This is a genomic window from Nocardiopsis sp. NPDC006198, assembly GCF_040613895.1.
Lineage (GTDB): Bacteria > Actinomycetota > Actinomycetes > Streptosporangiales > Streptosporangiaceae > Nocardiopsis > Nocardiopsis tropica.
On record NZ_JBEXSY010000050.1, the window covers coordinates 1 to 53869 of the forward strand.

48 protein-coding genes are annotated in these 53869 nt (G+C 73.6%); 17 read left to right on the plus strand and 31 right to left on the minus strand.

Annotated elements, in window-relative coordinates:
• Window positions 1-54 precede the first annotated feature (54 nt).
• Both ABZ234_RS25710 and ABZ234_RS25715 read right to left on the minus strand, forming a co-directional pair.
• Window positions 55-510: a hypothetical protein gene (locus ABZ234_RS25710; protein ID WP_355013742.1), complete on the minus strand. Its 456-nt coding sequence runs from the start codon at window positions 508-510 to the stop codon at window positions 55-57.
• 339 nt (window positions 511-849) lie between these two features.
• Window positions 850-1374, minus strand: coding sequence for a hypothetical protein (locus tag ABZ234_RS25715; protein WP_355013743.1), 525 nt, complete (start codon window positions 1372-1374; stop codon window positions 850-852).
• A 1184-nt stretch (window positions 1375-2558) separates the two neighbouring features.
• Here ABZ234_RS25715 and ABZ234_RS25720 point away from each other — a divergent pair.
• Window positions 2559-3227 (plus strand): response regulator transcription factor, encoded by a 669-nt coding sequence (locus ABZ234_RS25720; RefSeq protein ID WP_017570862.1) that lies wholly within the window; start codon window positions 2559-2561, stop codon window positions 3225-3227.
• Window positions 3228-3295: 68 nt separating this feature from the next.
• Entirely contained in the window at window positions 3296-4582 is a 1287-nt protein-coding gene (locus tag ABZ234_RS25725) for a HAMP domain-containing sensor histidine kinase (protein ID WP_267948224.1), read from the plus strand.
• Window positions 4583-4774: 192 nt separating this feature from the next.
• Here the strand turns inward: ABZ234_RS25725 and ABZ234_RS25730 are convergent, their stop codons facing one another.
• The 3 genes from ABZ234_RS25730 to wecB form a co-directional block, all read right to left on the minus strand.
• Entirely contained in the window at window positions 4775-6988 is a 2214-nt protein-coding gene (locus ABZ234_RS25730; protein ID WP_267948223.1) for a glycosyltransferase, read from the minus strand.
• 67 nt (window positions 6989-7055) lie between these two features.
• Entirely contained in the window at window positions 7056-8849 is a 1794-nt protein-coding gene (locus ABZ234_RS25735) for a hypothetical protein (protein WP_355013744.1), read from the minus strand.
• Between the two features lie 333 nt (window positions 8850-9182).
• The gene (wecB, locus tag ABZ234_RS25740; protein ID WP_267948221.1) at window positions 9183-10295 is read right to left on the minus strand and encodes a UDP-N-acetylglucosamine 2-epimerase (non-hydrolyzing); all 1113 of its coding nucleotides are present in this window, start codon (window positions 10293-10295) and stop codon (window positions 9183-9185) included.
• A 230-nt stretch (window positions 10296-10525) separates the two neighbouring features.
• Here wecB and ABZ234_RS25745 point away from each other — a divergent pair, with 230 nt between their 5' ends.
• From ABZ234_RS25745 to ABZ234_RS25760, 4 genes are all read left to right on the plus strand, one after another.
• Window positions 10526-12277 (plus strand): glycosyltransferase family 4 protein, encoded by a 1752-nt coding sequence (locus tag ABZ234_RS25745; RefSeq protein ID WP_355013745.1) that lies wholly within the window; start codon window positions 10526-10528, stop codon window positions 12275-12277.
• Between the two features lie 103 nt (window positions 12278-12380).
• On the plus strand, window positions 12381-13748 hold the full coding sequence (locus ABZ234_RS25750; protein ID WP_355013746.1) for a nucleotide sugar dehydrogenase: 1368 nt from the start codon (window positions 12381-12383) through the stop codon (window positions 13746-13748).
• 273 nt (window positions 13749-14021) lie between these two features.
• Window positions 14022-15194, plus strand: coding sequence for a glycosyltransferase family 4 protein (locus ABZ234_RS25755; protein WP_355013747.1), 1173 nt, complete (start codon window positions 14022-14024; stop codon window positions 15192-15194).
• A gap of 91 nt (window positions 15195-15285) precedes the next feature.
• Window positions 15286-15891 carry a malonic semialdehyde reductase gene (locus ABZ234_RS25760; RefSeq protein ID WP_267948217.1) on the plus strand — a complete coding sequence of 202 codons (606 nt, stop codon included), beginning with the start codon at window positions 15286-15288 and terminating at the stop codon, window positions 15889-15891.
• A 118-nt stretch (window positions 15892-16009) separates the two neighbouring features.
• Here the strand turns inward: ABZ234_RS25760 and ABZ234_RS25765 are convergent, their stop codons facing one another.
• The 8 genes from ABZ234_RS25765 to ABZ234_RS25800 form a co-directional block, all read right to left on the minus strand.
• Entirely contained in the window at window positions 16010-16840 is an 831-nt protein-coding gene (locus ABZ234_RS25765) for a glycosyltransferase (RefSeq protein ID WP_267950254.1), read from the minus strand.
• Between the two features lie 304 nt (window positions 16841-17144).
• On the minus strand, window positions 17145-17915 hold the full coding sequence (locus ABZ234_RS25770; protein ID WP_267948216.1) for a CDP-alcohol phosphatidyltransferase family protein: 771 nt from the start codon (window positions 17913-17915) through the stop codon (window positions 17145-17147).
• Window positions 17893-18942 (minus strand): iron-containing alcohol dehydrogenase family protein, encoded by a 1050-nt coding sequence (locus ABZ234_RS25775; protein WP_267948215.1) that lies wholly within the window; start codon window positions 18940-18942, stop codon window positions 17893-17895. Before ABZ234_RS25775 ends, ABZ234_RS25770 begins: the two co-directional genes overlap by 23 nt.
• Window positions 18943-18947: 5 nt before the next feature.
• The gene (locus ABZ234_RS25780) at window positions 18948-19679 is read right to left on the minus strand and encodes a phosphocholine cytidylyltransferase family protein (protein WP_355013748.1); all 732 of its coding nucleotides are present in this window, start codon (window positions 19677-19679) and stop codon (window positions 18948-18950) included.
• Between the two features lie 33 nt (window positions 19680-19712).
• Complete coding sequence (locus tag ABZ234_RS25785; RefSeq protein WP_355013766.1) at window positions 19713-20393, minus strand: DUF5941 domain-containing protein; 681 nt, start codon at window positions 20391-20393, stop codon at window positions 19713-19715.
• Between the two features lie 65 nt (window positions 20394-20458).
• Entirely contained in the window at window positions 20459-21442 is a 984-nt protein-coding gene (locus ABZ234_RS25790; RefSeq protein WP_355013749.1) for a hypothetical protein, read from the minus strand.
• A gap of 227 nt (window positions 21443-21669) precedes the next feature.
• Window positions 21670-22566: an ABC transporter ATP-binding protein gene (locus tag ABZ234_RS25795; protein ID WP_344182187.1), complete on the minus strand. Its 897-nt coding sequence runs from the start codon at window positions 22564-22566 to the stop codon at window positions 21670-21672.
• A complete protein-coding gene (locus ABZ234_RS25800; protein ID WP_267948211.1) occupies window positions 22566-23411 on the minus strand; it encodes an ABC transporter permease in 846 nt (281 codons plus the stop codon). The genes ABZ234_RS25795 and ABZ234_RS25800 overlap by 1 nt, the downstream gene beginning before the upstream one ends.
• A gap of 552 nt (window positions 23412-23963) precedes the next feature.
• On the opposite strand from ABZ234_RS25800, the gene ABZ234_RS25805 reads away from it, so the two are divergent.
• Window positions 23964-24713, plus strand: coding sequence for an IspD/TarI family cytidylyltransferase (locus ABZ234_RS25805; protein WP_355013750.1), 750 nt, complete (start codon window positions 23964-23966; stop codon window positions 24711-24713).
• A complete protein-coding gene (locus tag ABZ234_RS25810) occupies window positions 24710-25492 on the plus strand; it encodes a glycerophosphodiester phosphodiesterase (RefSeq protein ID WP_355013751.1) in 783 nt (260 codons plus the stop codon). The genes ABZ234_RS25805 and ABZ234_RS25810 overlap by 4 nt, the downstream gene beginning before the upstream one ends.
• A 33-nt stretch (window positions 25493-25525) precedes the next feature.
• On the opposite strand, the gene ABZ234_RS25815 is transcribed toward ABZ234_RS25810, so the two are convergent.
• The 3 genes from ABZ234_RS25815 to ABZ234_RS25825 all read right to left on the minus strand — a co-directional run bounded on the left by ABZ234_RS25815 (window position 25526) and on the right by ABZ234_RS25825 (window position 28068).
• Window positions 25526-26596 (minus strand): DUF4429 domain-containing protein, encoded by a 1071-nt coding sequence (locus ABZ234_RS25815; protein ID WP_355013752.1) that lies wholly within the window; start codon window positions 26594-26596, stop codon window positions 25526-25528.
• A gap of 109 nt (window positions 26597-26705) precedes the next feature.
• Window positions 26706-27701: a glycosyltransferase family 2 protein gene (locus ABZ234_RS25820; RefSeq protein ID WP_267948207.1), complete on the minus strand. Its 996-nt coding sequence runs from the start codon at window positions 27699-27701 to the stop codon at window positions 26706-26708.
• 127 nt (window positions 27702-27828) lie between these two features.
• The gene (locus ABZ234_RS25825) at window positions 27829-28068 is read right to left on the minus strand and encodes a TM2 domain-containing protein (RefSeq protein ID WP_267948206.1); all 240 of its coding nucleotides are present in this window, start codon (window positions 28066-28068) and stop codon (window positions 27829-27831) included.
• 333 nt (window positions 28069-28401) lie between these two features.
• Between ABZ234_RS25825 and ABZ234_RS25830 the strand changes: the two genes are divergently transcribed.
• From ABZ234_RS25830 to ABZ234_RS25845, 4 genes are all read left to right on the plus strand, one after another.
• Window positions 28402-29907 carry an LCP family protein gene (locus ABZ234_RS25830; RefSeq protein ID WP_344182195.1) on the plus strand — a complete coding sequence of 502 codons (1506 nt, stop codon included), beginning with the start codon at window positions 28402-28404 and terminating at the stop codon, window positions 29905-29907.
• Window positions 29908-29929: 22 nt separating this feature from the next.
• Window positions 29930-30619: a YIP1 family protein gene (locus ABZ234_RS25835; protein ID WP_355013753.1), complete on the plus strand. Its 690-nt coding sequence runs from the start codon at window positions 29930-29932 to the stop codon at window positions 30617-30619.
• A gap of 234 nt (window positions 30620-30853) precedes the next feature.
• The gene (locus ABZ234_RS25840) at window positions 30854-32185 is read left to right on the plus strand and encodes a UDP-glucose/GDP-mannose dehydrogenase family protein (protein WP_355013754.1); all 1332 of its coding nucleotides are present in this window, start codon (window positions 30854-30856) and stop codon (window positions 32183-32185) included.
• Between the two features lie 231 nt (window positions 32186-32416).
• Window positions 32417-33139 carry a TNT domain-containing protein gene (locus ABZ234_RS25845; protein ID WP_355013755.1) on the plus strand — a complete coding sequence of 241 codons (723 nt, stop codon included), beginning with the start codon at window positions 32417-32419 and terminating at the stop codon, window positions 33137-33139.
• On the opposite strand, the gene ABZ234_RS25850 is transcribed toward ABZ234_RS25845, so the two are convergent.
• A complete protein-coding gene (locus ABZ234_RS25850) occupies window positions 33121-34722 on the minus strand; it encodes an MFS transporter (protein ID WP_355013756.1) in 1602 nt (533 codons plus the stop codon). The genes ABZ234_RS25845 and ABZ234_RS25850 overlap by 19 nt on opposite strands.
• A gap of 71 nt (window positions 34723-34793) precedes the next feature.
• On the opposite strand from ABZ234_RS25850, the gene ABZ234_RS25855 reads away from it, so the two are divergent.
• Entirely contained in the window at window positions 34794-35366 is a 573-nt protein-coding gene (locus tag ABZ234_RS25855; RefSeq protein ID WP_355013757.1) for a TetR/AcrR family transcriptional regulator, read from the plus strand.
• An 84-nt stretch (window positions 35367-35450) separates the two neighbouring features.
• Here ABZ234_RS25855 and purE read toward each other — a convergent pair whose 3' ends face one another.
• The gene (purE, locus tag ABZ234_RS25860) at window positions 35451-35984 is read right to left on the minus strand and encodes a 5-(carboxyamino)imidazole ribonucleotide mutase (protein WP_267948199.1); all 534 of its coding nucleotides are present in this window, start codon (window positions 35982-35984) and stop codon (window positions 35451-35453) included.
• Window positions 35981-37147 (minus strand): 5-(carboxyamino)imidazole ribonucleotide synthase, encoded by a 1167-nt coding sequence (locus tag ABZ234_RS25865; RefSeq protein WP_267948198.1) that lies wholly within the window; start codon window positions 37145-37147, stop codon window positions 35981-35983. Before ABZ234_RS25865 ends, purE begins: the two co-directional genes overlap by 4 nt.
• 218 nt (window positions 37148-37365) lie before the next feature.
• On the opposite strand from ABZ234_RS25865, the gene ABZ234_RS25870 reads away from it, so the two are divergent.
• Entirely contained in the window at window positions 37366-37839 is a 474-nt protein-coding gene (locus tag ABZ234_RS25870; protein WP_267948197.1) for a GtrA family protein, read from the plus strand.
• 18 nt (window positions 37840-37857) lie between these two features.
• Here the strand turns inward: ABZ234_RS25870 and ABZ234_RS25875 are convergent, their stop codons facing one another.
• Window positions 37858-38871, minus strand: a complete 1014-nt coding sequence (locus ABZ234_RS25875; protein WP_344182234.1) for a CPBP family intramembrane glutamic endopeptidase — start codon at window positions 38869-38871, stop codon at window positions 37858-37860.
• 394 nt (window positions 38872-39265) lie between these two features.
• Here ABZ234_RS25875 and ABZ234_RS25880 point away from each other — a divergent pair, with 394 nt between their 5' ends.
• Entirely contained in the window at window positions 39266-40405 is a 1140-nt protein-coding gene (locus tag ABZ234_RS25880; RefSeq protein WP_355013758.1) for an Mrp/NBP35 family ATP-binding protein, read from the plus strand.
• 118 nt (window positions 40406-40523) lie between these two features.
• On the opposite strand, the gene ABZ234_RS25885 is transcribed toward ABZ234_RS25880, so the two are convergent.
• The 4 genes from ABZ234_RS25885 to sigE all read right to left on the minus strand — a co-directional run bounded on the left by ABZ234_RS25885 (window position 40524) and on the right by sigE (window position 44788).
• Window positions 40524-42038: a trypsin-like peptidase domain-containing protein gene (locus ABZ234_RS25885; RefSeq protein ID WP_355013759.1), complete on the minus strand. Its 1515-nt coding sequence runs from the start codon at window positions 42036-42038 to the stop codon at window positions 40524-40526.
• A 367-nt stretch (window positions 42039-42405) separates the two neighbouring features.
• The gene (locus ABZ234_RS25890) at window positions 42406-43467 is read right to left on the minus strand and encodes a transcriptional regulator (protein ID WP_355013760.1); all 1062 of its coding nucleotides are present in this window, start codon (window positions 43465-43467) and stop codon (window positions 42406-42408) included.
• Window positions 43464-44174 carry a zf-HC2 domain-containing protein gene (locus tag ABZ234_RS25895; protein WP_355013761.1) on the minus strand — a complete coding sequence of 237 codons (711 nt, stop codon included), beginning with the start codon at window positions 44172-44174 and terminating at the stop codon, window positions 43464-43466. The genes ABZ234_RS25890 and ABZ234_RS25895 overlap by 4 nt, the downstream gene beginning before the upstream one ends.
• Window positions 44171-44788, minus strand: coding sequence for an RNA polymerase sigma factor SigE (gene sigE, locus ABZ234_RS25900; RefSeq protein ID WP_344182216.1), 618 nt, complete (start codon window positions 44786-44788; stop codon window positions 44171-44173). The genes ABZ234_RS25895 and sigE overlap by 4 nt, the downstream gene beginning before the upstream one ends.
• A gap of 316 nt (window positions 44789-45104) precedes the next feature.
• Between sigE and ABZ234_RS25905 the strand changes: the two genes are divergently transcribed.
• Entirely contained in the window at window positions 45105-45692 is a 588-nt protein-coding gene (locus tag ABZ234_RS25905) for a class I SAM-dependent methyltransferase (protein ID WP_355013767.1), read from the plus strand.
• Between the two features lie 69 nt (window positions 45693-45761).
• Here ABZ234_RS25905 and ABZ234_RS25910 read toward each other — a convergent pair whose 3' ends face one another.
• The 7 genes from ABZ234_RS25910 to ABZ234_RS25940 form a co-directional block, all read right to left on the minus strand.
• The gene (locus ABZ234_RS25910; RefSeq protein WP_267948191.1) at window positions 45762-47261 is read right to left on the minus strand and encodes a leucyl aminopeptidase; all 1500 of its coding nucleotides are present in this window, start codon (window positions 47259-47261) and stop codon (window positions 45762-45764) included.
• Between the two features lie 91 nt (window positions 47262-47352).
• Entirely contained in the window at window positions 47353-47520 is a 168-nt protein-coding gene (locus ABZ234_RS25915; protein WP_267948190.1) for a DUF3117 domain-containing protein, read from the minus strand.
• A 367-nt stretch (window positions 47521-47887) separates the two neighbouring features.
• Complete coding sequence (locus tag ABZ234_RS25920) at window positions 47888-48487, minus strand: hypothetical protein (protein WP_344182218.1); 600 nt, start codon at window positions 48485-48487, stop codon at window positions 47888-47890.
• 243 nt (window positions 48488-48730) lie between these two features.
• Complete coding sequence (locus ABZ234_RS25925) at window positions 48731-49312, minus strand: hypothetical protein (protein WP_355013762.1); 582 nt, start codon at window positions 49310-49312, stop codon at window positions 48731-48733.
• Between the two features lie 146 nt (window positions 49313-49458).
• The gene (locus tag ABZ234_RS25930; RefSeq protein WP_267948187.1) at window positions 49459-50244 is read right to left on the minus strand and encodes a TIGR00730 family Rossman fold protein; all 786 of its coding nucleotides are present in this window, start codon (window positions 50242-50244) and stop codon (window positions 49459-49461) included.
• A gap of 141 nt (window positions 50245-50385) precedes the next feature.
• On the minus strand, window positions 50386-51450 hold the full coding sequence (gene dapE, locus ABZ234_RS25935; protein WP_355013763.1) for a succinyl-diaminopimelate desuccinylase: 1065 nt from the start codon (window positions 51448-51450) through the stop codon (window positions 50386-50388).
• 452 nt (window positions 51451-51902) lie between these two features.
• A complete protein-coding gene (locus ABZ234_RS25940; protein ID WP_355013764.1) occupies window positions 51903-52739 on the minus strand; it encodes a 2,3,4,5-tetrahydropyridine-2,6-dicarboxylate N-succinyltransferase in 837 nt (278 codons plus the stop codon).
• 199 nt (window positions 52740-52938) lie between these two features.
• Here ABZ234_RS25940 and ABZ234_RS25945 point away from each other — a divergent pair, with 199 nt between their 5' ends.
• A complete protein-coding gene (locus ABZ234_RS25945; RefSeq protein ID WP_355013765.1) occupies window positions 52939-53820 on the plus strand; it encodes a hypothetical protein in 882 nt (293 codons plus the stop codon).
• Window positions 53821-53869 lie beyond the last annotated feature (49 nt).

The window sequence follows — 53869 nt, forward strand, 5'->3', positions numbered from 1 at the left end:
GGCAGGGGCCCGTCCGGGGCGTTCCCCGGGCGGGCCCCTGCCGCGCGGAGGGCGTCAGCAGCCGGGGAGGCCGGCGACCGGCTTCCAGGGCTCGGCGAGCCGGAGGGCCGTCGCGCTGACGAAGACGTCCCGGTTGGCGCTGTCGTCGGTGAGCACCCACCACGTGGAGTAGCGGCCGTCCCCGTCGGAGTGGGGCTGCCCCTCGGTCTGGCAGAAGAAGTAGTGGCGCCCGGCCGGCAGCACGGTCCCCGTGGGGTGCCCGGTGTCCCGCTGCCGGTAGGTGCGGGCCTCCCGCCAGGTGGAGTAGTAGTGGCGGACCGAGTAGGAGCCCGGGACCACGTGGACGTCGGACGCGCCGTGGTCCGCGGGCGCGGTGTGGTCCGCGGGCGCGGCGGCGGTCTCCTGCGGGGGCGGGTCCGCCGACGCGGCGGCGGCCGGCGCCGCCAGTGCCGTGGGGAGGGCGAGCGCCAGTACCGCCGTCGCCGTTCTCAGGATGCCTCTGTGTGCCATCGCCGTTCCTCGCGTCTTCCGGGACCGGCACCGCCGCGGCGTCACGGAACCGTCGTCCACAGGAGACGGTGGAACCTGGCACCGGGCCGGGTGGTCCTGGTGGAATGGATGCGGGGGGACCTGAATCCAGGCCAACCCCCTCCAACGCCACCATTGTCACGCAGAGTATTCACATCGTTGCTCAACGACACGAACTCCCCTCGCCCCCGGCCGGGCCGCTCCGACGCCGACCGCACTCCCACGCGTCCCGCCCGGCGCCCCGGACCGGCTCCCCTCGCCCCTGCCCCGGACCGGCACCTCCGGGCGGCCCGCAGGGTGTCGGACGGCCCGGCGCTCCCGTCAGGGGCAGCCCGCCGCCTCCCGGGTCGCCTCGGCCATGTCGTCGCGCTCACCCTGGTCCATGGCGTCGCCGTCGAACCAGATCAGCACGAAGTGGCAGGCCTCCTGGATGTCGGCGGCGGTGCTGTCCTCGCTCTCCTCCAGGGCCATGGCGGCGAACAGCGCGATCCCTGCGCCGTCGAAGGCGATCGCCCGCATCAGGTTGGTGTCCATGGCGGAGGTGCACTGGAAGAGGTTCTCCTCCTCGTTCTCCGCCGTGCAGATGTCGTCGGTGACGTCCACCCGCGCGTCGATGGGGAAGTCGCGGCGCAACTCGTCGACCAGGTCCTCCGCGGTGATGAGCTCCTCCGCCTCGACGGACGGCTCGTCCGTGGGGAGGGGCCGGCCGGTGGGCGGGGGCTCCTCCGAGGGGGAGGGCCCGGGCGTCGGCGACCCCTCCTCCGACGCCTCCCCGCCGGGCTCCTCGGAGGGCGCGGCCGCGGCGGCCCCTGCCGCGCCTCCGGTCACCCTCCAGCCGAGGGCCATGCCGCCGCCGAGGAAGGACGCGCCTGCCAGGACCGCGATGACGGAGAGGACGGCCAGGAGACCGGTGCCGTAGCGACCGGGCCGGGACGGCTGGGCGGGAGGCGGACCGAACGGCCCCTGCGGCCCCTGCGGCCCTTGGAAGGGGGGTGGGGGCTGCGGGGCTCCCTGGCCTCCCTGGAAGCCATGGCCGCTCGCAGACCCCTGGGCCCCTCGGCCCCCCGCGAAACCCTGGAAGCCCTGTTGCCCATGGGCTCCTTCAGTCCCCTGGGGCCCCTGGAAGCCCTGCGACCCCTGGACCCCATGCACCCCTTGAGGCCCCTGAGGCCCCTGGACCTCCCGGGCCCCCGGCGGAACCTGTCCGTGCGGGGGCGCATGGTGCTCCCCTAGCCCCTGCCCCGCCCCCGGGAGGGGCGGGCCGCCGGCCGGCTGCCCCTGGAGCGGCGGCGTCGGCGGCAGCGGCTGGAACCGCGGCTCCTGGCGGCCGGACCCCGGGCCGGGGTCGGGCGGGCCCCAGGCGGGGCCGGGCCCACCGGGAGGTGCGGCGCGGCGGTCCGCCCCAGGGACCCCGGGGACCCCGGAACCCTCCGGAGGGCCCTGGTCCCCCGGGGGACCGTGCGCCCCCGGGGCTTCCTGGCGGCCCTGCGGGTCCGGCGCGCCCGGCGCGCCCGGTGCGCCCGGTGCGCCCTGCGGGGCCGGTGCACCCTGCGGGCCCGGTGCGCCCGGTGCGCCCGGCGGACCCTCCGGCCCCTCGGTTCCGCGCGGCGGAGTACCGGGCCCGCCGTCCGACCCGTGTTCGTTGTGGGGGTTCACGTACAGACTCCTCGCTGTCGGGGGACGCCGGCTCGGGCGGGTTCGTCGGTGGGGCTGCCGGGGCGGGCGGGCGCCGGCGGGCTTCCCGCCCGCTTCACGACGCCTTACTACCCCTTTTGTTATGAATCCTCCCACTTTCCCATTCGGAGTGACCTTCAGGGGGGAGGCATGGGCGTGCACCCGGCCCCGAGGACCGATCCCGGGGCGCATGTACGACCAAGACTCCCATTTTCAACAAGTAAGTGCAAAGAAAAGTCTCATGAGAGCAAATCGAACCATTTGACCGGTATGGGATTAGAGTATTTTCAGCCAACCTTGGGACATCCGGCGCGCATAATAGGGAAATGCGCGACCCCGGACCTACGATCGACAACATGACCTGCGTTTTGCTGGCCGAAGACGATGTCTCGATCTCCGAGCCTCTCGCGCGCGCACTCCGTCGCGAGGGCTACACGGTGGACGTGACCGTCAACGGCATTGAGACACTCGACCGTGCCCGTGCGGGAGACATAGACCTGATGGTCCTGGATCTCGGGCTGCCCGAAATGGACGGGCTAGAGGTGGCACGTCGGCTCCGCGCCGAGGGCCACGGAACGCCGATCCTCATCCTGACCGCCCGCGCCGACGAGGTGGACACCGTCGTCGGCCTCGACGCGGGCGCCGACGACTACGTCACCAAGCCCTTCCGGCTCGCCGAACTCCTCGCCCGCGTCCGCGCGCTGCTGCGCCGGGGCGGCGCGGAGGTGCCCGTCGTGCACGGCGTGCGGATCGACAACGACTCCCGCCGCGCCTGGCTGGGCGAACGCGAACTCCAGCTGACCACCAAGGAGTTCGACCTCCTGCGCGTACTCGTGCGCGACGCGGGCAAGGTGGTGACCCGCGAGCAGATCATGCGCGAGGTGTGGGACACCAACTGGTGGGGTTCCACCAAGACACTCGACATGCACATCTCCTGGCTGCGCCGCAAACTCGGCGACGACGCCAACCAGCCCTCGTACATCACCACCGTCCGGGGCGTGGGCTTCCGGTTCGAGCGGGACTGACACGACCTTGGTTTCCGACGCGCTCAGCGCCGGTCGGCCCGGTCGGGGTCGGACGGACATGAGGTGACATGCGCAGGCGGATGGTTTTCTCCACCCTGGTGGTGACCGTCATCGCCGTCATGCTGCTGGGGCTGCCCCTCGGGGCTCTCACGTACAAACTGGTGCACGACGAGAGCAGCCGCCAGCTTCAGGGCGAGGCGGAGCTGATCGGTGCCGAGAGCGACACCATGCTCGAGGTCCACGGGCAGCTCTACCCCGACGAGTTCGACCGCGACCACCCGGCCCGGTTCATCCGGATCACGCCGGCGGGCGCCCCCTCGGGGGCGACGGCGGGGGACCCCGCCCTCGACCCGGAGAACCCCGGCGCGCCCGGTCTGCAGAAGGCCACGGCGACCACCGGCAGGGGGACGCTGGTCGAGGTGTGGACGAGCGCCGAGACGGTGCAGCAGAGCGTCGTGCGCGCCTGGCTGGGCATCGCCTCGCTGTCACTGCTGGCCATCGGCGTCGCCGTGGGGCTGTCCATGTTCCAGGCGCGGCGGCTCACGCTGCCGCTGGCGGACCTGGCCGCCACCGCCGAACGCCTCGGCTCGGGGGTCACCACGCCCTGGGGGCACCGCTACGGCATCCCCGAGGCCGACCGGGTGGCGGAGGTCCTGGACCGCAGCGCCGAGCGCATCGCGGGGCTGATCGCCACCGAGCGCCACTTCGCCACCGACGCCTCGCACCAGCTCCGCACCCCGCTCACGGCGCTGACGATGCGGCTGGAGGAGATCATCGCGGAGTCCGGCAACCCGGACGTGGTCCGCGAGGAGGGCGAGGCCGCCCTCGCCCAGACCGAACGCCTGGTGGAGACCGTGGAGAGCCTCCTCGGCAGGGCGCGCAAGAGCCAGAACCCCGAGGTGGAGGCGGTCGAGCTCGACCCCGTCCTCCACCACCTCCAGGCCGAGTGGCAGCCGGTCTTCCAGCAGGAGCGGCGCGAGCTGGTCATCACCGGAGTCTCCGGTCTGACCGCGGTGACGGTCCCCACCGACCTGACGCAGATCATCGCCACCCTGGTGGAGAACGCGTACAAGCACGGCGCCGGGACGGTGACCATCCGGCGCCTGGACACCGGGCAGTCGGTGCGCATCGAGGTCAGCGACGAGGGCGAGGGCGTGCCCGAGCACCTGTCCGGTCGGATCTTCGAGCGCGAGGTCAGCGGAGACGGCGGCACCGGCCTGGGGCTGGCCCTGGCCCGCCACATAGCCGAGTCCGAGGGGGCCCGGATCGAGCTGGTGCAGACGAGGCCGACCACCTTCGCGCTGTTCCTGCCCGCGGGTGCGGGCGGGCTGTCGAAGATGACCGGCCCGGTCTAGGGCGGTGGCCGACAGGGGCGCGGGGCCCCGCCCCTCCCCCGTGGTCCCGTGCTCATGGCGGCTCCGGGAGCCGAAACCGTCCACGAGTACAGGACCATCGGGGTCGGAGTCCCCCACGTCCCACCGGCCACGGTTCCGGTCGGCCTGCCGCCACCGGTCCCGGGCGCACCGGACCCCGTGCGCGTCCCGGGTTCAGGCGTCCGCGGGCGCGGCCGCCTGCGCCGTGTCCGGCACCTTGCCCCGCACCACCAGGTCGCTCCAGAGCGAGCGCACCCGGCCCAGCCCGTACGCCTCGGTCACCTCGGCGCGCGCCCGCTCGGCCTCGGCCGCGAACCCGCCCCCGCTGACCGTCTCGTGGATGGACTCGGCCATGGCGACGGCGTCGTCGTGGATCCAGTGCGGGTCGTAGATGGTGTCGGCGCCAGGCCACGGCAGCAGCGCGGGGATGCCGCCCGAGGCGGCGCACTCGGCGGGGGCCAGGTGGAACGACTCGTCGTCGCTGGTGGAGAGCATGAACCCCACCCGGCGCAGCCAGGTCGCCACGTCCGGGCCGAACGGGTCGAACACCACCCCGGCCGCGAGCCGCTCGTCGCGCTGGATCCGCCGGTAGACCCGCTCGAAGTAGGCGCGCTCCTCCGGCCGGTTCCAGATCCACCAGTAGTCCCACGGCTGCTTGGTCTTGACCGAGAGCGTGTACCGCGGGTCCATGCGGCGCAGCTCCGCGAGCACGTCGAGGCCCCGGTCCAGCCGCTTGCGCGACGGCGCGATCCCGACCATGCCCAGCGAGTACTCGGCGCCGGAGAGCTTGGGCCGGTCCAGCTGCTCGTCGTCCACCCAGTTGGGCACCACGACGACCTTGTCGGCGGGCCAGCCGGTCAGCTCCCGGGTGAGGTCGGCGTAGTGGGGGCTCACGCACACCACGGCGTCGACCTTGTCGATGTCGAGCTTGCGCGGCCACTCCGCGTACAGCTCGAACCGGTGCAGGCGCACCACCAGTCGCTGGTCGGGGCGCTTCCACTTGGAGTAGAACAGGGCGTTGGGCCCGCACCACTCGCAGATCACCACGTCCGCCCAGGCCGCCAGCTCGCGGGACCGGTACTGGTCGTGGCTGTTCAGCCCCTCCCACTCGTCGATGCGCACGTCCAGCCCGGGCAGGGAGTCCAGGTACTCGGCGAGACGGGTGAAGAACTTCATGTCGTGGCCGGCGACGACCACCTTGAGCGGCCGTTCGGTGTCGACCCCGGCCGGAGCCGGCGGCAGGGCCTCGGTGAGGTAGCCGCGCAGGCGTTCGGCCGCCCGTTCGAGCGTGTGGTCGGCGGCGGCGGCGCGGCAGCGCGCGGCGGCGTCGGCGTAGAGGGCCCGGTCGTGGTGGGCGCGGGCGACCACCTCGGCGACGGACTCGACGCCGGCCCCCGCGAACAGCGGGTAGTCGGCGCCGAGCATCGCCTCGTGCATGGGGGTGCGGTTGAGCACCACCGGCAGGCCGAGCGCGCCCAGCTCCAGCACCTTCGTGGACAGCTCCAGGCTGGCGTCCATGGAGGGGTCCCGCCAGGAGATCCCGAACCCGCACTCGGCGGCCTGGCGGAGCGCCTCCGCGCGCGGCATGCCGCCGCGCCAGTCCACCCCGGGGGTGCCCTCCAGCGCCTTGCGCATGCGCTTGGCCCAGTCCGCGGGCTCGGCGTGGATCTTGTCGCCGATCATCACCAGTTCGGCGTCCACGCCCCGCGCGGCCAGTTCGGCGGGGAGCGCGGTCATCTCCAGGGTGTTCCACGCGGGCGCGAACTTGCCGGTGTAGGCGAGGCGTGCGCGGGCGTGGACGGCGCCGTCGGCGCGCACGTCCTCGGGGACCACCACCACGGGCGGGAACAGCACCGAGCGGCCGCAGGCCGCCGACACCGACGACTCCAGGAAGGCCCGCAGCTCCTCCGTCTGGCAGAGCAGGAACCGGGACGCCACCGCGATCTGGGTGAGTTCGGCGGTGGCGGTCGCCGACAGCTCGCCCACGCTGTGGGGGAAGTCCGTCAGGTAGGTCCACAGCCTGCCCGCCAGCGCTTCCTCCTGCGCCGCAAGCCCGGCCAGGCGGCGGCCGCGCACCACCACCAGGTCGAACGGCTTGCGCTCGTGCTGCCGGGTGAGCAGGGTGACGGCCTGTTCCGGTGTGAGCCCGCGCGGGCCCAGGTCCGGCAGCAGCTTGTCCTCGTAGGGACGCAGCAGGCGGACCCCGGGGACCCTGGTGAGGGGCTCGGTCAGCCGGTCGGTGCGCACGGGTGCCTTCAGCAGCAGGGTGACCTCGCATCCGGCGGCGGCCAGGGCCTGCGCCATCGACTGCGCCCAGACAGCGGAGCCGTCGATGATGTTGAGGTCCACGTCCCCGTACAAGAGTGCGCGCGGAGGAGGTGTGCTCACGTTCTTCCCTTCGGATGCTTTCTGGTGGCCCGTGCGGGGCTGACGGCGCTGTCGGTGGGGTCGGGGTTCAACCGACGGCACCGGTGGAGGCGTCCGTGGAGTTGTACACGGCGTCCTCGTCGTCGGCGTCGGGGCCGGCGGGGCCGTTGTCCGGGCCCAGGGCGAGGAGCCTCGTGCCGCGCCGGTTCCACTCGTCCGGGTTCCAGCCGCGCCGCAGGAGGCGGGTGCGGGCGAGTTCCGGGACGACCTCGCTGACGAAGACGTACTGCGGCGCCCCCGTGTCCGGGCGGTCGAAGAAGCCGAGGTCCCCGGCCCCGTCGAGCGGGCTCCCGGGCCCGTGGCCGTCCCCCGCGCTGGCGCCGACGGCGTCGGCGTCGGAGCACTCCACGGCGCACACCAGGTCGGCGAGCCGGGTGGGGCTGAGAGGTCCGTTCCACAGGTGGGCCCAGGGGGCGGTGGCGCGTTCGGCGAGAGCCGCCCAGCGGTCCGGGCCGAGCCCTCCGACGCGCGGGACGGGGGCGCCGGGCGTGTTCCGGGTGAGCTCCTCGGGCGTGTCCGGGGCGCCGAAGCGGACGGTGCGCACGGTGATGCCCTCGGCCCGCAGGCGCTGGATGCCGGGGAGGCGCGACGCCGAGTGGGGCACGACGACCTCGGTGGGCCGCAGGACGGCCCCCGTCAGGTCGGAGGCGAGCAGGTCGGCCTCGGCCTCCCCCGCGGGGTCGGCGAGGACGGCGACGGAGCGGCCCCGGAGCGGGAGCTCCGAGCCGGGCGTGCCGGGCGGGAAGTCCAGGTCTCCCAGGATCTCGGCGAGGCGGACCGGGGTGGCCTCCTGGAGGAAGACCTTGCGGAGCCGGAGGCGCATCGCGGAGGGGGTGACCCGCTCCGCGCGCATGCGCGGCACGGAGACCGCGAGGGCCTCCCCGTGCGGGTTGGCCGCGTGCGGGACCGGGGAGTGGGTGATGACGCCGGCCCCGCACGCCCAGGCGCGGCGGCGGAGCCGGGTGTCGTCGGCCGGGAAGGCCGGGACGACGGCGACGTTGGCGGCGCGCAGGGCGTCGGCGAGGCCGGGCGAGTCGGCGTCCACGACCCCGGCTTCGAGCTCGGTGAGCACCTCGGGGACGGGGGCGTCGGGCGTCTCCCGGACGAACACGGCCTTCGGGCCGGGGGTCAGGTCGGCGGCGACCGGGTTGAACAGGTGCAGCGGGACCCCGGCGTCCCCGCGGTGGACCCGGTCGAAGCCGAGTTCGCGCAGGGCGGGCGGGGCCGGGGCGTCCTCGAGGAGCACCGTGGGGATGCCGCGCGCGGCGGCGGACTCCAGGACCCAGTGCAGGGCGCGGGTGCGGTCGGCGGCCGCCGGGTCCCCGACGTGCGCCCACGGCGATCCGGCGGCCGCGGCCGACGCCGAGACCAGGACCAGGTCGACGTCCACCCCGTCCATGACGATCTGGGCGTCGTGGGGGCGCAGCGGCACGGAGTGCAGGTAGGGGGACACGGCGTCCTGGATGGCGGAACCGACCACGGTGGCGACGACCAGCAGGTCCTCGCTGTTCCCGGCCATCCCGCTCAGGAGCCTGGCCTCCTGGCGGTCGGCGTCGAAGGAGCGGACCGGCTCGGCGCCGGGGCGGCGGCGCTGGACGTGCTGGGTGGTGCCGCTGCGCCGCCAGAGCCGGTAGAGGTCTCGCGGAAGTCTGACGAGGGATCGGCCGGGCCGCTTGGCGGCGGCCGTGAGCGCACGCCCCACCTGGAGTGAGGTGGAGTCCTCCACGGCGGCGAGCCGGGTGCGCGCCTCCTGGAGCTGGGCGTCGCGCTCGGCGAGGGCCTGTTTGAGCTGTTCGGTCTGGCTCTGTTCACGCCGTTTCACGGTCTGCCACCTTGCGTTCTGGTCGGATCGGCGAAACCACCGCGTCCGTCGGGTGTGTCGTGTCCGACGGAGCCGGGTGCTGCTCCCGGCGTGTCCCCGGCCGGGTGCGGATGCCCATGGAGAGGCGCGTCGAGGGCCGGGCGGGACGTCTGGACGGGACGGGGGAGGACGGGTGGGAGTGTGCCATGGGGGATCACCGGGACCGCTGCGCGGGTACCGGGACGACGCGGCGGCCGTCGCGGCGGGGACGCGGGGACGGGATCGGGGCGGAGCGCTGCCGGCCCTCCCTCGGCGGGGGGACCGGGCCGGGCCGTCGTGCGTGCGGCATCGGCGTCACCTGGACCACTGGGTGAGGACGGACGCGATGCGCTCCCCCGCCCGGCCGTCCCACAGGGGCGGGGTGTCGTCGCCGATCCGCTCGGGGGTCTGCCCGTGCAGGACCTTGGTGACGGTGGGGAGGAGGTCGGCCTCCGTGACGAGCTGGTTGGTGCCGTGGGTGATGGTGACCGGCCGTTCGGTGTTGGGCCGCAGGGTGAGGCAGGGGACCCCGAGGATCGTGGTCTCCTCCTGCACGCCGCCGGAGTCGGTGACCACTGCGGCGGCTCCGCGGGTGAGGGCGACGAAGTCGAGGTAGCCGAGGGGTTCGAGGAGGCGCACCCGCGGGTGGTCGCCGAGCCCGGCGCGGTCGAAGGCGGCCTTGCCGCGCGGGTGCACGGGCATGACCACGTCGGCGAGGTCGGCGATCTCGTGGAGGCGGGCGGTGAGGCGGGCCACGTTGTCGGGGTCGTCGACGTTCGCGGGCCGGTGCAGGGTCGCGGCGACGTAGCGCTCCGGCAGGCCGAGGCGGGCGCGCAGGGCGTCGGCGTCGAAGCGGTCGAGGTTGCCCAGGAGGGTGTCGATCATCGGGTTGCCGACCAGGTGGACCCGGTCCGGCGAGATCCCCTCGGCGGCGAGGTGCCCGATGGCCTCGGGGCTCGTGGCGAAGCACAGGTCGCTGAGCTGGTCGGTGACCCTGCGGTTGATCTCCTCGGGCATCGTGTTGTCGAAGGAGCGCAGGCCCGCCTCCACGTGCGCGACCGGGATGTGCAGCTTGGCGGCCACCAGGGCGGCGGCCACGGTGGAGTTGACGTCGCCGTACACGACCACCATGCCGGGCTCGCGCCTGCTGAACTCCTCCTCCAGGCCCACCATGAGCGCGGCGGTCTGCGCCGCGTGCGACCCGGAGCCGACGCCCAGGTCGACGTCGGGGGTGGGCAGGCCGAGGTCGCGGAAGAACACGGCCGACATGCGGTCGTCGTAGTGCTGTCCGGTGTGGACGACCGACTGGTGGGCTCCGCGCCCGCGAAGGGCGGAGACGACGGGCGCGGCCTTGACGAAGTTGGGGCGCGCGCCGACGACGTGCACGATCCCGGTGTCCTGGCTCCCAAGGGGGGCGCTCGTTGCCACGACTCTCACGTTTCCTTCTGTTGGGGTGTTCTTACCGTTGCCGAGGGGCGCGGTGCGCCGGGTCGGGCGGTGTTCCTTGCCCGAGCCGTCCCGTCCGTGTCGCCGTGGTGTCACCACGTGGTCACGTCCGCATGGTTGTGTGACTGACCGTGCATGACACCCAGACTCCCGAAACCCAGGTTCCCCGTCCGCGCACCCGCTGGCCGCGGGCGGTGACGTTCACCGTGTCGTTGGCCTGGCGACACCTGCGCTCCGATCCGGCGCGCCTGCCGCTGCTCGCGCTGCGGCTGGCGCCCGGTGCGCCGCGCCGGGCCGCACGCTCCCTGGCCGCCCGCCTGGGCGGCCGGGCCCGCGCCTACGCCCTGTGGGACCAGGGCCGGCGCGCGGAGGCCCGCGAGGCGGTGCTCGACGCCGCGGACGGGGCCTCGCCCCGCCGGGTGGGCCGCCTGGTGGCGGCCTGCCTGGCTGCGGGTGATGCCGATACCGCCCGTGAACTGGTCGAACGCCTCCCCCGGGGTGCGGCCCGCGAGGCCGCTGAGCACCGGACGGCGCTGGCGACGGGACGCGCTGTTCCCGCGTCTCCGTCCCCGTCGGCTGACCATCACGGAATCACGTTAACCCGCGGTGCCCGAACGCGGCCCGACGACACGGTGAACGCTCGGCGACCGGAGGCGCGAACAGGTGAACCGGGGGTCCCGGCCGGTGAACGCCGGCGTCCGGCGGACGGCGCGTCGGCCCCCGGCGACGGGCTCCGGGTGCTGCACCTGGTGACGAACGCCCTGCCGCACACCAACGCCGGGTACACCCAGCGCACCCACCGGATCGCGGTGGCCCAGCGCGAGGCCGGGATGGACGTGCACGTGGTCACCCGGGCGGGGTACCCGCTCACCAAGGGGGTCCGGGACCCGCGCACGCTGGTGCGGGTGGACGGTGTGACCTACCACCGGCTGATCCCGTGGACGGCCCCCGCCGACGCGGCCGGGGAGCTGGCGGTGGGGGTGCGGATGGCGTCGGAGCTGGTGGAGGCCGTGCGCCCGGACGTGCTGCACGCGGCGAGCAACCACCACAACGCCCGCCTGGCCCTGGAGCTGGGCCGCAGGTTCGACCTGCCGGTGGTGTACGAGGTGCGGGGGTTCCTGGAGGAGTCGTGGCTGTCCCGCGACCCCTCCAGGAGCGTGGACGACGCCTTCTACCGGGCCGAGCGCGCCGCCGAGACGGAGTGCATGCTGGCCGCCGACCTGGTGGTGACCCTGGGCGAGGCGATGCGGGCGGACATCGAGGCGCGCGGGGTGGCCCGGGAGCGCCTCCTGGTGGTGCCCAACGCGGTGGACGCGTCGTTCCTGGAGCCCCTGCCCCCGGGCGACGGAGTGCGGGCCGGCCTGGGGATCGGCGGGGCGGACTTCGTGGTGGGGACCACCACGAGCTGCTTCGGCTACGAGGGCCTGGACGTGCTGCTGGACGCCGTGGCGCTGATGCGCGAGCGCGGGGAGCCGGCCCACGCGCTGATCGTCGGGGACGGGCCGGAGCTCCCCGCCCTGCGCGCCCGTGCGGCGTCGCTGGGACTGGAGGGGGCCGCCCACTTCCCCGGCCGGGTGGCCGCCTCGGAGGTGCGGTCGCACCACGCCGCGCTGGACGTGTTCGCCGTGCCGCGCCGGGACGACCGGGTGTGCCGTGTGGTGACGCCCCTGAAACCCGTGGAGGCCATGGCGGGCGGGCTTCCCGTTGTGGCAAGCGATCTTCCGGCGTTGCGAGAGATTGTGGAACCGGGAGTGACTGGAGAGTTAATTCCCGCGGGCGAATCGGCACGTCTAGCTGATGTCCTGACAAATCTCGCCTACAGTCATGAAAAGCGAGCCGCCTACGGCCTCGCAGGTCGCAGCCTCGTCGGTGCCGACCGCACGTGGGCCGAGGCCGCATACCGCTACAACCAGGCGTATCGGGTTCTTATTCAGAAACTGTCCGAACCAGGCCAGAACCCGTGAGCAGAGGCAACACCTACCTACACTCGGACGCCCCGGGCACTGAGTAATGGCGGTCCTCGAAACTTGCGCCCGTTCACGAAATGAATGCGAGTGTGACCACGAAGTGGATGCCGCAGCCTCCAACCCAGCCCTTGTCCCCGAGCAGCCCGCCGCGGCGGTCAACGACCTCGTCGTCCTCGGACTCGGTTACGTCGGCCTGCCCCTGGCGGCCGAGGCCGTGTCCGCGGGGCTGAAGGTCACCGGCCTCGACGTGAGCGACCGAGTCGTCGACGGCCTCAACAGCGCGGTCTCCCACGTCGACGACCTCTCATCGGAAGACGTCGACCGCATGCTGGAGCGCGGGTTCACCGCGACCACGGACCCGGCCTGCCTGGCGGCGGCGCGCACCATCGTCATCTGCGTTCCCACGCCCCTGTCGCCCGAGGGCGGCCCCGACCTGGGCGCGGTCACCTCCGCGGCCCGGTCGATCGCGGCGCACCTCCAGCCGGGGACCCTGGTCATCCTGGAGTCCACCACCTACCCGGGCACCACCGACGAGGTGGTGCGGCCGCTGCTGGAGGAGTCCGGGCTGGTCGCCGGGGCCGACTTCCACCTGGCGTTCTCGCCCGAGCGCATCGACCCGGGCAACGCGACCTTCGGTGTGGCCAACACGCCCAAGGTCGTCGGCGGGCTCACGGAGGAGTGCGGCGAGGCCGCCGCCGTCTTCTACGGCAACTTCGTGGACACGGTGGTGCGCACCCGCGGGACCCGCGAGGCCGAGATGGCCAAGCTGCTGGAGAACACCTACCGGCACGTCAACATCGCCCTGGTGAACGAGATGGCCATCTTCTGCCAGGAGCTGGGCGTCGACCTGTGGGACTCCATCGCGGCGGCGGCCACCAAGCCGTTCGGCTTCCAGGCCTTCTACCCGGGTCCGGGCGTCGGCGGGCACTGCATCCCGATCGACCCGAACTACCTGTCGTACAAGGTCAAGACCCTCGGCTACCCGTTCCGCTTCGTCGAGCTGGCCCAGGAGATCAACAGCCGGATGCCGTCCTACGTCATCCAGCGGGCCCAGGAGCTCCTCAACGAGTCGGGGATGGCGCTGTCGCGGTCCAAGGTGCTGCTGCTCGGCGTCACCTACAAGGCCGACATCGCCGACCAGCGCGAGTCGCCGGCCCGGCCGGTGGCGCGCAAGCTGGCCGCCAAGGGCGCAACCCTCTCCTACCACGACCCGCACGTCGAGTCGTGGCAGGTGGACGGGGTGGACGTGCCCCGGTCCACCGACCTGGACCAGGCCATCGCCGAGGCCGACCTGACGATCCTGCTCACCGACCACGCCGAGTACCGGCCCAAGCGGCTGGAGGAGTACGCGCGACTGCTCCTGGACACCCGCGGCGTCCTGCGCCGTCCCGACCCCGAGGCCGGGACCGCGGCCGTGCCCGCCCAGGCGCGACGCCGTCCGAGGCGCGAGGGGATCCAGGTCCTGTGAACTGAGGCACGGGCCGGGGCGCCCCGAACCGCTCCCGGCCCGTGCGGGCCCCTGACCGGCACGCCGACGCGGACACCCACGGTGTCCATCGGCGTGCCTTGTCGTGTTCACCCGGCGCTCCTGGAAGGTTCACCCGATTCACCCCGCCTGGCCACCGCGCTTTCCTCGACCCGTTTCCGCTGGTGAATACCGTGTCGAACAGCACGTATCGCCATCACAAAGCGGATCATCTTCGTAGATGGCCCCATTCGGTGACACAGGTAGGTGAACTCGATGCACGCGCTTGTGGCCACGGTTGTGCACCACCCGGAGGACGCTCGGATCCTGCACAGGCAGATCCGCGCCCTGTTGGACGCGGGACACACGGTGACCTATGTGGCCCCGTTCCGGGAGTGCGGCGTGACCCCGTGGGCCGAGGTGCGCTCGGTGGACGTGCCGCGCGCCTCGGGCCGCGAACGGCTGACCTCGCTGCGCGCCGCCCGCGCGGTGCTCGCCGAGCACGCGCCCCACGCCGACCTCCTCCTCTTCCACGACCCCGAGCTGCTGCTGGCCCTGCCGGCGAAGCGGCCGGTGACGGTGTGGGACGTGCACGAGGACACGGCCGCCGCCCTGCTCACGAAGCCGTGGGTGCCCAAGCCGCTGCGGCGGCCCCTGGGCGGCGTGGTCCGGGCCTTCGAGCGGCGTGCGGAGCGCCGCATGCGGCTGCTGCTGGCGGAGGAGGGGTACCGCTCCCGCTTCCGGTGCGACCACCCTGTGGTGCCCAACACCACCGAGGTGCCGGAGATCCCCCTCCGCGCCCCCGGGGACGACCGGGTGGTCTACCTCGGGCACGTCTCGATGGCACGGGGCGCACGCGAGCTGGTCGAGCTCGGCCGGACGCTCCGCCCCCACGGGGTGCGGCTGGAGGTCATCGGCGGGGCCGACGTCGGCGTGCGGCCGATGCTCCGCGAGGCCCAGCAGGAGGACGCCCTGGACTGGTACGGGTTCGTGCCCAACGACCGGGCGCTGCGCATGTGCGCGGGCGCCCTGGCCGGGGTCAGCCTGCTGCACGACACCCCGAACTACCGGCACTCGATGCCGACCAAGGTCGTGGAGTACATGGCGCACGGCCTGCCCGTCGTGACGACGGCGAACCCGATGGCGGAGGGCCTGGTGACGGGGCGCCCGGAGGGCCCCGCCGGTCTGGTCGTCCCGTTCGGGGACGTGCCGGCCGCCGCGGAGGCGGTACTGCGGCTGAAGCGCGACGGGGAGCTGCGCGAGCGGCTGGCCCGGACGGGGCACGAGATCGCGCAGGCGTCCTACCACTGGCCGGTCCAGGCCAGGGTGTTCGTGAAGCGCCTGGAGGCATGGGTGGACGAGGCGGCCGGCCCGGTCCCCGTCGTCCCCCTCCCGAGGGGGGCGCAGGGCACAGGGATCCGTGAAGGAAGCCACACCTACCAGCCCTGAGAAATATCTTCCTAGTCAACTAGGTTGTTGCTCGTGCCGGAGCGCTTTTTCGGCATTCTCCCTGATCACGAGCACGACCGAGGTATGACACATGAGTGAGACGCTGGTTCTCGACAAGGCCGCGCAGGACCTCCTGTTCCGCGACGCCCGCACCGCCAACTCCTTCACCGACGAGCCGGTGACCGACGAGCAGGTGCGCGCGATCCACGACCTCGTCAAGTACGGGCCGACCGCCATGAACAACCAGCCGCTGCGGGTCACCGTCGTGCGCTCGCCGGAGGCCCGCGAGCGCCTCGTCCCGCACATGGCGGGCAACAACGCGCCGAAGACCTCGACGGCCCCGCTCACGCTGATCCTGTCCGCGGACAGCGACTTCCACGAGCACTTCCCGAAGACGTTCCCCGTGGCCCCGGACGCCCGCGACAACTTCGCCGGGATGCCCGTCGAGGCCCGCGAGACCATGGCCGCCCAGAACACCCTCCTCCAGATCGCGTACCTGATCGTCGGGGTCCGCGCCGCGGGCCTGGCCGCCGGCCCCATGACCGGCTTCGACGCCGAGGGGGTGCGCCGGGAGTTCTTCGGCGAGGACTCCCCGCTCCGGCCGCTGGTCGTCATGAACATCGGCAACCCCGGCCCGGACGCCTGGTTCGACCGCCTCCCCCGCCTGGACTTCGAGGAGGCCTTCACCGAGGTCTGACCCGCACCACGACCGAGGGGCCGGACACTCGCGAACGGTGTCCGGCCCCTCTGCCGTGTCCGGTCCGGCCCGTCGCGACCGCCCTCCGCACGGCGGGGCGGTCGGTCGCCGTCCGGGGTCAGATGACCGGCGGGCGCCCGGCCCGGGTCATCCGCCACGCGGTCGACCAGCGGATCGGGGTGCGCGGGCCGGCGTCCTCGCGCCAGCCCTCGCGGAACCCGGCGAACCACGAGCGCAGCGCGGCGCGGTCGCGCTCGCGCAGCACCGTCAGCCCCACCCAGGTGCCGAGGTAGGCGAAGGCGAGGGGCCACGGGAGGTTGCGGCGGGCCAGCCACACCCGGTTGCGGGCGTTGAGCCGGTAGAAGTTCTCGTGCCGGGTCGGCGCCACCGCGGGGTGGTACATGACCGCGTCGGCGTCGTACTCGATCGTGTAACCGGCGTCCATGATGCGCCAGGCGAGGTCGGTCTCCTCGTGGGCGTAGAAGAAGTCGCCGGGCAGCCCCCCGCCGGCCTCGAAGGCCGTGCGGCGGATGGCGCAGGCCCCGCCGAGGAACGTGGTGACCACGCTCGACTCACGGGAGTCCCCCACGCGCAGGCGCGGCACGTGGCGGCGCTGGTCGGGGCCGCCGTCGGGGTCGGCGATCCGGAAGGACAGCGCGCCCAGCGACGTGTCGGCGGCGAACCGCTCCCGCACGTGGCGGGCCAGGTCGGTCGAGCGGTACCAGCCGTCGTCGTCCAGGAAGAGGATGATGTCGCCGTCGGTGGCCTTGACCCCGTGGTTGCGCCCCTCGGGGATGCCCACGTTCTCCGGGAGGAGCACCGTGGTCACACCCTCGGGCATCTCCGGCAGCTGCGCCCCGTTGCTGACCACCACGACCTCGACGTCCGCGTCCTCCTGCTCGAACACGCTGGTGATCGCGCGGCGCAGCTCGGCGGGGCGGGTGCCCATCGTCAGCAGGACGCAGGAAAGTGTGGGCTTGCTGCTACCGGACACCTGGGCGCGGCTCCGTTCGGCTCTTGGCGCTCGGGAGACCTCAGCCGCGGACGTCGCGGTGTCAGACGCGGGTGGGATCACGGGTGTGGCCATGTTTGCGACCGTTCAGTGGACGACATGCTGCTGGCAGGTTGACACCCGCCAACATTCGCAGAAACAGACTAACGAAAGAATAAAAGGGAGGTGTACGGGGCCGTGGACGGGGTAACCGACCGCGGCCCCGTGGGAGGGGCGGCTCACCGGCGCGGCGGCCGGCGGTTCACTCCAGGCGCCGGGAGGCGAGGACGCTCACGAAGTGGGCGAAGCTCATCACCACGGCCACGAACGCGCACGCCGCCACCAGGAAGCGGGTGGCGGCCAGGTCGCCGAGGAAGGCGTCCACCACGGCGGCCGCCACGATGATCAGGGACAGCTCCACCGCCTGGATGAGCCGGTGGACCTTGAGGGCGGAGGCCAGGCGGCGCGCCAGGCCCAGCCCGGAGGAGCGCGGCCGCATCGCCTCGTCCGAGACCTTCTCGGGCAGCCCGGCCTTGGCGCGGGCCACCACGACGTTGTCGGTCTCGGCCTTGATCAGGGCGACGCCGATCGCCGCGGCCATGCCCAGGATCACCCAGCCGCCCGCCTCCCACTCGCCCTGGGCGCGGATGCCCAGGCCGATGAGGAGCGCGATCTCGGACACGTAGTGCCCGATCCGGTCCAGGTAGATCCCCGCGACGCTGGTGCGCCCGGTGTACCTGGCCACCTCGCCGTCGGAGCAGTCCAGCAGGAGGTAGACCTGGATGAACACCGCCGCGAGGACGGCCGACCACAGTCCGCCGAACGCGACGACCACCCCGGACAGGACCCCGAACGCCATCATCAGGTAGGTGATGGGGTTGGGCGGGACGCGCAGCCGGACGAAGAACGTCGTCAGGTACGGGGAGATGTCCCGCATGTAGAGGCGGCCGGCCCAGTGCTCCTCGTTGGTCCGCTCCTTGATGCCGGCGGGCTGGCCCCCTGCTCGGACCTCAGCGACCGACGGCTTCGACATAGTCCTTGACGCTCCGTCCGATCTCGTCCTCGGAGAGGTTCAGGTGTTCCAGGATGGTGAACCGGCCCGGCCGGGTGTCCGGCGCGTGGGCCACCGCCCGCGCGAACGCCGCCTCGTCGAGGCCGACGTCCGAGGGGACGACGGGCAGTTCGTGGCGGATCAGGCAGTCGCGGATCTCGTTCATCCGCGACTCCGACCAGCCCAGGTGCCGCACCCGCAGGAAGGACGCGTAGAGCGCGCCCAGTCCGGCGAGCTCGCCGTGGTTGCTGACACCCGGGTGGAGCTGGGTGACCGCGTGCAGGATCTCGTGGCACGCGCCGCTGGCGGGCCTGCTGGACCCGGCGACCGACATGGCCATCCCGGAGAGCACGAGGCCCTCGGCGAGCACGGTGAGGAACGCGTCGGACTCCACCGAGTCGGGGCGGTGCAGGACCGCCTCGGCCGCGACCCGGGCGAAGGTGACGGCCATGCCGTCCACGGGTTCGCCGTTGACGCGGCCGGCCAGCTCCCAGTCCTCGATGGCCGAGATGTTGCTGACCACGTCGCCGATGCCCGAGCGCACCAGGTGCGGGGGGGCCGCGCGGACGTAGTCGACGTCGATGACGACGGCGATGGGCATGGTGACGCCGATGGACGGCTTGCCGCCCTCGTGCTCCAGGGAGCTGACGGGGGAGGCGATGCCGTCGTGGGCGAGGTTGGTGGCCACGGCCACCATGGGGATGCCCGCCATGGTCGCGGCGAACTTGGTGACGTCGATGGTCTTGCCGCCGCCGATGCCCGCGACCGCCTCGTACGCGCCGGAGCGGAGCTTCTTGCCCAGCTCGTTGGCGGCGTCGACGGTGCCCTCCTCGACGTGGAAGACCTCGCAGTTGGGCAGGTCCAGGTCGGCGGCGATCTGCGCGCCCTGCCCCGGGCCGACGGCCACGGCGATGCGGCCCTCGGTGGCGATCCGCCGGTCGGCGAGCAGCGTCCCGAGGGAGGAGACCGCCCCCCGCCGCACGTCGATCGCCAGCGGGGAGGGGAGCATTCGGGCTAGTAGCGGCACGCGATCTCCCTGGCCTTGGCGAGGTCGTCGTGGTTGTCGACCTCGACCCAGTCCACCTCGCCGATGGGCGCCACGGCGACCTTCTCGCCCCGGTCGACCAGCTCCTGGTAGCCGTCCTCGTAGTAGAGCTGCGGGTCGCGCTCCCAGGTGGCCTTGAGGGCGTCGGCGAGACGGGGGGCCAGGGACCCCTCGATGAGGGTGGCGCCGATGTACTCGCCGGCGGCGGTGGCCGGGTCCATGAGCTTGGTGATGTTCCTGAGGTGGCCGCCCTCGTCGAGGGTCACCTTCATCTCCTCGTCGGCGAGGCTTTTCACGTTGTCCACCGCGAGGAGGAGCTCAGGTCCCCGGGCGGCGAGTAGCGTTTCCTCGACGCTCACCGGGTGGACGGTGTCGCCGTTGACCAGGAGGACGCCCTCGGAGAAGAACTCGCGCGCGGTCCACAGGGAGTAGGCGTTGTTCCACTCCTCGGCCTTGTCGTTGTAGCTGAGGGTGAGCTTGACGCCGTGGCGCTCCTCCAGGGCCTCCTTGCGCGCCTCGACGGCCTCCGCGCGGTAGCCGACCACGACGACGACGTCGGTGAGCCCGGCCGCCGCCAGGTTGCGCAGCGAGATGTCCATGATGGTCGTCTCGCCGTCGACTGGCACCAGGGCCTTGGGCAGGGTGTCGGTGTAAGGACGCAGCCGGCGCCCCGCGCCTGCGGCGAGAACCATTCCGAGCATGAGGGCGTGTTCCTCCTTGTGTCGGGGAGGCTGTCACGCCTCCCCGTTCGTTCCGGCGGCCGGTTGGCCCCCGTCTCCGTCTCCGCTGCCGGGTCGGGAGATCCGGGGATCTCCAGGGCCCGTGTCGCCACCGCCGGGGGGAGCGGTGGTCCTGGTGAGCACGTCGGTCACCGGTGCCGCACTCCAGGTGCGCACGGACTCCCGCACGAGCAGCACCGCCAGGTATCCGGCGAGTATGCCGTAGGCGGGGGTGAGCGCGTGGAGCGCGCCCCCGGCGGCGACGGCGAGCATGCGGCCGTCCCACCCGAGTGCCGCGCCGCGCACCCACGCCGGTCTGGCCGTGCCGGCCATGGGGCGTGCCACGTCGTCGCGATGGTGGCAGACGACTGCCACCAAGAGTACGAACACCAGGGGACCTGGTACGCCGGACGCCAGTCCCAGCACCGCCAGAAAGGTGTACTCGGTGGCACGGAGGACGGGTGGTACGAGCCAGTCGGACCGTCCGTCGTGGGGGTGGCCGGAGGTCAGTCCGGACAGTAGCAGGGCAGCGACCGGTGCGAACAGGGTAATGCCTGCCAAGTGTCCTCGGTCTGCCACGAGGAGTGTTCCGACGACCAGCGCCCCGGCGAGCGCGGGCAGCAGGGGAGGTACGGCGCCCGGCGCGATCCGGCCCAGCAGGTACGACATGTGACCGTCATCACGGAGAAATCGCAGGTCCGGAGCGGTGGGGACACGCCCTCCCCCGGTGTGCGCCCCGGTCGCGCCCGCCCCGACCCGGCTCACCGGCGCACCCCGCGCGCGGTGGGGTCGACGAGTTCCCCGGTGACGGCGATCGCGCAGCCCACGATGAGGGTGACGAAGGCGACCCGCGCGTCCCAGACCGTGGCGGTCACCGCGATCACCAGGAAGCGCGTCGGCTGGGAGAAGGCGGTGAGCCGCCGGGCCGGGGCGGTCGGCGCCGGGTCCGGCCGGAGGGCCCCGGTCCGGGCGTCCGGCGCTCCGCGGCCCGCGCCCTCCCCCGCGCCGGGGGTGCGGCGGGGGCCGGCCCCGGCCGTGCGGTACCCGGCGGGTTCGGCCTCACGCGGCCGGGGCGGGACCCCGTCGAGCCGGACCCCCGCGGCGGCCGCGCCGTCGGGGCCCGCCCCCGGGACCCGGCCGCGGGCCCCGGGCGAACGGGGTCCGGGCGAACAGGCCCCGGGCGAACGGGGCCCCGGGGCCGCGGCGCCGAGCAGCCGGCTCGTCAGCCCGGGGTCGCTGTCGCGCGGGGGACGGGTGGGACAGCAGGGCGCGAATCCACCCAGGAGGCCGCCAGCGCGCCCCTGGGAGGACAGCGGGGCGGGTTTCACGTTCCGCCCCGGGGAGGCCGCGACCGGGGCCTCGTGGGCCGCCAGGAGCGAGTCCCGCAGGGCCAGTGCGACGAGCGCGCCCGCCGCCCAGCCCCACGCGCCCCCGAGGCCCGCCAGGACGGCGCCGGCGGCCAGGCCCAGGTAGACCACGCACTCCCGCAGCTGCGACAGCATCGCCGCCAGCCACAGGGTGAGGGCGTCCCCGCGGTCGGCCCGCATGCGCGCGCGGACGGCGTCGCAGAACAGGACCGCCGCCAGGAAGGCCGACCCGGCCAGGCCGCCGACCGTGTCGGCCCGGGAGAACCAGACCGCGGCGCCGACCGCCCCGACGACGCCGATCCTGGTCACCCCGGCCCGGGTGACGTGTCTGCGTTCCAACATCCGCGCGGCCGACCGCGCCAGCGTGCCGTAGACCATGGGTGCCCTCCCACACTTGGTGAGTGACACCGTCGCCTACGGTGCGTAGTCAATCAAACACTGACACGCACCTTGTGTCCGCTAAGCCGGGGTCCGGCCCCGCAGGGGCCTTTCGGCCGGGCCCCGGAAAGGCCGGGCCCCGGAAAGGAACGTGCGCACCGCCGGAACCACCGGCGATGCGCACCACGGCCTTCCGGGACGGGCCTGTCGGCGGGGCGGACCCGCGCTCAGGCGGTCCTGCCGCCGTCTGCCCCGTCCTCGCCGGACTCCTGGTCGTCGATCTGCTTCTCGGCCTCCTCCGCGCGCTTCTTCTTCGCGGCGTCGCGCTTCTTGCGCTCGGCGATCTCGGCCTTGGTGTCCTCCTCGTACGCGGCCAGGGCGGCGTCGATGTCGGTGTCCAGGGCGAGCCCGCCGCCCTTGACGTACAGGCCGCGGTTGCAGAACCGGCGCAGGTCCCTCTCGCTGTGCGAGACGAGCACCATCGTCCGCTGGTTGGCCAGCATCCGGTCGATGGCCTCGTAGCACTTGCGCTTGAAGGCCTTGTCGCCGACCGCGAGGACCTCGTCGACCAGCATGATCGGGTGCTCCAGCTGCGAGATCAGCGCGAACCCGAGGCGCACCTTCATGCCGCTGGAGTAGTGCCGCACCGGGGTGTCGATGAACTTCGACTTGATCTCGGCGAAGTCGACGATCTCGTCGAAGCGCTCGTCGATCTGCTTCTCGGTCATCCCGTGCAGGGACCCGACCAGGTACACGTTCTCGCGGCCGGTCAGGTTGTCGTTGAACCCGGCCCGCAGCTCCAGGAGCGGCGCGACCTTGCCGTGGACGTGCACCTCGCCCTCGTCGGGCATCAGGACCCCGGCGATGAGCTTGAGCAGCGTGGACTTGCCCGTGCCGTTCTTGCCGACGATGCCGACGCACTCGCCCCGGTTGATCTCGAACGCCACGTCCCGCAGCGGCCAGAACTCGTCGCCCTCGGCGTTGGGGTCGCGCTTGGTGCCGTGGATGAACATCTCGCGCAGGCTGCGCTTGCGGCGGCGGTTCACGGCGAACTTGACGCCGAGTCCCTTGGCCTCGATGACCGGCCCACTGGTCAGCCCGGCGCCGTAGTCGGTCTGCGCCATCACAACTCCTTCAGGACGGACATCTCCAGGCGGCGGAACGTCCAGTATCCGATGATGAGCATCAGGATCGAACCGACCACCGAAGAGGTCAACGCGAGGGTGCTCGGGGTTAGTTCCGCGAACTCAGGGAACCACACCGCGCGGTGCATCTGGAAGATGCCCATCAGCGGGTTGAGCTGGTAGAGGGTCTTCAGCCACTCGGGGATGCCGGAGCTGAGGACCATGGAGGCCGGGAACAGGATCGCCGATCCGTAGAACAGCAGGCGGCTGAGGATCCGCACGAGGCGCTCCACGTCGCGCAGCAGCACGTTGACCGCCGACAGGAACAGGGTCACGCCGAGCCCGAACGCGAACGTCAGCACCACCGCGAGCGGCAGCCAGACCAGCAGGCCCATGAGGGTGAAGTGGCCTCCCAGCGCGAAGACGAAGACCAGCAGCACCGGCCAGGTGAGGATGTACTCGACGAACTTCGTGCCCACCGTGGCCATCGGGAAGATCTCCCGGGGCACCTTCATCGTGGTGATCAGCTTGGAATGCGTGAGCATCGCCCGCGGCGCCTCGTTGAGGATCGCGCCGAAGGTGGTCCACGGCAGGATCCCGGCCACGAGGAAGAGCACGAAGCCGCCGTAGGCCTGAGCCTCCGGGGGCATGCCGCGATCAGCGCTGAGGATGACCCCGAAGACGAAGTAGTAGACCATCGTCAGAGCCAGGGGCTCCAACATCGTCCACGCGTAACCCAGTACGGACTGCTGGTACTTGACCTTCAGGTCGCGCCGGACCAGGAGGCCGACGACCTTCCGGTGCTCCCAGACGGCCAGCGCCCTTGACGCCACCGCCACCTCCAAGGGTTGTTTTCTCGTCCGGTCAGCGAGGTGGCCGGACAGGCGTGTTCGTGTCTCGCCTGTGCGCACCGGTCGACACGCGCGGTCCACCCCGCGCCGGGTGTGCCGGAAACGGGGGAGCGTGTCCGGGCGACCGGGGGATGTCACGGACCGCGCCCGGTTCCCACCGCATCGGAGGAGGTCTGGACCGGGCACGCCATACAGGCGTCCATAGGTTACCGCTGCGGACGACGGGCCGCGCCAACCAGCCCTCCCCCTCCGGGCTGTGCGCGCGGTCACGCCCCGTGTCGCCGGGGCGGTCCGCTAGCCTCGGCCCGAGGGCGGAGATCATGTCCTTTACGGGGAACAACCGGGCACGCGCCCCGGCCGACCGGGGCCGCGGAGGCCGAAGGCCCCGCGCACGCGGACGCCGGCGGGGTCCGACGCGTCCTTCCGCGCGGTCCGCCGGCGGCGGCCGGGCCCCGGACGCGCCCCCGGGCAGGCCCTGTGACGAGCGCCGCGGCGAGTGCGGCCAAGGGAACGGCGACACCAGCCGTGGACGGAAGAGGTGGGGCCATGCGCCCGCGTGTGATCGCGGCGGTTCTGGCCGGAGGGGTCGGCGCCCGTATGGGCGCCCCCTCCCCCAAGCAGCTGCTGCCCCTGGAGGGGCGGCCCATCATCGAGCACTCCGTCGCCGCGTTCGAGGCGTGCCCGGAGGTGGACGAGATCCTGGTCCTCATGGTGCGGGAGTACGTGGGGAGGGTGGAGGACATCGTCGCCTCCGCGGGGTTCGCCAAGGTCACCGCCGTGCTCCCCGGCGGGGGGACCCGCACCGACACCTCGTACGCCGCCCTCTCCGCGATGGGGGGCGCGGCCGACACCGACCTGGCCCTGCTGCACGACGCGGCCCGGCCGCTCGTGCGCCCCGCCACGATCTCCGCGTGCGTCGCGGCTCTGGGAGAGGCGGGCGCCGTCGGGGTGGCGGTGCCCAGCGCCGACACGGTCGTCAGGGTGGCCCCCGGCCGGACCGGCGGCGAGGCCGTCGCCCAGGTGCCGCCGCGCTCGGAGCTGCGCCGTATGCAGACCCCGCAGGGGTTCCGGCTGGGCGTGGCGCGCCGCGCCTACGCCCTGGCCACGGCCGACCCGGGGCTGGTCGCCACGGACGACTGCGGGGTGGTGCTGCGGTACCTGCCCGGGGAGGAGGTGCGGATCGTGCCGGGTGAGGAGGACAACATCAAGGTGACGAACCCGGGGGACGTGGAGGTCGCCGAGACCCTGCTGCGCCGGGCCCGCGCCCGCGCCGTCCTGGCGGAGGCGGACTCGTGAGCCGGGTCTTCGGGGCCACCGAGGTCATCGGGCACCGCGGCGCGGGGCGCGGCGTGGTGGACGGCGCCCGCGAGAACTCGCCGGAGTCGTACGCGGCGGCGGCCGCGGCCGGGGCGGACTGGGTGGAGGTCGACGTGCGGCGCACGGCCGACGACGCGCTGGTGCTCCACCACGACGCCGCCCTGGCCGACGGCCGGGCGATCGTGGACCTGACCGCGGAAGAGTGCGCCGCGGCGGGGCTGACCGGACTGGACGAGGGGCTCGCGGCGATCCCGATGGGGGTCGGGCTGGACGTGGACGTCAAGTCGGTCATGGAGGACGCGGTCGACGCTCCGTCACGGCGGACGGCCTCCCTTCTCCTCCCGTACCTGCGCCGTGAGGCCAGACGTCGCCGGGTGTTCGTCTGCTCGTTCGACCCCGGCGTCCTCGTGGCCGTCCGCGGGGGCGCCCCGGAGGTGCCGACGGCGTGGATGCCGTTCGTGCGCAACCCGCTGGACCAGGCCGTGGCGGGAGCCGCCGGCCTGGGGTGCGCGATCGTCGCGGTGGACGCGCGATCGTTCGGGCTGACCGGCGACGCCCCCCGTCCGGGCCGCCGTTCGGTGCCGTACACCGTGGACCTGGCGCACCGGGCGGGGCTGGAGGTGGTCTCCTGGTGCCCGGACCCGGTCGACGCGGCCCGTTTCGCGGAGGCGGGCATGGACGCGGTCGTGGTGGACGACGTGCCCGGGGCGGTCTCCGCCCTCAAGGCCCGGGAGGGCGGGGAGCGCGCGGGGGGCTGAGGCCCCGGGCCCGGCGTGCCGGGTCCGGGAGGGTCAGATCCGGCCGAGGAGCTCGGCCTTCTTCGCGGAGAACTCCTCGTCGGTGAGCAGACCCTTCGCGTGCAGCTCCCCGAGGCGTTCGATCTGCTCGAAGATCCATGCGGTGTCGGCGCCCCCTCCGCGACCGTCCCCGGAGGCCCGCCGCTCCCCCGCCGCGGCCCCTCCGGCGGCGCCCGCCCCGCCGCCCTCCGCGGGGGCGATCCCGTCGCCGGGACGGTTCAGGGCGAGCGCGGAGCGGCGCACGGCGTCCAGCGCGCTCCTGGCGGTGTCCCTCCACCAGGCGTCGTCGTCCCGTCCGGTCCGGCCGTCGCCCGGTGCGCCGCCCGGGCCGGGCGCGAGCCGCGCCCGCGCGTCCCGGGCCCACACGTGCGCGGTGACGGTGGCGGCGAGGAGGAACACCTGGTGGATCTCGTTGCCCTCCTCCCCCGCGCGCAGCACGTTGAGGTCGTTCCTGGGCTTGGCCGCGGTCTGCTCCGTCCCGCCGGCGGTGATCACCCGGACGAAGCCCCAGCCCCAGTCGTCGAGGGGGGACCACTCGACGGCGGCGATGTCGGCCAGGTCGAACTCGCGGCGCTGCTGCTTCTTCTTGAAACCGCTCGCGTGGCCCCCGCCCCACACCAGGGTCAGGCGTCCGCGGTCGAGGTGGGCGGTGCCCTCGGAGGTTCTGACGTGCAGCGGCAGCGGCGGCACGAGAGCCGTCGGGGTCGCGCCGTCGGGCGCTCCGGCCTGTCCGGCGGCGAACCTCACCTGGTCCGCGAGGTACTCGGCGACCAGTTCCGTCGACGCGGGCCCCGTCAGCCTGAAGGGCTGGGCCCGGTCGTCGAGCATCGCCCCGACCGCGGCGTAGGGGTCCATCCGCTCCCGCAGCCGCAGGTTCATGGCCCAGCCGCCCTTGCGCACCGCCCCGGGCCGGAAGTCCACCTCCTCCACCGCCGCGAGCGGCACGCTCAGGCCGCCGAGGAGTTTCAGGAGGGGGCTTTTGAACCAGCCCTTCGTCTCGTACGCGATCGCGATCGACTCGCCGTCGAACCGCCACGCGGCCTGGTCGCCCCGCAACTCGTCCATGGGTTCCTCTCCGTGTCCTGCTCCCTGGGTAGCAGAGGGGCCGCCCCCGTGCGAGGGCGGCCCCTGGCCGGATACGGCCGCACGTCCGGGACCCGCGGCGGCGGGCGCGTCAGGCGCTGGCGCCCTGCGCGGTGCGCGAGTCCGAGCCGAGCCCGGGAGGGCTGGTGATGAAGCCGGCGCCCCACGACATGTGCATGGTGGCCAGGGCCAGCGGGATCAGCGGCAGGCTGGAGGCCGGCAGTCCCCGGCCGAGGGGCACGGACGCGGCGGTGACCAGCGCCAGGTAGGCGGCGGGGACCAGGAACAGGGGCCAGAACGCGAACCCGCCGACCAGGCCCGCGACCACCCCGGCCAGGGCGACGGGGGGCGCCAGGTAGCGCAGGTTGATGGTGCCCTTGTGCTGGCGGGCGACCACCCTCCGCCAGCGGCCGTAGTGGAAGTACTGCTTGGCGAGCAGCCGCACGTTGCGGCGCGGCCGGTAGGAGACCGTCATCCGCGGCTGGAACCACACGGTGCCGCCCGTGGTGCGGATGCGGTGGTTCATCTCCCAGTCCTGGGCGCGGAGGAAGGCCTCGTCGTAGCCGCCGACGCGCTCCAGTGCCGAGCGCCGGAAGACGCCCAGGTAGACGGTGTCGGCGGGGCCGCCCTCGCCCCCGGTGTGGAAGCGCGCGTTGCCGACGCCCACCTTGGAGGTCATGGCGGCGGCGACGGCCTTCTCCCACGGGGTGGTGCCCTCGGCGGCCATGATGCCGCCGACGTTGTCGGCGCCGGTCTCGCGCAGGGTCTCCACGGCCACACGGAGGTAGTCGGAGGGCATCATGGCGTGCCCGTCGATGCGGGCGACGATGTCGTGCGAGGAGGCGCCGATGGCGGCGTTGAGGCCGGCCGGGGTCCTGCCGGTGGGGTTGTCCACCACCTTGACGCGGGGGTCGGCGGCGGCGAGCCCGTCGGCGACCTCGCGGGTGCGGTCCGAGGAGGGGCCCACCCCGAGCACGACCTCCAGTTCGCCCGGGTACTCCTGGGCGAGGACGTGCTCCACCGCCGAGGCGAGGTGGCGTTCTTCGTTGAGTACGGGCATGACGACGGAGACAGGCGGCCAGGACACGGGCACTTCCCAAGGTCAAGACGTGTCGGGGACTCGCGAGGGGCTTCCCTCGCGCGCGTCAACGGTACTGCACCCGTACGGCCCGGAGCGCCCGGCGGGATCGCCGCCGGGCCGCGCCGCCGACGGGTCAGCCCTGGTTCTTGACGGGCAGGCCCTGGGCGTCCTTGAAGTTGCCCATGATGACCATGACCAGGTCGATGAGGGCCCAGACGCCGGCGCCTCCGCAGGTGATCAGCATGAGGACGCCGGTGCCGGTCTTGCCGACGTAGAAGCGGTGGACCCCGAGGCCGCCGAGGAAGAGGCTGAGCAGGAGCGTGGTGAGCCAGTTCTTCGGGGACACGGCTTCGTACTGGGGCTGCTGGTACATGGTTGTACTCCGGGAGGGGGCGGGGAAAGGGGTGTGGACCGGTCCGCGGCGGGCAGGCCGTACGGCGCTCCCCGGAACGGGGGGCCGCCGTGCGCGTACCGGAAGCGATCATTTTTGCGCGTAAGTCAGCCCATGGCCATGGATTTCGGTCACACACTGGTACCGGATACGCCTCAGGACAGCTCCCGGTGGCAGCGGAACCCCGGCGGCTCCGGCGGCGTCCTACCCAAAGCGGAGGACAACACGCCGAGGGTTGACATCCCGCGCTCTTCGGCGGATCGGGTGACAACCTAGGGATAAGGACACCGTGGGTCGGTTGGGACGGGGACACCGATGAGCGACGACAGCTCGGGAACGCAGGGGCCGGGGGACGGCTTCCGGCGAGAGCGTTCCCAGCCGCTGCCGCCGGAGGACCGCCGGTCCCCCAGGTCCGGCCGGGTGACCGTTCCCAGCAGGGCCGCGCGGCGGCGCCGCACGGGCCTGCTCCTGATGGGCGCCTTCTCCGTCCTGGTCCTGCTCGCCTCGGGCACCTCGTGGGCCTTCACCGGATGGATGTCCGGCTCCCTGAACAGGTTCGACGTGTTCTCCGGCCTGTCCGACGGCGACCGCCCGGAGGCGACCGGCGGCCTGACCTTCCTGGTGATCGGCTCCGACAGCCGCGAGGAGGTCAACCAGGAGGACCGGAACGACCTGAGCGTCGGCTCGACCCCGGGGCAGCGCTCCGACAGCATGATGCTGGTGCGGCTCAACCACGAGCGCGACCGCGTGACCGTCGTCGGCATCCCCCGCGACCTGTGGGTGGACATCCCCGGCGAGGGCGAGGACAAGATCAACGCCGCCTACGCCTACGGCGGGCCGCAGCTGGCCGTACGGACCGTCGAGTCGGTGACCGACGTGCGGATCGACCACTACGTCGAGGTGGACTTCCACGGCTTCGTCGACGTGGTCGACGCCCTGGGCGGCATCCAGGTGTGCCTGCCCGAGCCAGTCGACGACCCCAAGGCGCAGCTGGACATGGCCGCGGGCACGCACGAGGTGGACGGGACCGAGGCCCTGGCGTTCGCCCGCACCCGCGCCACGTCGCGCGGCGACCTGGACCGGATCGACCGCCAGCAGCAGGTGCTGTCCGCGATGCTCGACCGGGCGCTGAGCAGCGAGACCCTGTCCGACCCCGCCAAGCTGACCGCGTTCCTGGACAGCGCCCTCTCCTCGGTGACGGTGGACTCCGGCCTGGACACCAGCACGATCAACGAGCTCGCCTACCAGATGCGCGACCTGGACATGGGGGCCGTCACCTTCACCCAGGTCCCCATCGCCGACATGAACCACTGGACGCCGCGCGGCGACGTCGCCCTGCTGTGGGACGAGCCGGCCTCCCGGGAGCTGTTCGCCGCGGTCCGCGCCGACCGGCCGGTCGCCGAACCCGGGGAGGAGCCCCGTGACGGGGGGAGCGGCGACCCGGACCCCGGTGACATCCGGGTGAGGGTGTTCAACGGGATCGGGACCCCCGGCCTCGGCGCGCAGGTGGACGAGGGCCTGACCGGGGCCGGCTTCGCGCTGTCCGCGCCCGCCGAGAACTGGAGCAGCAGCGACGTGCCGACGACCGAGGTGAGGCACGGGCCGGGCGACGGGGCCGACGCCGCCTACGTGGCCGGGATGATCCCCGGCGCGGAGGCCGTCGAGGACACCGCCCTGGACGGCGAGCTCCAGATCGTGATCGGATCCGACTACACCGGGTTCCACGCCCCGGACGGCGCGGAGTCCCCCGGGCCGGAGGCGGAGCCCTCCGCCGCCGAGGGCCTCTCCACCTCGACCGCCCGGGACAACGTCTGCGGGTGACCCCCGCGAAGGAAGGACTCCTGTGCTCCGACACCTGGTCGGCCTGCTCGCCGGTATCGCCCTCGCCCCCGTGCTGTGGGTCGCCGTCGCCTGGTCGGCCGAGGCCCTCCCGCGGCTCGCCGCCGGTGACGTGGGCGTCGCGACGGTGCTGTCGGCGGTCGTGTCGTGCCTCACCGGGGGCGTGTGCGCCTACCTGGTCGCGTCCCGGGTGTCCCCGCTGACGGCAGGGGCGTCGGGGGCCCTGCTCACGGCACTGTGCCTGTGGCCGGCCGTGCATCCCGCGTCGATGGGCCCCGCCCTGGCGTGGCTGAACGACGAGAGCTTCCTCTACCCGGCCGGCGCGGGCCTCGCGGTGGGGCTGCCCCTCGGAACGCTGCTGCTGGTCTCGGCGGCCATGCCGGTCCGCTGGCGGACGGCCGCCGGCGCCGGGCTCCCCGCCCCTCTGATCGAGGGCGGACCCGGCCGGGTCCGGTACCGCGGCGCCGTTCCCGGCGGGGCGGACGGCGGTCCCCGGGGCGACCGCGGTCCCGTGGGCGACACCGTTCCGGACGCCGTGCCCGCACCGCCCCCCGTCCTCGACCCGGACGACCCCTTCGCCGGTGACCCGGACCGGACCACGACCCCCTTCCGGCGGAACGGGTCCGGCGCGACCTGGACGCCCCTGGACGACGAGAGCGGCGGGGCGGACCCCCTCCGGGGCGGTCCCCGCTGAGCCGCGCCCCCGTGGCCGGGGGGCCGCACCCACCGGTAACCTGAGCGCCTGACTGTTCACGCGGTGTTCGGTCATGCGCCACACCTCGGCGCGTAAGGTGATGCATCGCGCCCCCGGGGCACCCCCGTCGGCCGAACCATGTCCGTTTCCTGCCCTCAACCGGGGTGTTGACCGCCTTCTGCGGGAACAACCACCGGCACAGGCAACGGACGAAAGCGAGGAAGGACTCAACCAGTGGTCGAAGCGGACCGTATGCGCGTCTCCGTCATCGGTACCGGTTACCTGGGCGCCACCACCGCGGCCTGCCTGGCCGAGATGGGGTTCGAGGTACTGGGGCTCGACGTCGACGAGGCCAAGATCGAGATGCTCCGCTCCGGCAGGGTGCCCTTCTTCGAGCCGGGCCTCGCCGAGCTGCTCGGCAAGAGCCTGGAGTCCGGGCGCCTCGGCTTCACCACCTCCTTCAGCGAGGTCGCCGAGTTCGCGGACCTGCACCTGATCTGCGTGGGCACCCCGCAGCGCGACGAGTCCGGCGCGGCCGACCTGCGCTACGTCAACGCCGCGGTCGACCAGCTCGCCCCGCACCTGCACCGCCCCACCGTGGTCGTCGGCCGCTCCACCGTCCCGGTGGGCACCGCCGCGACCCTGGCCGCGCGGCTGGCCGCGCTCGCCCCCGTGGGCGGGGAGGCCGAACTGGGGTGGAGCCCCGAGTTCCTGCGCGAGGGCTTCGGCGTCGAGGACACCCTGCGCCCCAACCGGATCGTGATCGGCACCGACTCCCCCCGGGTCGAGAAGGCCGTGCGCGCCCTGTGGCAGCGGCAGGTCGACGAGGGCGTCCCCTTCCTGGTGACCGACCTCCAGACCGCCGAGCTGGTCAAGGTGTCGGCCAACGCGTTCCTGGCCACGAAGATCTCCTTCATCAACGCGATGGCGGAGGTGTCCGAGGTCGCGGGCGCCGACGTGATCCAGCTGGCCGAGGCCCTGTCGTACGACGACCGGATCGGCGGCAAGTTCCTGGGCCCCGGCCTGGGCTTCGGCGGCGGCTGCCTGCCCAAGGACATCCGCGCGTTCATGGCGCGCGCCGACGAGCTGGGCGTGGAGCCCGCCCTGTCGTTCCTGCGCGAGGTGGACGCGATCAACCAGCGCCGCCGCGCCCGCACCATCGACCTCGCCCGCCAGCTGATCGGCGGCAGCTTCGCCGGGCGCACGGTCACCGTCCTGGGAGCGGCGTTCAAGCCGAACTCCGACGACATCCGCGACTCGCCCGCGCTGGACGTCGCCTCGACCATCGCGTCGCTCGGCGCCCAGGTGACGGTGTACGACCCGGTGGCGCTGGAGCGCGCCCGCGCGGAGCACCCGCAGCTGAACTACGCCGACTCCATGCTGGAGGCGGCGCGGGGGGCGGACGTGGTGCTCCTGCTCACCGAGTGGACCGAGTTCCGCGAGGCCAACCCGGAGGAGCTGGCCACCGTGGTGGCCCGGAAGAGGATCGTGGACGGGCGCAACGCCCTCGACCCCACGTTCTGGCGCGCCTCGGGGTGGACCTACCGGGCCCTCGGCCGCCAGTAGGCCCCGACCCGTTCCGGCGGCCGGTCCCCGAGGGGGCCGGCCGCCGGCGTTCCCGGCGCGGGCGCCGCCCCCTGGCGGCCGCGTGGGGCGGGGCATCCCTCCCCTCCTCCGGTCGGCAGTTCCGGCGAACCCCGGGCGGTGACCGTCCGTCCGTGCTTCACTTCACTCCGTGGTCGAACGCGGGCGGCCGGCACCGGGTCGGCGCCCGAGGAAACGAACGGAGTCCGATTCGTGAAGCTCTCCGCGGTGGCAGGCGCCGCACTGGCCCTGCTCCTGGTGGCACCGCCCGCCCACGCCGACGTGCTGTCCCCTCCCGGGGCTCCGTCCGCGCCGCAGGCCGACTGTCCGGTGCTCGATCCCCCGCCCACCGAGGAGGACCTGGCGGCGTACCTGTGCGGCGACCGCCGCCTCGGGCCCGCCGAGCTCCCCTCGGAGGGCCCCGTGGGGTCGCTCGTCCGCTCCTACGACAGGTTCGGCGACCTCACCCCGGCGGAGTTCCTGGACAGGTGGGCCACCCCCCAGGGCTGGGACTACCCCGATCACATGGGGTTCGTGGTGGTGGACGGCGAGCCGGTGAACGGGCTCCGACGCCTCCGCGAGGGGCGGATGCTGGACCGGTTCGGATCGCCGCGGGGCACCTTCCTGGCCCCGGCGGGCGCGCCGTACGAGCGCCGGGCGCTGCCGCCGGACTCCCTCAACACCTGGCCCGGCGGGCCCGAGCACAACTACAACTGCTACGAGGTGGCGACGGGGTTCACCGCCCTGGTGGGCCCGATCGCCCCGCACTTCGAGCAGCCGGGCGGCGGTGAGCAGGTCCTCGCACCGGCCGGGGAGCTCCCCGAGGCGCAGGGCGACGGGTACGTGCCGGTGAGCGACCTCCTGGAGTGGGGCTACCTGGAGCAGAGGCCCGCCGAGGAGTGCGCGGCCCCCTGGCGCTACGCCCTCGGGGCCTGATCCCGGTCCGCTGCCGCCCGGGCGCCCACGGCCGGGGCGTCCGGGCCCGCGGCGCCCTCCCCGCCGGGTTCCCCTCCGGCTCCCGGGGGCAGTCCCCGCAGGGCCGCGGCGACGAGGAGGGCCGCGACCGCGAGCACGGCCGCGCCGGTGAGGGCGGCGGTGGAGACCCCGGCGGTGTAGGCGGTGAAGGCCGCGTCGAGCAGGGCCCCGGGGTCCTCCGACCGCGGCGCGGCGGCGACGGCTCCGGCGACGGTCTCGCCGGCGGGCCCCTCCGCACCGGACGGGCCCTCCTCCATGGCCGTGCTGTAGATCCTCGTGGCGGCGGTGCCGAGGACCGCGATGCCCAGGGCCGAGCCGAACTCGGTGCTGGTCTCGGAGACCCCGGCTGCGGCTCCGGCCCGCTCGGGCGGCGCCGTGGCCAGCACGAGGCCGTTCGCGAGGGTGCCGACGATGCCGACGCCGAAGGTCGTCACCGTGTACCCGACGATGAGGACGGCCAGCGGGGAGTCCGTCTCCACGGTCCCCACCACGGCGAACCCGGCGGAGCCCGCCAGCAGGCCCGCGGCCATCAGGGGGCCGGGGCGGACCCTCGGCGACGCGGCGCCCGCCAGGACGGCTCCGAGGACGGTGCCGACGAAGACGGGCAGGGACCACAGCGCGGACCGGAGCGGGCTGAGGCCGTGCACGGTCTGGAGGAACGTGAAGACCAGGAGTCCGAGCCCCGCGGCGGCGAAGGCGACGGCGGTGTTGCTGCCGACCGCGGCGGTGAAGGCGGGGCGGGTGAAGAGCGCCACGTCGACGAGCGGGTGCTCGGCGCGGCGCTGGCGGACCGCGAACAGCACCAGGAACGCCGTGCCGACGAACAGGGCGAGGACGCCCTGGAGCTCGATGCCGTGCTCGGCGAAGCGCTTGGCCGCGTAGACCAGTCCGAGGACGGCGACGAGCGAGGCGCCCGCGCCGGGGAGGTCGAAGCCCGCCGCGCCCGGGTCGCGCGACTCCGGGACGAGGAACGGCGCGAGGGCGACCAGCAGGACCATGAACGGCAGGTTGACCAGGAAGGCCGAGCCCCACCAGAAGAACTCCAGGAGCAGGCCGCCGAGGATCGGCCCGGCGACGGCGCCGCCGGTGAAGGCGATGGTCCAGGCGCCGACGGCCGCCCCGCGCTGCCGGGGGTCGGTGAACATGCTGCGGATGAGGGACAGCGTGGACGGGGCGAGGGTCGCCCCGGCGAGGCCGAGGAGGGCCCGGCCCGCGATGAAGAGCTCGGCGCTGGGGGCGAAGGCCAGGAGCGCCGAGGCCGCGCCGAAGAGGACGGCGCCGGTGAGGAGCAGCCTGCGGCGGCCGAGGCGGTCCCCGAGGCTGCCCATCGTGACGAGGAGTCCGGCGAGGACGAAGCCGTAGACGTCCATCATCCACAGCCACTGGGTGGCACCCGGTTCGAGCGCCTCGGCGATGGCGGGCGCGGCGACGAAGAGGACCGAGATGTCCATGGACACCAGCAGTGCCGGGATCAGGAGGAGGACGAGACCGGCCCAGGTGCGGGGCGCGGCCCGGCGGTTCGCCGTGGTCTGTGGGGTGTGCATGGTTTTGATCGTACGTACGTCAAAATCAGCCGTCAATATGTACGTACGTACAAAAATGCTAGGATCCCCGCATGAGCCAACGAGACGACCTGCTGGCAGGCGCCAGGAAGTGCCTGGTCGAAAAGGGGTACGGCAAGACCACGGCCCGCGACATCGCCGCCGCGTCCGGGGCGCACCTGGCGTCCATCGGCTACCACTTCGGGTCCAAGGACAACCTCATGAACGCCGCGGTGCTGGAGGCGTCCAGCGAGTGGGGCGACTCCTTCCAGGCTGCCGTCGACGCCTCCCGCTCGCAGGAGCCCGAGCAGCGGATCCGCGCCCTGCTGGGCTCCGTCTTCGCGTCCCTGCCGGAGGAGCGCGACCTGCTGGTGGCCAGCATCCAGGCCTTCACCCAGGCCGAGTTCGACGAGGGCGTCCGCGAGGCCCTCGCCAGGGGCATCGCCGAGGGCCGCCGGGAGCTGGCCGCGATGATCCTGGGCGTGGAGCCCGACGAGGTCGACCCCGGCACCGTCGCGGGCCTGGGGTCGCTGGTCTACAACCTCATCGCCGGCTACGTCGTCCAGTTCGTCGTGGACCCGGAGGCGCTGCCCACCGTCGACCAGGCGATGGACGGTCTGCGCGCGCTCGTGCCCGCCTCCGGCTGACACGCGCCCGCCCGACCGCGCCCACCCCCGGGCACGGCGCGGCCCCGGCGCCGCTCGGGACGCCGGGGCCGCGCGGAAGACGGCCTAGAGGCCGAAGCCGGTGGGCCTGCCGCCCTCGGCGACCTCGCGCCGCAGGCGCTCGCCCTTGGCGTGGGCCTGGGACCTGAGCTCCTCCTGGAACCTCTCCATCCGCCCGGACAGCTCCGGGTCGTGCGCCGCGAGCATCCGCACCGCCAGCAGGCCCGCGTTGCGCGCCGCGCCCACGGCCACCGTCGCCACGGGGACCCCCCCGGGCATCTGGACGATGGACAGCAGGGAGTCCATGCCGTCGAGGTACTTGAGCGGCACCGGGACGCCGATCACGGGCAGGGTGGTCACGGAGGCCAGCATGCCGGGCAGGTGGGCGGCGCCGCCCGCCCCGGCGATGACCGCCTTCAGGCCGCGTCCGGCGGCCTCCTCCCCGTAGGAGATCATCTCGTGCGGCATGCGGTGCGCGGACACCACGTCGGCCTCGAACGGCACGTCGAACTCGCGCAGCGCCTCGGCGGCCTCGCGCATCACCGGCCAGTCCGAGTCCGAGCCCATCACGATGCCCACGACGGGGGCCTGGTTGCTCACTGGTCGTCTCCTCGCAGGTAGGCGGCAGCGTCGCGGGCGCGCTCCAGGAGGTCCTGGTGGTCGTCGCCCATCACTGTGACGTGCCCGATCTTGCGGCCCGGACGCACGTCCTTGCCGTAGAAGTGCACCTTCACGCCGGGGTCCTTGGCCATCACGTGCAGGTAGCGACTGTAGACGTCGGGGTCCGTGCCGCCCAGCAGGTTGGCCATGACGGTGAAGGGGGCGTTGGTGCGCGGCGACCCCAGGGGCAGGTTGAGGACCGCGCGCAGGTGCTGCTCGAACTGGGACGTGCGGGCGCCCTCGATGCTCCAGTGGCCGGAGTTGTGGGGCCGCATGGCGAGTTCGTTCACGACGACGCCCTCGGCGGTCTCGAACAGCTCCACGGCCAGGACGCCGGTGACGTCGAGCGCCTGGGCGATCTCGATGGCGAGTTCCTGGGCCCTCGTGGCCTTCTCGTCGGAGAGGCCGGGGGCGGGGGCGACGACCTCGTGGCAGATGCCCCCGCGCTGCACGGTCTCCACGACCGGGTAGACCGCGACCTGGCCGTGCGGGGAGCGGGCCACCTGCACCGCGAGCTCGCGGGAGAAGGCGACCTTCTCCTCCACCAGGAGGGGGACGTCCTCGGCGGCGGCCCGGTCCACGACCGCCCGGGCCTCCTCGGCGTCGGCGGCGATCCACACGCCCTTGCCGTCGTAGCCGCCGCGCGCGGCCTTGAGGACGACCGGCCAGCCGGCGCCCGCCTCGCCGTCGGCGAACCCGGTCACGTGCTCCAGCGCGGTGACGGCCCTCCACCGCGGGGACGGGGCGCCGAGCTCGGCCATGCGGGTGCGCATGCGCAGCTTGTCCTGGGCGAAGCGCAGGGCGTCCCGGCCGGGGCGCAGCAGTCCGCCCGCCTCCTCGACGGCGCGCAGGACGGGCTCGGGGACGTGTTCGTGGTCGAAGGTCACCACGTCGTTGGCCTTGGCGAAGGCCATGACGTCGTCCAGGCCGCGGTCGTTCCCCAGCGTGACGTCGCCGCAGACCAGGGCTGCGCTGTCGGTGGGTGCGGCGGCCAGGACGGAGAAGTGGACGCCCAGTCCGATGCCCGCCTGGTGGGTCATCCGGGAGAGTTGGCCACCTCCGACCATTCCCACGCGGGGGACGGTGCGGTTACGCTCGCTCACAGTTCCTCAACTCACATGCTCGTCAACCGCGGTGACGGGACGGCTCCCCTGCGGGGATGCCTGGCCGGTTCGGCTCGGAACCCGCGGCCGGGGCCCTGCTCAAGTCCCCGGGCTAGAGTCTAGAGCGTGCGCGCACGGCGGCCGGAAGCCCCTCTCGCCCCCAGGTCGGCGGCCCGTCCGAAGGCGCACCCCCGACCACACGACTGGAGGCGACGGCCGTGCGCGACTTCTCCGCCCGCCATCCCAAGCTCGCGAAGCTCGCCGCGGAGGTGGGCAGGTTCGGTTCCGTCGGCGCGGTCGCCTACGTGGTCCAGCTGGGCGCCACCAACCTGCTGTGGGGGGCGGGCATGGGCCCGCTGTCCGGACAGGTGGTCGGGACGCTGTGCTCGATCGCGGTCGCGTTCGTCGGCAACCGGTTCTGGACGTTCGGCGACCGGGCCCGCACGGGCTACGGGCGCGAGACGCTGCTGTTCCTGGTGATGAACGGGGTCGGCCTGGCCATCCAGCTGGCCTGCCAGGGGTTCTCCGTCCACGTGCTCGGCCTGGACGGGGTGCTCGCGCAGAACGTCGCGGGCAACGTGGTGGGTGTGGGGATCGGCACGCTGTTCCGGTTCTTCGCGTACCGGACGTGGGTGTTCCCCGAGCGCCCGGAGGCGGTCGCGGAGGGGGCCGCCCGGGAGCCGATCGCCTGACCCGCGGGCCGGGCGGGCTCAGCGCGGTGTGTCGGCGCTGGTGCGGCGCACCCCGCGGCGGCGGGCCAGCCAGACCACGCCCAGCGTGTACAGGCCGACCTGGGCCGTCGTGAGGAGCAGGACGAGCGGCGAGCCGGCGCCCAGGGGGAGCCCCGCGCCGACGACGGCTCCCGTGCCGATCTCCGACAGGCGGTCCTCGAAGACGCACAGCGTGAACTGCACCAGGCTGTTGACCGTGTGCAGCGCGATCGCGGCCTCCAGGCCGCCGGTCCGCCAGGTCAGCCAGGCCGCTCCCAGGCCCATGACGACGAGGGCCGCCGTGGTCCAGAGGTCACCGGGGTGCGTGGCCAGGTAGAGCGCGGCGAACAGCGTCCCGCCCGCCAGGACCGAGGGCCCCGGGGAGCGCAGCACCCGGGCCACCGCGGAGTCGCCGCCCCGCTCGCCGGGACGCGCCCCGAGCGCGCCGACCATCTGCATGACCAGGCCGCGCAGGGTGATCTCCTCGGCCGCGGACTGGAACGGGACCAGGACCAGGACGACGGCCATCGCCGCCGCGAACACCTCGGTCCCCCCGGCGCCCTGGTGGGGCACCAGGCCGGGCTGGACGACGCGGGCCAGCGGCAGGAAGGCCGCCACGCCCAGGGCCACCGGCAGGACCGCCGCGGCGGTGCAGACCGCCAGCCAGCCCCAGCGCACGCGGCCCGCGACCGACATCAGGGAGCCGACGCGGCGCCACTGGACCACCCGCACGACGAAGAGGACGATGGGGATCAGCAGCGCCGACGACAGCAGGCCGAAGGCCAGCTGGGCGATCTCGCTGATGCGCACCGAATCGGGGGCGAGCCCGCTGCCCTCGACGATCGCGACGATCGTGACCGCGAGCAGGATGGCCATCCACAGGAAGAACAGCAGGACGGCGAACCCCGCCAGGGCCAGGGGCGTCGTCCACCAGCGGAAGCGGGAGGTCCGGCCCAGCCTGTGATAGGACTCACCCGGGGGCAGTTCCGCGCAGGCGAACTCGTTCGTGCGCACCGGTCTGGGCGGCGGCCAGGCCCACACCCCCGGGTCGGCGTTGACCGCCGGGTGCCCGCCGGGCGGTGTCAGCCGCCCCCCGCCGGGGGGTCCGGCCCAGGTCTGCTCCTGCGCGTAGGCCCCAGAAGCCCGCCCCTCCGGCCCTTCGGGCGCGGCGGGCCAGGACGAACCAGGCGGTGGCGGCACATTTCCCATCGTGCGCCGAGACTACTATCCGGCCATGTATTGCCAGTGTTAAGGCCACGCCGTTATCGCCTGGTCACAGTATGAACAGGGGATGGCGAACGCCGCCGCCGCGAGGAATGGGGGACGCCCCCTCCTCGTTGGAAACGGTGGTACGTGCGGGTGACACCGCAGACCAACCATCCCGCCCCGCTGACCTACGATTGAGCACATGTCCTCCACAGCAACCACCGAGCAGGTGCACAAAGCCCTCGCCACGGTGCAAGACCCGGAGATCCACCGTCCCATCACCGACCTCGGCATGGTCAAGAGCATCGACATCGCCGACGACGGTGCCGTGAGCGTCGGAATCTACCTCACGGTGGCCGGCTGCCCCATGAAGGGCCGCATCGAGAAGGACGTGACCGCGGCGGTGACGAAGGTCGCCGGCGTCACCTCCGTCCGCGTCGAGCTCGACGTGATGAGCGACGAGCAGCGCAAGGAACTCCAGACCAAGCTCCGCGGCGGCCAGGCGGAGAAGGAGATCCCCTTCGCCAAGCCCAACTCCCTGACCAAGGTCTTCGCCGTCGCCTCCGGCAAGGGCGGGGTCGGCAAGTCGTCCGTCACCGTCAACCTCGCCGCGGCGCTCGCCGCCCAGGGCCACAAGGTCGGCGTCGTGGACGCCGACATCTACGGCCACTCGGTGCCGCGCATGCTCGGCGCGTCGGACTTCCCGACCAAGGTCGAGGACATGATCCTGCCGCCCACCGCGCACGGCATCAAGGTCATCTCGGTGGGCATGTTCACCCAGGGCAACCAGCCCGTGGTGTGGCGCGGCCCGATGCTGCACCGCGCCCTCCAGCAGTTCCTGGCGGACGTGTTCTGGGGCGACCTGGACGTCCTGCTGATGGACCTGCCCCCGGGCACGGGCGACATCGCCATCTCGACCGCGCAGCTGCTGCCGAGCGCCGAACTGCTCATCGTGACCACGCCGCAGATGGCCGCCGCCGAGGTGGCGGAGCGCGCGGGCGCGATCACCGCGCAGACGCACCAGCGCATCGCGGGCGTCATCGAGAACATGTCGTACTTCGTGCCGCCGGGCGGCGGGGAGCCCCTGCACCTGTTCGGCGAGGGCGGCGGCCAGACGGTCGCCGACGCGCTGACCAAGACGCTGGGGACCACCATCCCGCTGCTGGGCCAGGTCCCGCTGGACACCCGTCTGCGCGAGGGCGGCGACGAGGGCACCCCCCTCGTCCTGAGCGACCCGGACACCGACGCGAGCAAGGTCATCTCCGGCATCGCCGAGTCCCTGGTCGGCAAGCCTCGCGGCCTGGCGGGGATGCAGCTGGGCATCTCCCCGGCCGGACGCTGACACCCCTCTCCCGGGCCGCACGCGGCCCCGGGAGGAGAGAACGGCGAAGGCCCCCGGGCGACCGGGGGCCTTCGCGTGTCCGGGGAGGGCGGGCGCGACGGGGGCGCTCCCGGGGGCCTCAGTCGTCGGTCGAGCCGAGGACGATCGTGGTGCTCTCGCGCTCGCCGTCGCGCTCGTAGTCGACGGCGGCCTCGTCGCCGGGGGCGCGGCTGCGCAGCATCGCGAGCAGGTCCTCGCCCGAGCCGACCTGACGGGAGTCGAGGGAGACGATCACGTCACCGGGCTCCAGCCCCGCCTCGTCGGCCGGACCGCCCGGCTCGACCGCGTCCGCCCCCTCGGCGATGACCGCGCCCGCGAGGGGGCTGTCCTCGTCGATGTCGGCGCCGATGTCCGCGTACGCGGTCTCGCCGTCCTCCATGAGGCGGTTCACCACGCGCTCCGCCTCCACCGAGGGGATCGCGAACCCGAGGCCGATGTTGCCGCTGGTCTCCCCCATGGCGCCCATGGTCGCGATCATCGAGTTGACCCCGATGACGCGGCCCCGCGTGTCCACCAGCGGCCCCCCGGAGTTGCCCGGGTTGATGGCGGCGTCGGTCTGGAGCGCGTAGAAGCGCCCGCCGCTCTCGCCCTGGCCCGAGCTGACCGGCCGGTTGACGGCGCTGATGATGCCCTGGGTGACGGTGCCGTTCAGGCCGAGGGGGGCGCCGATCGCGATCACCTCGTCCCCGACGATGACCTCCTCGGAGTCCCCGAACTGGAGCGGCTCGACGTCGTGCGGGTCCGCGATCGACAGGACCGCGAGGTCCGAGCTGGGGTCGGCGCCGACCACGGAGGCATCGGAGAGGGTGCCGTCGCTGTACTCGATGACGATGCCGTCCGCCTCCAGCCCGCTGGAGACGTGGTCGTTGGTGACGACGTAGTCGCCGTCGATGACGAACCCGGAGCCGCCGCCCGGGACGCGCGCGTCGGCGCTGATGAGCGAGACCACGCTCGGGCTGACCCGCTGCGCCACCCCGGCGATGGTGTCGGGGTCGCGCTGGGGCGCCTCGGGCGGGGGCTCGTTCATGACCGGGCCGTCGTCCTCCGGCGCGGCGTCGGAGGCCGCGGAGCCGTTGAGGAGCCCTCCCGCCACACCGCCCGCGCCGCCCGCGATGAGCGCGACCACGAGCATGCCGGACAGGGCCATCCACACCGGGACGCCGCGTCCGCGCGGCCGGGGCGCGGCGGGCGGCGCGATCCCGTAGGCAGCCTGCCCGGACTGCGGCGCGTGCGGCCCGGAAGGGCCCGGCATGTGCGCGTTGGACACGTCCGCGGGGACGTACGGGCCGGGTCGGCCCGCCTGCCCGGCGGCGTCGGCGGGGTCCGCCCGGTGGAAGGGGGCCGTGTAGCCGGTGGGGTGGTCGGGGCCCGCCGGGCCGTGGGGCGCGGACAGCCCCTGGTGGGCCGCGCGGCCCGGGCCTCCGGGGGCGCCCGGCCCGTGGCCGGACGCGCTCGGAGGCCCGGCTCTCCCCACGGGGTTCTGGGGGTCGGCGGGGCCTGCGGGCCCGCCAGGGACCGGGTGGTGACCGGTCCGGTCTCCGGGGTTCGAGGAGGCGCCGGGCTGTCCGCCCTGCCCGGGAGGGGTGTGGTTCATGGGGTCTCCACTGCGGGGAGAGGCGGATGAGGACGGGCCGGGGGCGGCGCCCCGGTCGGTGACGGGGGCCGGGGGGTCGGGGGCGGCCCACCGGGGGTGCCGCCGGTGTTCCGCGGGGGTCCGGCCGGGCGTGGGCGCCGCATCCCGCGGTCCGTCCCCGGGGGGCGGTGCGCCGTCCGGCGGGGTCGACCGGGAGGGCCCTGCCCCGTGGTCCGAACGGCCGTTCTCCTCAGTCAAGACCTGCTCCGTGGGTCGCTCTGTCGCTTGGCTCGCGGTCGACACGCGACCCGGCGGGTCCCGCCGCGTGTGCCCCGACCGGGGCGGGCCTCCCGCCGCCCGGCGGGTCCGCCTCGGTCGGAGGGCACCCCTAGAGGAACCCCAACCGGGACATGCCCCGATGCACTCTGGCCCAGAAGCCGGAACTCTCGGGTCCCGGCAGCGCGGTCACAGCGGACGAGGCGATCCCGGCGGGGGCGTCGGCCAGCACCGTGTAGACGAAGCCGCCCGCCTGCCACATGCTCTGGTACTGGCCCACGTCTCCGCCGAAGACCGTGTCGTGTTGTGTTGTGACGCCGCTTCCCCCCATATCGGTTCCGGCGTATCCGTCACGGAGTGAAGCGGTGTGTTTCGTGTCCAGCTTCCCACGCTGGATGAAAACCGACACCTGCGACAACCCGTCCGAATAGATCACGTGCACGACGCGGCGGCCGGCGTGCTCGGTGGAGCGCGCGTCGACCAGCCTGAGGTTCCAGTGGAGGTGCTCGGGGAGCGTCCACCCGTCCTCCCGCAGACCGTCGCGCTCCTCAACGGTCAGGGCGTCGCCCCAGGGGGATCCGCCGACGGCCCCCTCGGGCCAGTCGCCCTCCCCCGGCGCGAGGCCGGTCAGGCGGACGCTGAGCGCGGGCTCCCCCGACACCTCGTAGACCGTGCTCCCGACGAGCAGCCCGGTCCCGGTGTCGACCCAGAACCGCCCGGCGACGGTGCCGTCGGCACGTCCGGCCTCCACCACCCGGGCCTCACGGCCCTCCAGGTCGGCGGTGCCCGCGTCGGTCACCTCGTAGGTGTCCTCCAGCATGTGCAGCAGGCGCTCGTCCAGCGACTCCAGGGCCGAGGACGCCCGCACCACGAACGCGGCCTCCTCCTCCCCCACGGGAGCGAGCGCGAGACCGGCGCCCGGCCGGTGCACCACGTGCACGTGGGACGGCGCCTCCCCCTCCGCCCCGGTCACCTCGCGCACCGCCGAGTAGGCCGTCTCCTTCCCCGCCACCGCGGCCCGGCGCAGCACGGACATGCCGTCGTCGGCCCCCTCGGCGGGGACCTGGTGCGCATCGGGGCACGCGGCCCCGGTCAGCAGGACCACGCACAGCGCCAGCACGGCGACGAGCGTGGCCGGACCGGAGGTGGCGGAGGAGGGTCCCCCCGCGCTCACCGCGTCGTTTCGGTGGAGCCGTACCCGGGCGGGGTCTCGGTCCCCACGGGACGGACCTCCGTCGGGCGGGAGTCCATGACGGGTATCTGACGGCTGGTCACCGCGTGCTCGACGGCGTAGTCGGACAGGCGGGGCTCCACCACGGGCGTGTCCTGCGCGTCTCCGCCCGCGACGAACGCGGTGCCCAGGAGCGCGGTGGCGACCGCGAAGCCGGCGACCGCGTAGCGCCCTCCCGGGAAGTCCGGGAGCAGGTGGGAGAAGCGGTCCCCGCCGCGGCGCCTGACGGGGCGGGCGGGCCGCTCGGGGCGGGCGGGCCGCTCGGGGCGGGCGGGCCCCGTCCGGGTCGGCCCGGTCTCCGCCGCGGTCTCCACGGCCGCCGCGCCCCCTCCGGGGAAGCCGCCGAGGGGACGCGAGGACCCCAGCGGCGGGCGGAACCCGAAGCCCGCGCCCCCGGGCGGCGGCTCGGAGGGGCCCCGGCCCCCCGGTCCGGGATCGCGGGACAGGCTCGTGAGCCGCCCCATGAAGTCCAGGTCGGGCTCCGGCTCGCGCAGACCGGTGAGGCGGCGCTTCAGGCGCCGCATCATGTCGGCCTCGAACCGGCACGACTCGCACTTGGCCAGGTGGATGAGGGCGCTCTCGTGTTCGACGGGGCCCAGTTCGCCGTCCACGAGCGCGGAGAGCCGCTCTCCGAGGTGGTCCTTGCTCACTCCGCCTCCCCGTTGCCGACGTTGCCGCCGCTGCTCACCCCGTGCTGCTCCGCGGCCAGGGACCTCCGGTGCTCCAGGGCCCGCCGCAGCTGGGCGCGGCCCCGGTGGATACGGCTGCGGACGGTGCCGAGCTTGACGTCGAGCGTCGCCGCGATCTCCTCGTAGGAGAGCCCCTCGATGTCGCACAGGACGACGGGGGCGCGGAACTCCGCGGGCAGCGCGTCCAGCGCGGACTGGATGTCGGCGTCGAAGTGCCGGTCGTCGTAGCGCTGGGCGGGGGAGGGCTCACGCCCCTCCAGCCGCTCGTCCGCGTTGTCGGCCAGGCCCTCGAAGCGGATACGGGCCTTGCGGCGGGCCATGTCCAGGAAGAGGTTGGTGGTGATGCGGTGCAGCCACCCCTCGAAGGTGCCGGGGGTGTAGTTGGCCAGGGAGCGGAACACCCTGATGAAGACCTCCTGCGTGAGGTCCTCCGCGTCGTGCTTGTTGCCGGTCAGCCGGTAGGCGAGCCGGTAGACGCGCGGCGAGTGGGTCCGGACGACCTCGTCCCAGCTCGGGGGTTCCCATGCCTCGAATTCCACGGCAGGGCCGGTCTCTGGCACCGCTGCTCCCTTCATCCCGTCGATTCGCCGACTGGCTGGTCGGGGGGAGTTTGCTTCGTGGCGATCAACGTACGTTCATCCCGATTCAACGCCGGGAGGCGTGGATTAAGTTCCCGCCGCCACGCTCGGAGTTCGGTCCGGATCAGGCTAGTCTTCTGCCAGGCGCCGGACCTGGTCGGACCATCATTCCACGGTGGGTGACGGCTTCCCGGTCGGGCCCACGACACGTATGCGACCACAGCAGCGGGAGGCCGTCATCACCGGTCCGGAGGAGACAGCGGCCCGGCTCACCTGGGTCCGCACCGAGCAGGCCCGCTTCGAGCGGGACGCCATGGAGGACGAGCCGCTCGCCGACGCGTACGACGCGGGCCTGCGGTCGACGGCCCCGCCCGTGGACGCCGCCACGGGGGGCGCGCTGCGCTTCCTGGCCGCCTCCATCAGCGCCCGGTCCGTGGTCGAGATCGGGACGGGGTGCGGCTCCTCGGGGATCTGGCTCCTGCGCGGCATGACGCCGGACGGCATCCTCACCACGGTCGACACGAACGCCGAGTACCAGGAGTACGCGCGGTCCGCGTTCGCGAGGGCGGGGTTCGGCGCGGGACGGGCGAGGCTGATCCGCGGAGCCGCCCTGGACGTGCTGCCGAGGCTGACGGACGGCGGGTACGACCTGGTCCTCGTGGACGCCGACACCGTGTCCTACCCCCTGTACCTGGAGGAGGCGCGGCGCCTGCTGCGTCCGGGCGGGATGGTGGTGTTCAACGGCGCCATGACCGGTTCCTCCGAGCCGGACGGGCCGCTGCGCGTGCCCGACCCCCGGGAGACCGCCGTCCGGGAGGTGATCGGCCGGCTGCGCGCGGAGGAGGCGTCCATCCCGCTGTTCATGCCCGTGGGCGAGGGACTCCTGGCCGCCATCCTGTAGCCGCGGCGCGACCGGAGGGGGAGGGGGCTCCCCCTCCCCCACGGCGGCCCGGCCGCCGTCCGGCTCCGCTCAGCGGTCGGCGAGCCAGCGCAGCAGGGTGCGGGTCGTGAACGCCGTGCCGCCCTTGCTGAGCAGCCCGCTCTCCTTCATGGACCTGCCGGGCCCCGCGATGTCCAGGTGCGCCCACGGGACGTCCCCGGCGAACTCGCGCAGGAACAGGGCGGCGTCGGTGGCGCCCGCGGGACCGAAGTCGCGTCCGCGGGTGCCGATGTTGGCCAGGTCCGCCACCCGCGACTTCGTGGTCGGCACGTACTCCTCCGTGAGCGGCATCCGCCACAGGGGTTCGCCGGAGTCGCGGCCCGCCTCCTCCAGCTGGGCGGCGAGCTCCTCGTCGTTGCTGTACAGCGCGCCCGTGCCGGTGCCGAGCGCCACCTTGGCCGCGCCGGTCAGCGTCGCGACGTCCACTAGGACGTCCGGGGCGAGCTCGCCGACCGCGTAGCCCATGGCGTCGGCGAGGACCAGGCGGCCCTCGGCGTCGGAGTTGAGCACCTCGACCGTCGTCCCGGTGTAGGTGGTGAGCACGTCGCCGATCCGGGTGGAGTCGCCGGAGAAGGCGTTCTCCGCCAGGGCCAGCAGGCCCGTCACGCGGACGGCGGCGCCCACGGCCGCCAGGGCCGACAGCACGGCGAGGACGATCGCGGAGCCGCTCATGTCGGTCTTCATCAGCGACATGTTGTCGTTGGGCTTGAGGGAGAGCCCGCCGGTGTCGAACGTGATGCCCTTGCCCACCAGGACGACGTGCGCGGCGGGGTTCTCGGGCGTGTAGGAGAGCTGGACCAGGCGCGGCGGGCGCGAGGAGCCCTGTCCCACGCCGAGGATCGCCCCGAACCCGTCGTTCTCCAGGTCCTTCTCGTCCCACACCCGCACCTGGAGGCCCTTGTCCGCGGCCACGTCGCGTGCACGCGCCGCCATCCACTCGGGGTCCTTGGTCAGGGAGGGGGTGTTGATGAGGTCGCGGGCCAGGGCGGTGGCCGCGGCCAGGGCCGTGCCCCGCTCCAGTGCGCCGGCCAGGGATCCGTCGTCACCGTCGCCGGAGGCGACCTCGACCGAGGCCGCCGGGCGCCGGTCGTCCGGGACCTCCGAGGTCTTGAGGCTGAAGGTGTAGGAGGCCAGGAGCACGCCCTCGGCGAAGGCGGTGGCGGCCTCCGCGCCGGAGCCGGGCCAGGCGAGGGCCACGCGCTCGTTCCCGCGGGCGGCCCGGGCCAGGGCCGCGCCGGCCTTCCGGAGGTCGTCGGGCGAACCCGATCCGACCCCCAGAAGCGCCAGGCGGACCAGGCCCTGGTCCCGGGGCACCGGGAAGTGGGCCAGCTCTCCGGGTTTCCCGGTGAGCGAGTAGTGCGCGAACAGATCGGTGAGCGATGCCGGTAGGACCTGTGTCAGGCCGCTCTCGGCGACCCCCTCGACCGCCTCGGGTCCGCTGTCTCCCGGAATCAGGGGGAGGACCAGCAGGTCCGCGGTGGAATCGACGAGCTTCCCCGGTACGGGGTGGATCTCCGTGGCGAAAGGCACAGGCCGCTCACAATCGTTCACTTGGGAGGTGTACAACCTCGGGGGTCGTCAGGGCTTTCCGGCCCGGGGTGGGGGACGGTTCACTGCCGAACTAGCCGACGACACCCTTGAGCGCGTCCCGGAGCTCGGACGCCTCGTCTGGAGTCAGCTCGACAACCAGGCGTCCGCCGCCCTCCAGCGGGACCCGCATGATGATGCCGCGACCCTCCTTGGTGACCTCCATCGGCCCGTCGCTGGTCCTCGGCTTCATCGCCGCCATGCCATTCCCCTTTCTAGTGTTCCTCGCGGGTGACCGGGGCCGACCCACAGCACCGGCGCCGATCCGCGTGACCGGTCTCGGCTCCGGAGCCGCATGCCGGTTCCGGGTGACTCATGCCCGTGTGGCTTAAGGGGCGTGAATCACTCTTCGACCATTATCTCGGAGGTTCACCCCTCCGTGTGCGCCAGGCGACAGCGGGGCCGCCGCCGCGAGCACACGCCCACGAGGAATCTTCGGTCAGTAAGGTTATATCGGTCCTGACCGAAACTCGGGGAGTATCCGGGGCGCGGAGAGCTCCGCCGCCCCGGCCCACCGCGCGGACGCGCCCCTTCGGGACGCCCCCTACCTGGGGCCGGTCCCGCGCGGGTCAGCCGAGGTCGCCCGTCGAGATCATCCGGGTCCCCTCCCGGGTGATGGAGGACCACTCCGCCCTCAGCCCGCCGCCGTCGGCCGCCGACCACACGGTCAGCTCGGCCTCGTCGACGCACCGGTCCTCGGGGTCGGCCGTCTCGGTGTAGGCGTAGACGCGGCGGTCGTTGTCGCCGGCCGACAGGACCAGGGTCCCCGAGCAGGAGAAGGTCGTCCAGGCGGTGCTGCCGCGCTCGGCGCCCTCCTCGATCCGGACCTCCGCGTGCCAGTCGGCCACGTGCTCGCCGTCGGTGTCGACCTGGCTCATCTCACCGGACCACGCACCGACGAACGCCTCGGCGGGAACGGTCGGACCGCTCTCCTCCTCGCCCGGCTCCGCGAGCACGGCCCACGCCGCGGCTCCGCCGCCGACGAGCAGGACGGCCGCGGCGGCCGCGGCCAGAAGGGTGATCTGGCGGCGGCGCTTCCCGCTGTGCCGGGTCGACCTGGGCGGCGGCCACAGGGACAGCTGTTGCACGGGGTGGGCCGGGGTCACCGAGGAGGCGGGCGCGTCGCGCCTGTCCCCGGCTCCCGACTCGAGTTCGGCTGCTGTGTCCATCCTCGCCATCCTCAACAACGCTGCACCCGCTCCGGCGGAACGGGGGTATCGAGTACAGCGACCGAGAATAGAGCACGCCAACCCGCCGGATCCGCCACAGAACGGCGCCGAGGCTGTGATGCACGGCATAGCGGGCGACGGATCGGCAGGTCGGGCCGGGTGGACGCGCGCCGCGATTCCGCGGGCGGCCGCACCCCCCGGAGCGGGCGCACCGGGCTCCCCGGCCCCCGCCGCCGGGTCCGCTCAGCGCTGGTTCCCGCCGACCGCGGCGTCGTCCGAGGCGTCCTCCGACACGTCGTCCGCGGCCTCGCCCCGGGCGGCGTCCCCGGGTCCCGCGGGGTCCCCGTCGGGCCCGCCGTGCGTGTCGTGCGCGTCGGGCCCGCCGTGCGCGTCCGGCCCCTCGGAACCTGCCCCCCGCACCGCGCCGGGCGCGTAGGCGTCCCCGGGCACCGCGCCGGGCGCGTAGGCGTCCCCGGGCAGGTGCGCCCCGGGGAGCGGCCCGGTCCCCTCCGGGACGTAGGAGGGGTCGAGCCGCGACAGGCGCCACTCCAGGTCCTCGATCCGCTCCTCCCTCTCGCGCAGGGTGATGGTGAGCCGCAGCAGCAGCTCGTCCACGGCGCGGACGTGGTAGCCCCACAGGGCGAGGGGGAGCATCACGCGACCGAGGTCGCGCGCCCTGACGGCGCGGTCGTCCGGCAGGGGGAGCGGGGGGTAGTCGGCCTCGAACCGGGCGAGCTGACCGCCCTTGCCGAGCACGACGTAGACCACGCCGACGAGCACGGCCAGCGCGGCCGCGGCAACCAGGATCATGATGAGAACAGGCACGGACCCGATCGTGCCACACACCGGCCCCCGTGGGGAGGCCGGTGGACGGGCGGCCGGGGGGCGGCTCCGCGTGGGGGCGGCACGCGCCCCGGGGCCCCGCCCGGCCCCGCCACGGCGGGGCGGCGCCGGGCGCGCGTGCCCGGTTCCTACTGCTCGGGCCCCGCCTCGGACCGCGCCAGCTCCTCCTGCTCCCGCGCGATGTGCAGGTGGGACTTGCGGATGATGTCGACGACCTCCAGGGGGTCGTCGACGATCTGGACCAGCTCCATGTCCTGCGGCTTGATCAGCTCGTTCTCCAGGAGGCTGGTGCGGACCCACTCCTCCAGCCCGCCCCAGAAGTCGCGGCCGACCAGGATCACCGGGAACCGGGTGACCTTCTTGGTCTGCACGAGGGTGGCCGCCTCGAACAACTCGTCGAGGGTGCCGAAGCCCCCGGGCAGCACGACGAAGGCCTGCGAGTACTTCACGAACATCGTCTTGCGGACGAAGAAGTACCGGAAGGTCATCCCCATGTCGATGTGGGAGTTGAGGGACTGCTCGAAGGGCAGCTCGATGCCGAGTCCCACCGAGAGCCCGCCCGCCTCCTGGGCGCCCTTGTTCGCGGCCTCCATCATGCCGGGGCCGCCGCCGGTGATCGTGGCGTAGCCCGCCTCCGCGAGCCTGGCGCCCACCTCGACGCCCAGGTCGTAGTAGCGGGTCCCGGGCTTGATCCTGGCCGAGCCGAACACGCTCACCGCCGAGGGCAGTTCGGACAGGAGCCCGAAGCCCTCCACGAACTCCGACTGGATGCGCAGGACCCGCCACGGGTCGGTGTGCACCCAGTCCGAGGGGCCGCGCCGGTCGAGGAGTCGCTGGTCGGTGGTGGTGCTGGGAATCGAGCTGCCCCGGTAGGTGAGGGGGCCGGCCCGCCTTACGTTCTCGTCTTCGGTCATGTCGTAAAGCTATCCGCGTGGGAACGGCTCACACCTGAACCACACGTGACCCGGTGGTGGCCACGAGCGGCAGGTTTGTCCCGGGACCGCCGTCGCGGCCGGTCACGGCGCCCCGGGACGCCCGGGCCGGGCCCGCGGCGGTCATCGGGCCCCGGTCAGCCAGGCGACCATGCGCTCCTCGGCCTCGCGGATCCTCGCGATCTCCGCGTACTCGTCCCTCGTGTGCGCGAGCACGGGGTCGCCGGGGCCGTAGTTGACGGCGGGCACCCCCAGTTCCGAGAAGCGCGAGACGTCGGTCCACCCGAGCTTGGCGCGGGCCTCCCCCTCCCCCACCGAGGCGACGAACGCCGCCGCCGAGGGGTCGTCCAGCCCCGGGCGCGCGGGCGCCGCCGCGTCCACCACGCGCACCTCGAAGCCGTCGAACACCTCGCGCAGGTGGGCCTCCGCGTCCGCGACGGACAGGTCCGGGGCGAACCGGTAGTTGACCTTCACCACGCACTCGTCGGGGATGACGTTGCCGGCGACCCCGCCCTCGATGAACACGGCGTTGAGGCCCTCGTGGAAGCGCAGCCCCTCCACCTCCGGCTCGCGGGGGGTGTAGGCGCGCAGCACGTCGAGGACGGCCCCGGCGCCGTGGATCGCGTTCTCGCCCATCCACGAGCGGGCGCTGTGCGCGCGCCTGCCCCGGGCCACGACCTCCACCCGCATGGTCCCCTGGCAGCCGCCCTCGATCACCCCGTCCGTGGGCTCCATCAGGATCGCGAAGTCCCCGGCCAGCCACTCCGGGTGGTTGCGGGTGAGCCGGAGGAGGCCGTTGCGGGACGCGTCGACCTCCTCGTTGTCGTAGAAGACGTAGGTGACGTCGTGCACGGGTTCGGCCACCAGGGCGGCCAGCTTGAGCTGGACGGCGACCCCGGCCTTCATGTCGGTGGTGCCGCACCCGTAGAGGCGTCCGCCCTCGACGCGGGAGGGGACGTTGTCCACGATCGGGACGGTGTCGATGTGCCCGGCGACGACCACACGGCGCGGGCGGCCCAGCCCGGTGCGGGCGACCACGGCGTCGCCGTCGCGGGTGACCGCGAGGTGCGGGAGGGCCTTCAGCGCCCCTTCGACCGCGTCGGCGAGGCTCCCCTCGTCGCCGCTCTCGGAACGGATGTCCACGAGTGCGGCGGTCAGGTCCGCCACGTCAGAGGTCAGGTCCAGCATGGTGTCGCCCCGTTTCCGAGCTGTGTTGTGCCGTCGTGCCGCGCGACCCGCCCGCCCACCCCGGCGGGTGCGCGGGCGGGTCGCGCGTACGGCCACCCTAGTGGGCCGGACGGAACCGTTGCCGGTGGGATATGAGGGGTTCTGACCTGGATGATCTCGTACTTGCAGCCGGCCTCGACGCCCCGGGGCCACGTGGCGGCGGCGACGAGGCCCTCGTCGGGTGCCCCGGCCGGGGCGGTCCGCCCATGGGCCCGACGGGGGCGGCCGTGGAGCTCGGCGGCCGCCCCGTCCGACCCCGCCACGGGTACGAGGCCACGGCGGAGGGGGCGGGCCGCCGACCGAGGGTCGGTCCCCGAACGCGCGAGGGGCGCCCCCCGCCTTCGGAGGGCGCCCCTGCCGGACGCGGACGGCGTGCCGCCGGGCGTGCGCCCCGCCGGTCCGACGGACGCGCGTCAGGCGTTGACGCCGTGCTCCCGCAGGAGGTCGTTCAGGGCGAGCTTGTCGTGCTCCTCGCCCTCCTGGAGGCGCTTGAGCACCAGCAGGACCGGCATGCCGAAGTCGCCGCCCGGGAAGCTCTTGGTCCGGTTCGCGGTCACGCACACCGACCAGGCCGGGGCCTCGCCGCGCTGGAGCTCCTCGCCGGTCTCGGCGTCGAACACGCGCGTGGAGGAGGTCAGGATGGTGCCCGCGCCGAGCTTGGCGCCGGTGCGCACGCGGGCGCCCTCGACGACCATGCTGCGGGAGCCGAGGAACGCGTCGTCCTCGATGACGACCGGGGAGGCCTGCGGCGGCTCCAGGACGCCGCCGACGCCGACGCCGCCGGACAGGTGGACGTTCCGGCCCACCTGGGCGCAGGAGCCGACCGTGGCCCAGGTGTCGACCATGGTGCCGGAGCCGACGTAGGCGCCGATGTTGGTGAAGGACGGCATGAGGACGACGCCGGGGGCGAGGTAGGAGCCCCAGCGGGCGATCGCCCCCGCGACGACGCGGACGCCGTCGAAGCGGGTCTTCAGGGGCATGCGGTCGTGGTGGCGGAAGTCGCCGACCTGCGACTCCTTCATGTCCAGGACCTTGAAGCCGAGGAGGATGGAACGCTTGGCGCGCTCGTCGACCACGACCTCGTCGGTCGCGGGGTCGACGAAGGCCACACGGGCCTTGCCCTCGTCGATCAGGTCGATGGCGCCGGTGATGGTCTCGCGCGCCTCGGCGTGGGAGGGCGTGAGTTCGGAGCGCTTCTCCCAGAGTTCGTCGATCTGGTCGGGCAGCGGGCTGGAGTACGAGCTGGTCATGTGCACACACGTTAGTGGTTCGCGAAAGGTGCGGGGGTACCCCCCGCCCGTGTGTGCCGACCGCCTCCGGGGATCCGCCCCGTCCCGCCTCCCGGTGCGGACTACAATGCGGCCTGGGCTCGCTGCGGGCCCCGCGCGGCACGGGTGACGTTCCTCTCCGTGTGGTGCACCCCACCTGCTCCCGACCCTTGGTTCGCCTGTGCCCAGTAAGCGCCGGAGGCTCTCCGCCTTCGTCAAGATCCTGTTGTCCCTCTTCCTCGTGTGCGGCCTCCTCGTCGCGGGCGCGTACTACGTGCTGACCACGTTCGAGCCGGTCGAGACCACCGTCGAGGCCCCCGATCCGGGCTGCCGTCTGCAGCTGTCCGACGGCAAGTACGAGATGGAGATCGCCCAGGCGGTGAGCGCGACCACGGTGGGCGGGGTGGCGTTCAGCCGCGACCTGCCGCCCGAGGCCGTGACCGTGGCGTTCGCGACGGTGTGGCAGGAGACGGCGTTCTACAACCTGGAGTACGGCGACCGGGACTCCCTCGGCCTGTTCCAGCAGCGGCCGTCCCAGGAATGGGGCGAGCCGGAGGAGATCCTCGACCCGGTCTTCGCCACCCGCGCGTTCTACGACGAGCTGGTGGAGGTGAACAACTGGTCGGAGATCCCGGTGTTCGAGGCCGCCCAGGCGGTCCAGCGCAGCGCGGACGGCTACGCCTACGACCAGCACGAGGCCCTGTCGGCGCGGATGGCCGAGGTGACCACCGGAGAGCTCGGACCGAGCCTGACCTGCTGGTACGACGCCGAGAGCCTGGACGCCCTCCGGGCGGGCGACGCGGACACGGCGGGCGCCCAGGAGGAGATGGCGAGGGTCTTCGGCGTGGACCCGGCGGAGCTCCCCCTGAACGCGGACGAGGCGATGAGGACCGGCGACCTCGGCTGGGCCATGGCCCTGTGGGCGGTCGCGCACGCCGAGGAGTACGGGCTGACCTCCGTCGCCTACGGTGACCGGCTGTGGCGTGCGTCGGACGGCCTGGACGGCGCCGAGGCGTGGACGGCGGCCGGGGAGGACACCCGGGGGCGCGTGGTCCTGGGCTGACCGCTGCGCGGTGACGCACAGGGCCCCGGCGCGCGTCGCGCCGGGGCCC

Coding starts and splice junctions, on each gene's coding strand:
- ABZ234_RS25760 (WP_267948217.1), top strand. CDS start 15,286: ATGAGTGAGACGCTGGTTCTCGACAAGGCCGCGCAGGACCTCCTGTTC.
- ABZ234_RS25720 (WP_017570862.1), top strand. CDS start 2,559: ATGACCTGCGTTTTGCTGGCCGAAGACGATGTCTCGATCTCCGAGCCT.
- ABZ234_RS25850 (WP_355013756.1), bottom strand. CDS start 34,722: ATGCACACCCCACAGACCACGGCGAACCGCCGGGCCGCGCCCCGCACC.
- ABZ234_RS25825 (WP_267948206.1), bottom strand. CDS start 28,068: ATGTACCAGCAGCCCCAGTACGAAGCCGTGTCCCCGAAGAACTGGCTC.
- ABZ234_RS25805 (WP_355013750.1), top strand. CDS start 23,964: ATGCGCCCGCGTGTGATCGCGGCGGTTCTGGCCGGAGGGGTCGGCGCC.
- dapE (WP_355013763.1), bottom strand. CDS start 51,450: ATGCTGGACCTGACCTCTGACGTGGCGGACCTGACCGCCGCACTCGTG.
- ABZ234_RS25815 (WP_355013752.1), bottom strand. CDS start 26,596: ATGGACGAGTTGCGGGGCGACCAGGCCGCGTGGCGGTTCGACGGCGAG.
- ABZ234_RS25795 (WP_344182187.1), bottom strand. CDS start 22,566: ATGGCGCAGACCGACTACGGCGCCGGGCTGACCAGTGGGCCGGTCATC.
- ABZ234_RS25775 (WP_267948215.1), bottom strand. CDS start 18,942: ATGCTCCCCTCCCCGCTGGCGATCGACGTGCGGCGGGGGGCGGTCTCC.
- ABZ234_RS25885 (WP_355013759.1), bottom strand. CDS start 42,038: ATGAACCACACCCCTCCCGGGCAGGGCGGACAGCCCGGCGCCTCCTCG.
- ABZ234_RS25880 (WP_355013758.1), top strand. CDS start 39,266: ATGTCCTCCACAGCAACCACCGAGCAGGTGCACAAAGCCCTCGCCACG.
- ABZ234_RS25915 (WP_267948190.1), bottom strand. CDS start 47,520: ATGGCGGCGATGAAGCCGAGGACCAGCGACGGGCCGATGGAGGTCACC.
- ABZ234_RS25930 (WP_267948187.1), bottom strand. CDS start 50,244: ATGACCGAAGACGAGAACGTAAGGCGGGCCGGCCCCCTCACCTACCGG.
- ABZ234_RS25905 (WP_355013767.1), top strand. CDS start 45,105: ATGGAGGACGAGCCGCTCGCCGACGCGTACGACGCGGGCCTGCGGTCG.
- ABZ234_RS25765 (WP_267950254.1), bottom strand. CDS start 16,840: ATGGGCACCCGCCCCGCCGAGCTGCGCCGCGCGATCACCAGCGTGTTC.
- ABZ234_RS25780 (WP_355013748.1), bottom strand. CDS start 19,679: ATGCTCGGAATGGTTCTCGCCGCAGGCGCGGGGCGCCGGCTGCGTCCT.
- ABZ234_RS25755 (WP_355013747.1), top strand. CDS start 14,022: ATGCACGCGCTTGTGGCCACGGTTGTGCACCACCCGGAGGACGCTCGG.
- sigE (WP_344182216.1), bottom strand. CDS start 44,788: ATGAAGGGAGCAGCGGTGCCAGAGACCGGCCCTGCCGTGGAATTCGAG.
- ABZ234_RS25830 (WP_344182195.1), top strand. CDS start 28,402: ATGAGCGACGACAGCTCGGGAACGCAGGGGCCGGGGGACGGCTTCCGG.
- ABZ234_RS25855 (WP_355013757.1), top strand. CDS start 34,794: ATGAGCCAACGAGACGACCTGCTGGCAGGCGCCAGGAAGTGCCTGGTC.
- ABZ234_RS25715 (WP_355013743.1), bottom strand. CDS start 1,374: ATGGCCCTCGGCTGGAGGGTGACCGGAGGCGCGGCAGGGGCCGCCGCG.
- ABZ234_RS25710 (WP_355013742.1), bottom strand. CDS start 510: ATGGCACACAGAGGCATCCTGAGAACGGCGACGGCGGTACTGGCGCTC.
- ABZ234_RS25940 (WP_355013764.1), bottom strand. CDS start 52,739: ATGACCAGCTCGTACTCCAGCCCGCTGCCCGACCAGATCGACGAACTC.
- ABZ234_RS25920 (WP_344182218.1), bottom strand. CDS start 48,487: ATGGACACAGCAGCCGAACTCGAGTCGGGAGCCGGGGACAGGCGCGAC.
- ABZ234_RS25770 (WP_267948216.1), bottom strand. CDS start 17,915: ATGTCGAAGCCGTCGGTCGCTGAGGTCCGAGCAGGGGGCCAGCCCGCC.
- ABZ234_RS25725 (WP_267948224.1), top strand. CDS start 3,296: ATGCGCAGGCGGATGGTTTTCTCCACCCTGGTGGTGACCGTCATCGCC.
- ABZ234_RS25790 (WP_355013749.1), bottom strand. CDS start 21,442: ATGGTCTACGGCACGCTGGCGCGGTCGGCCGCGCGGATGTTGGAACGC.